This is a genomic window from Ruoffia tabacinasalis (assembly GCF_042652985.1).
Taxonomy (GTDB): domain Bacteria; phylum Bacillota; class Bacilli; order Lactobacillales; family Aerococcaceae; genus Ruoffia; species Ruoffia tabacinasalis.
In genome coordinates this window covers 1-57,671 of the sequence record NZ_JBHSHQ010000061.1, presented here as the reverse complement: position 1 = coordinate 57,671, position 57,671 = coordinate 1, and the positions used below count along the sequence as shown (strand labels likewise).

The 57,671-nt window shown below is 38.0% G+C and carries 57 protein-coding genes and 1 pseudogene (1 of these 58 running past the window's edge); 11 read left to right on the top strand and 47 right to left on the bottom strand.

The window, feature by feature from the left end:
- A protein-coding gene (locus ACFO5Y_RS10105; protein ID WP_197104299.1) for a 6-phospho-beta-glucosidase crosses the window boundary here: on the bottom strand, positions 1–213 show its 5' portion. The gene continues 1,182 nt to the left of window position 1, outside the view; the window shows 213 of its 1,395 coding nt (coding positions 1–213); the start codon lies at positions 211–213; the stop codon falls past the left edge of the window.
- A gap of 209 nt (positions 214–422) precedes the next feature.
- On the opposite strand from ACFO5Y_RS10105, the gene ACFO5Y_RS10100 reads away from it, so the two are divergent.
- Complete coding sequence (locus ACFO5Y_RS10100) at positions 423–1,307, top strand: MurR/RpiR family transcriptional regulator (RefSeq protein ID WP_197104300.1); 885 nt, start codon at positions 423–425, stop codon at positions 1,305–1,307.
- 34 nt (positions 1,308–1,341) lie between these two features.
- Here the strand turns inward: ACFO5Y_RS10100 and ACFO5Y_RS10095 are convergent, their stop codons facing one another.
- From ACFO5Y_RS10095 to ACFO5Y_RS10075, 5 genes are all read right to left on the bottom strand, one after another.
- Positions 1,342–2,205, bottom strand: coding sequence for an ROK family protein (locus tag ACFO5Y_RS10095; protein ID WP_197104301.1), 864 nt, complete (start codon positions 2,203–2,205; stop codon positions 1,342–1,344).
- A gap of 21 nt (positions 2,206–2,226) precedes the next feature.
- Positions 2,227–3,180 carry a mannose-6-phosphate isomerase, class I gene (gene manA, locus ACFO5Y_RS10090; protein WP_197104302.1) on the bottom strand — a complete coding sequence of 318 codons (954 nt, stop codon included), beginning with the start codon at positions 3,178–3,180 and terminating at the stop codon, positions 2,227–2,229.
- Between the two features lie 461 nt (positions 3,181–3,641).
- A complete protein-coding gene (locus ACFO5Y_RS10085) occupies positions 3,642–4,628 on the bottom strand; it encodes a YhdH/YhfP family quinone oxidoreductase (protein ID WP_197104303.1) in 987 nt (328 codons plus the stop codon).
- Positions 4,629–4,641: 13 nt separating this feature from the next.
- Positions 4,642–5,370, bottom strand: coding sequence for a CHAD domain-containing protein (locus tag ACFO5Y_RS10080; protein WP_331459511.1), 729 nt, complete (start codon positions 5,368–5,370; stop codon positions 4,642–4,644).
- A gap of 274 nt (positions 5,371–5,644) precedes the next feature.
- A complete protein-coding gene (locus ACFO5Y_RS10075) occupies positions 5,645–5,821 on the bottom strand; it encodes a hypothetical protein (protein ID WP_197104304.1) in 177 nt (58 codons plus the stop codon).
- A gap of 206 nt (positions 5,822–6,027) precedes the next feature.
- Between ACFO5Y_RS10075 and ACFO5Y_RS10070 the strand changes: the two genes are divergently transcribed.
- A complete protein-coding gene (locus ACFO5Y_RS10070; RefSeq protein WP_138404601.1) occupies positions 6,028–6,327 on the top strand; it encodes a YkvA family protein in 300 nt (99 codons plus the stop codon).
- A gap of 92 nt (positions 6,328–6,419) precedes the next feature.
- Here the strand turns inward: ACFO5Y_RS10070 and ACFO5Y_RS10065 are convergent, their stop codons facing one another.
- From ACFO5Y_RS10065 to ACFO5Y_RS10025, 9 genes are all read right to left on the bottom strand, one after another.
- Positions 6,420–6,605, bottom strand: coding sequence for a cadmium resistance transporter (locus tag ACFO5Y_RS10065; RefSeq protein WP_380706571.1), 186 nt, complete (start codon positions 6,603–6,605; stop codon positions 6,420–6,422).
- A gap of 123 nt (positions 6,606–6,728) precedes the next feature.
- The gene (gene arcA / locus ACFO5Y_RS10060) at positions 6,729–7,961 is read right to left on the bottom strand and encodes an arginine deiminase (protein WP_197104306.1); all 1,233 of its coding nucleotides are present in this window, start codon (positions 7,959–7,961) and stop codon (positions 6,729–6,731) included.
- 75 nt (positions 7,962–8,036) lie between these two features.
- Positions 8,037–8,342, bottom strand: a complete 306-nt coding sequence (locus ACFO5Y_RS10055; RefSeq protein ID WP_138404603.1) for an AzlD domain-containing protein — start codon at positions 8,340–8,342, stop codon at positions 8,037–8,039.
- Entirely contained in the window at positions 8,335–9,051 is a 717-nt protein-coding gene (locus tag ACFO5Y_RS10050; protein ID WP_197104307.1) for an AzlC family ABC transporter permease, read from the bottom strand. Before ACFO5Y_RS10050 ends, ACFO5Y_RS10055 begins: the two co-directional genes overlap by 8 nt.
- A 384-nt stretch (positions 9,052–9,435) precedes the next feature.
- Positions 9,436–10,602 carry a M20/M25/M40 family metallo-hydrolase gene (locus ACFO5Y_RS10045; protein ID WP_197104308.1) on the bottom strand — a complete coding sequence of 389 codons (1,167 nt, stop codon included), beginning with the start codon at positions 10,600–10,602 and terminating at the stop codon, positions 9,436–9,438.
- A gap of 10 nt (positions 10,603–10,612) precedes the next feature.
- On the bottom strand, positions 10,613–12,223 hold the full coding sequence (locus ACFO5Y_RS10040) for a peptide ABC transporter substrate-binding protein (protein ID WP_197104309.1): 1,611 nt from the start codon (positions 12,221–12,223) through the stop codon (positions 10,613–10,615).
- Positions 12,224–12,637: 414 nt separating this feature from the next.
- Entirely contained in the window at positions 12,638–12,769 is a 132-nt protein-coding gene (locus tag ACFO5Y_RS10035; RefSeq protein ID WP_269434916.1) for a hypothetical protein, read from the bottom strand.
- Between the two features lie 161 nt (positions 12,770–12,930).
- Positions 12,931–13,440 carry a MepB family protein gene (locus tag ACFO5Y_RS10030; RefSeq protein ID WP_197104310.1) on the bottom strand — a complete coding sequence of 170 codons (510 nt, stop codon included), beginning with the start codon at positions 13,438–13,440 and terminating at the stop codon, positions 12,931–12,933.
- A gap of 135 nt (positions 13,441–13,575) precedes the next feature.
- Positions 13,576–14,091 carry a GNAT family N-acetyltransferase gene (locus ACFO5Y_RS10025; RefSeq protein WP_197104311.1) on the bottom strand — a complete coding sequence of 172 codons (516 nt, stop codon included), beginning with the start codon at positions 14,089–14,091 and terminating at the stop codon, positions 13,576–13,578.
- Between the two features lie 249 nt (positions 14,092–14,340).
- Here ACFO5Y_RS10025 and ACFO5Y_RS10020 point away from each other — a divergent pair, with 249 nt between their 5' ends.
- Positions 14,341–15,282: a nuclease-related domain-containing protein gene (locus ACFO5Y_RS10020; RefSeq protein ID WP_197104312.1), complete on the top strand. Its 942-nt coding sequence runs from the start codon at positions 14,341–14,343 to the stop codon at positions 15,280–15,282.
- Between the two features lie 346 nt (positions 15,283–15,628).
- On the opposite strand, the gene rpsI is transcribed toward ACFO5Y_RS10020, so the two are convergent.
- Together rpsI and rplM are read right to left on the bottom strand one after the other, a co-directional pair.
- The gene (rpsI, locus tag ACFO5Y_RS10015; protein WP_197104313.1) at positions 15,629–16,021 is read right to left on the bottom strand and encodes a 30S ribosomal protein S9; all 393 of its coding nucleotides are present in this window, start codon (positions 16,019–16,021) and stop codon (positions 15,629–15,631) included.
- Positions 16,022–16,036: 15 nt separating this feature from the next.
- Positions 16,037–16,480, bottom strand: coding sequence for a 50S ribosomal protein L13 (gene rplM, locus ACFO5Y_RS10010; protein WP_197104314.1), 444 nt, complete (start codon positions 16,478–16,480; stop codon positions 16,037–16,039).
- A gap of 190 nt (positions 16,481–16,670) precedes the next feature.
- Between rplM and ACFO5Y_RS10005 the strand changes: the two genes are divergently transcribed.
- Positions 16,671–17,201, top strand: coding sequence for a transcription repressor NadR (locus ACFO5Y_RS10005; RefSeq protein WP_197104315.1), 531 nt, complete (start codon positions 16,671–16,673; stop codon positions 17,199–17,201).
- A gap of 26 nt (positions 17,202–17,227) precedes the next feature.
- Here ACFO5Y_RS10005 and ACFO5Y_RS10000 read toward each other — a convergent pair whose 3' ends face one another.
- Positions 17,228–17,632, bottom strand: coding sequence for a hypothetical protein (locus ACFO5Y_RS10000; RefSeq protein ID WP_197104316.1), 405 nt, complete (start codon positions 17,630–17,632; stop codon positions 17,228–17,230).
- A 42-nt stretch (positions 17,633–17,674) separates the two neighbouring features.
- Entirely contained in the window at positions 17,675–18,079 is a 405-nt protein-coding gene (locus ACFO5Y_RS09995; protein WP_197104317.1) for a hypothetical protein, read from the bottom strand.
- A gap of 165 nt (positions 18,080–18,244) precedes the next feature.
- On the opposite strand from ACFO5Y_RS09995, the gene ACFO5Y_RS09990 reads away from it, so the two are divergent.
- Complete coding sequence (locus ACFO5Y_RS09990; protein ID WP_197104318.1) at positions 18,245–18,805, top strand: ECF transporter S component; 561 nt, start codon at positions 18,245–18,247, stop codon at positions 18,803–18,805.
- A gap of 51 nt (positions 18,806–18,856) precedes the next feature.
- A complete protein-coding gene (locus ACFO5Y_RS09985) occupies positions 18,857–20,125 on the top strand; it encodes a BaiN/RdsA family NAD(P)/FAD-dependent oxidoreductase (RefSeq protein ID WP_197104319.1) in 1,269 nt (422 codons plus the stop codon).
- An 80-nt stretch (positions 20,126–20,205) separates the two neighbouring features.
- Here the strand turns inward: ACFO5Y_RS09985 and ACFO5Y_RS09980 are convergent, their stop codons facing one another.
- Positions 20,206–21,759 carry a muramidase family protein gene (locus ACFO5Y_RS09980; protein ID WP_197104320.1) on the bottom strand — a complete coding sequence of 518 codons (1,554 nt, stop codon included), beginning with the start codon at positions 21,757–21,759 and terminating at the stop codon, positions 20,206–20,208.
- A 175-nt stretch (positions 21,760–21,934) separates the two neighbouring features.
- Positions 21,935–22,408, bottom strand: coding sequence for a peptidoglycan amidohydrolase family protein (locus ACFO5Y_RS09975; protein ID WP_197104321.1), 474 nt, complete (start codon positions 22,406–22,408; stop codon positions 21,935–21,937).
- A gap of 260 nt (positions 22,409–22,668) precedes the next feature.
- On the opposite strand from ACFO5Y_RS09975, the gene ACFO5Y_RS09970 reads away from it, so the two are divergent.
- Positions 22,669–23,499: a hypothetical protein gene (locus ACFO5Y_RS09970; protein ID WP_197104322.1), complete on the top strand. Its 831-nt coding sequence runs from the start codon at positions 22,669–22,671 to the stop codon at positions 23,497–23,499.
- A gap of 43 nt (positions 23,500–23,542) precedes the next feature.
- On the opposite strand, the gene galU is transcribed toward ACFO5Y_RS09970, so the two are convergent.
- Positions 23,543–24,442: a UTP--glucose-1-phosphate uridylyltransferase GalU gene (gene galU, locus ACFO5Y_RS09965; protein ID WP_197104323.1), complete on the bottom strand. Its 900-nt coding sequence runs from the start codon at positions 24,440–24,442 to the stop codon at positions 23,543–23,545.
- Positions 24,443–24,607: 165 nt separating this feature from the next.
- Here galU and ACFO5Y_RS09960 point away from each other — a divergent pair, with 165 nt between their 5' ends.
- Positions 24,608–25,930: a nucleotide sugar dehydrogenase gene (locus ACFO5Y_RS09960; RefSeq protein WP_197104324.1), complete on the top strand. Its 1,323-nt coding sequence runs from the start codon at positions 24,608–24,610 to the stop codon at positions 25,928–25,930.
- A 232-nt stretch (positions 25,931–26,162) separates the two neighbouring features.
- Positions 26,163–27,188, top strand: coding sequence for a YsnF/AvaK domain-containing protein (locus ACFO5Y_RS09955; RefSeq protein ID WP_197104325.1), 1,026 nt, complete (start codon positions 26,163–26,165; stop codon positions 27,186–27,188).
- A 551-nt stretch (positions 27,189–27,739) separates the two neighbouring features.
- Here ACFO5Y_RS09955 and ACFO5Y_RS09950 read toward each other — a convergent pair.
- The 21 genes and pseudogenes from ACFO5Y_RS09950 to ACFO5Y_RS09850 all read right to left on the bottom strand — a co-directional run bounded on the left by ACFO5Y_RS09950 (position 27,740) and on the right by ACFO5Y_RS09850 (position 51,307).
- Entirely contained in the window at positions 27,740–28,105 is a 366-nt protein-coding gene (locus ACFO5Y_RS09950) for a DUF956 family protein (RefSeq protein ID WP_197104326.1), read from the bottom strand.
- A gap of 6 nt (positions 28,106–28,111) precedes the next feature.
- Positions 28,112–29,062 (bottom strand): PTS system mannose/fructose/sorbose family transporter subunit IID, encoded by a 951-nt coding sequence (locus ACFO5Y_RS09945; RefSeq protein WP_197104327.1) that lies wholly within the window; start codon positions 29,060–29,062, stop codon positions 28,112–28,114.
- 15 nt (positions 29,063–29,077) lie between these two features.
- Positions 29,078–29,887: a mannose/fructose/sorbose family PTS transporter subunit IIC gene (locus ACFO5Y_RS09940; RefSeq protein ID WP_197104328.1), complete on the bottom strand. Its 810-nt coding sequence runs from the start codon at positions 29,885–29,887 to the stop codon at positions 29,078–29,080.
- Positions 29,888–29,904: 17 nt separating this feature from the next.
- Positions 29,905–30,879 (bottom strand): mannose/fructose/sorbose PTS transporter subunit IIA, encoded by a 975-nt coding sequence (locus tag ACFO5Y_RS09935; protein ID WP_197104329.1) that lies wholly within the window; start codon positions 30,877–30,879, stop codon positions 29,905–29,907.
- A 420-nt stretch (positions 30,880–31,299) separates the two neighbouring features.
- Positions 31,300–32,721, bottom strand: a complete 1,422-nt coding sequence (locus ACFO5Y_RS09930) for a glycoside hydrolase family 1 protein (RefSeq protein WP_197104330.1) — start codon at positions 32,719–32,721, stop codon at positions 31,300–31,302.
- 16 nt (positions 32,722–32,737) lie between these two features.
- Complete coding sequence (locus tag ACFO5Y_RS09925; protein ID WP_197104351.1) at positions 32,738–33,622, bottom strand: Cof-type HAD-IIB family hydrolase; 885 nt, start codon at positions 33,620–33,622, stop codon at positions 32,738–32,740.
- Positions 33,579–34,157 carry a histidine phosphatase family protein gene (locus ACFO5Y_RS09920; protein ID WP_197104331.1) on the bottom strand — a complete coding sequence of 193 codons (579 nt, stop codon included), beginning with the start codon at positions 34,155–34,157 and terminating at the stop codon, positions 33,579–33,581. The genes ACFO5Y_RS09925 and ACFO5Y_RS09920 overlap by 44 nt, the downstream gene beginning before the upstream one ends.
- A gap of 31 nt (positions 34,158–34,188) precedes the next feature.
- Positions 34,189–35,628, bottom strand: coding sequence for a 6-phospho-beta-glucosidase (locus ACFO5Y_RS09915; RefSeq protein ID WP_209494317.1), 1,440 nt, complete (start codon positions 35,626–35,628; stop codon positions 34,189–34,191).
- Between the two features lie 158 nt (positions 35,629–35,786).
- Positions 35,787–37,748 carry a beta-glucoside-specific PTS transporter subunit IIABC gene (locus ACFO5Y_RS09910; protein WP_197104333.1) on the bottom strand — a complete coding sequence of 654 codons (1,962 nt, stop codon included), beginning with the start codon at positions 37,746–37,748 and terminating at the stop codon, positions 35,787–35,789.
- 224 nt (positions 37,749–37,972) lie between these two features.
- Positions 37,973–38,796 (bottom strand): annotated as a pseudogene (gene licT / locus ACFO5Y_RS09905) (BglG family transcription antiterminator LicT).
- Between the two features lie 271 nt (positions 38,797–39,067).
- Positions 39,068–39,232, bottom strand: coding sequence for a hypothetical protein (locus ACFO5Y_RS09900; protein WP_197104334.1), 165 nt, complete (start codon positions 39,230–39,232; stop codon positions 39,068–39,070).
- A 1-nt stretch (position 39,233) separates the two neighbouring features.
- On the bottom strand, positions 39,234–40,634 hold the full coding sequence (locus ACFO5Y_RS09895; RefSeq protein ID WP_231606866.1) for a PTS sugar transporter subunit IIC: 1,401 nt from the start codon (positions 40,632–40,634) through the stop codon (positions 39,234–39,236).
- A gap of 1 nt (position 40,635) precedes the next feature.
- A complete protein-coding gene (locus ACFO5Y_RS09890; protein WP_197104335.1) occupies positions 40,636–42,069 on the bottom strand; it encodes a glycoside hydrolase family 1 protein in 1,434 nt (477 codons plus the stop codon).
- Positions 42,069–42,509 (bottom strand): DUF3284 domain-containing protein, encoded by a 441-nt coding sequence (locus ACFO5Y_RS09885; protein WP_171031330.1) that lies wholly within the window; start codon positions 42,507–42,509, stop codon positions 42,069–42,071. The genes ACFO5Y_RS09890 and ACFO5Y_RS09885 overlap by 1 nt, the downstream gene beginning before the upstream one ends.
- Positions 42,510–42,518: 9 nt before the next feature.
- Positions 42,519–42,845, bottom strand: a complete 327-nt coding sequence (locus tag ACFO5Y_RS09880) for a PTS lactose/cellobiose transporter subunit IIA (protein ID WP_197104336.1) — start codon at positions 42,843–42,845, stop codon at positions 42,519–42,521.
- A 36-nt stretch (positions 42,846–42,881) separates the two neighbouring features.
- Entirely contained in the window at positions 42,882–43,190 is a 309-nt protein-coding gene (locus ACFO5Y_RS09875) for a PTS sugar transporter subunit IIB (RefSeq protein WP_138404875.1), read from the bottom strand.
- 3 nt (positions 43,191–43,193) lie between these two features.
- Positions 43,194–45,215, bottom strand: coding sequence for a BglG family transcription antiterminator (locus ACFO5Y_RS09870; protein ID WP_197104337.1), 2,022 nt, complete (start codon positions 45,213–45,215; stop codon positions 43,194–43,196).
- Between the two features lie 32 nt (positions 45,216–45,247).
- Positions 45,248–46,624: a glycoside hydrolase family 1 protein gene (locus ACFO5Y_RS09865; RefSeq protein WP_197104338.1), complete on the bottom strand. Its 1,377-nt coding sequence runs from the start codon at positions 46,622–46,624 to the stop codon at positions 45,248–45,250.
- Between the two features lie 533 nt (positions 46,625–47,157).
- Complete coding sequence (locus tag ACFO5Y_RS09860) at positions 47,158–49,341, bottom strand: PTS sugar transporter subunit IIABC (protein ID WP_197104339.1); 2,184 nt, start codon at positions 49,339–49,341, stop codon at positions 47,158–47,160.
- 240 nt (positions 49,342–49,581) lie between these two features.
- Positions 49,582–50,646 carry an acyltransferase family protein gene (locus ACFO5Y_RS09855; RefSeq protein ID WP_197104340.1) on the bottom strand — a complete coding sequence of 355 codons (1,065 nt, stop codon included), beginning with the start codon at positions 50,644–50,646 and terminating at the stop codon, positions 49,582–49,584.
- Positions 50,647–50,719: 73 nt separating this feature from the next.
- Positions 50,720–51,307 carry a YdcF family protein gene (locus tag ACFO5Y_RS09850; RefSeq protein ID WP_197104341.1) on the bottom strand — a complete coding sequence of 196 codons (588 nt, stop codon included), beginning with the start codon at positions 51,305–51,307 and terminating at the stop codon, positions 50,720–50,722.
- Positions 51,308–51,443: 136 nt separating this feature from the next.
- Between ACFO5Y_RS09850 and ACFO5Y_RS09845 the strand changes: the two genes are divergently transcribed.
- Both ACFO5Y_RS09845 and ACFO5Y_RS09840 read left to right on the top strand, forming a co-directional pair.
- Positions 51,444–52,055 carry a DUF2179 domain-containing protein gene (locus ACFO5Y_RS09845; RefSeq protein ID WP_197104342.1) on the top strand — a complete coding sequence of 204 codons (612 nt, stop codon included), beginning with the start codon at positions 51,444–51,446 and terminating at the stop codon, positions 52,053–52,055.
- Positions 52,056–52,077: 22 nt separating this feature from the next.
- Entirely contained in the window at positions 52,078–52,935 is an 858-nt protein-coding gene (locus tag ACFO5Y_RS09840) for a fructosamine kinase family protein (protein ID WP_197104343.1), read from the top strand.
- A gap of 44 nt (positions 52,936–52,979) precedes the next feature.
- On the opposite strand, the gene ACFO5Y_RS09835 is transcribed toward ACFO5Y_RS09840, so the two are convergent.
- The 4 genes from ACFO5Y_RS09835 to ACFO5Y_RS09820 all read right to left on the bottom strand — a co-directional run bounded on the left by ACFO5Y_RS09835 (position 52,980) and on the right by ACFO5Y_RS09820 (position 57,042).
- Positions 52,980–53,153 carry a tautomerase family protein gene (locus ACFO5Y_RS09835; RefSeq protein ID WP_197104344.1) on the bottom strand — a complete coding sequence of 58 codons (174 nt, stop codon included), beginning with the start codon at positions 53,151–53,153 and terminating at the stop codon, positions 52,980–52,982.
- Between the two features lie 220 nt (positions 53,154–53,373).
- Complete coding sequence (locus ACFO5Y_RS09830) at positions 53,374–54,612, bottom strand: mechanosensitive ion channel (protein ID WP_197104345.1); 1,239 nt, start codon at positions 54,610–54,612, stop codon at positions 53,374–53,376.
- Between the two features lie 197 nt (positions 54,613–54,809).
- The gene (locus tag ACFO5Y_RS09825) at positions 54,810–55,712 is read right to left on the bottom strand and encodes an SDR family oxidoreductase (RefSeq protein WP_197104346.1); all 903 of its coding nucleotides are present in this window, start codon (positions 55,710–55,712) and stop codon (positions 54,810–54,812) included.
- 160 nt (positions 55,713–55,872) lie between these two features.
- Positions 55,873–57,042 (bottom strand): nucleotide sugar dehydrogenase, encoded by a 1,170-nt coding sequence (locus ACFO5Y_RS09820; protein ID WP_197104347.1) that lies wholly within the window; start codon positions 57,040–57,042, stop codon positions 55,873–55,875.
- Positions 57,043–57,671 lie beyond the last annotated feature (629 nt).

The window sequence follows — 57,671 nt, the reverse complement described above, 5'->3', positions numbered from 1 at the left end:
AGTTAATGTCACTTTCCAGTCTAATCCGGCCGCTTTAATCATTCGCTTAGCCATTTCGCCAACGATATTCAGTTTTTCCTGCCCCGCCTCGATATCCACCAGTACGATTTCTTCGATTGGCAATTCATCTTTTCGTTTAATATAACCTTCAATGAGTTCAGGCGTATAGCTTGATCCGCCACCGATTGTTACAATTTTAATCCCTTTAGCCATAAAAAATATAGCCTCCTCTATTTGTTTGTAAGGTTAGCTTAACCCTGCAAGTAAACCTTTACAATAGCTTGAGATCAAGTAGAAAGCCTCATCACAAATCTTATATCTTTTCATATATTTCTTGTGTAAGACTGACACAAAATGTGTTAAAATTTGTGAAAATCCTTCTAATCCTTTATGATTAAATAAAATGAAGTTAGGAGGCTATCATGCTAATTATCGAACAAATGAGGTCTGAACATTTTTCTGATGCCGAACAAACCTTAGTCGACTACATGACCGAAAACCCACAGTCACTGGAAAATATGACCACTACTGCCCTAGCTCAAATAACTCATACAAATCCAACGAGCCTAATTCGAGTAGCGAAAAAGCTCGGCTTTAAAGGTTGGACTGATCTAAAAGAAGCTTTTTTAAAGGAATGGCACTATTTAAATAGTAATTATAATTCCATTGATGCAAACCTCCCATTTGAAAAGCAAGATAACTTACTTTCTATAGCCAACAAGCTAGCCACCCTTGAGCACAATACGATTCAAGATACTCTGTCTTTATTGGATTATCAGAATTTAATGCAGGCCCAAGAAAAATTATTGAAAGCCAAAGAAATTAAGATCTTCGGAAGTCATACAAATGCGATGATTTCTCAGGATTTTGTCACTAAAATGCGCCGAATTAATCGGAATGTTTCAATTGCTTCTACATTTCATTACATTGATTACGAAGCCTATCATTCAACAGAAGACACGTGCGCCATCGTCATTTCATATACGGGCGAGAATGATATCATGTTAAAATGCATTGATATGTTGCGTGAACGCGGCTCATCCATTATTAGTCTGACAAGTATTGGTGACAATACCATTTCTAAATTAAGTGACGTCACTTTGCATATTACAACGCGGGAAAAGCTCTATTCAAAGATTGCGAATTTTACTTCCAACACATCAATTATTTACTTATTAAATTTACTTTATGCGGTGGTATTTACACACGATTATGACGTCAACTTAGAACATATTATTGAAGTGGGTCAAATTTTTGATTCGCGTCGCATTAGTTCTGATATTATGCGCGAAAATAAAACTCAGTAACTGATCCGAATTTGTCGGTCGTTACTGAGCTTCTTTAATTTAATATTTTCTGAGCTAATAATAGACAACCTGTTATTCCAGCGTTATCTCCTAAACCAGGTATTTGAACGTACTCGGCCATTGGTGGTAAAGCTAAGTAGCCGGCCATGAGTTCTTCTAATTTTGCTTGAATCATAGGTAGTAGATGGGCTTGCTTCATCACACCCCCACCTAAGATAATCCGCTCCGGTGATAAGACTAGCGAATAATTCATCAAAGCTTGGGCTAAATAATAAGCCGTAAACTCCCATGCTTCATGGTCTTCTGGTAAATCAATCCCTTTTTTGCCAAATCGCTTCTCGATAGCAGAACCACTTGCGAGTCCTTCTAAACAGTCACCGTGATAAGGACACGAGCCCTCTCCCGTATCTTCAGGATGTCTTTGGACCTTGATGTGGCCCATTTCCGGATGAGAATACCCATTGAAGATATCGCCATCAATGACTGCGCCCCCTCCAACACCTGTCCCAATCGTTAAATATAAACTATTTGGAATATCTCTGGCAGCTCCCAATTTGTACTCACCATAGGCTGCCGCATTCACATCGGTCGTCCAGTAAATGGGTTTACCAAACGCTTTTTTCAAATAGCCTACAAAATCAAATTGGTTCCAACCTGGTTTAGGTGTAGACGTAATGTAACCATATGTTTCTGAAGCTGGATTGACGTCAATCGGACCAAAAGACCCAATCCCAAAGCTGTCGACGTCGTATTTTCCAAAAAAATCTACTACGGCTTCCATGGTTTCTTCCGGAACCGTTGTGGGAATCGACACTCGTTCAATAATATTTAATGCGTTATCTGAAACAGCGCAGACAAATTTAGTGCCACCTGCTTCAATTGATCCTAGTAATGTCAAATTTAATCACTCCTATTTGAATTAATAAACTGGGTTTGATGCGATTAAGGTTAAGTTATTCCCTTTTATTTGGATGTCAGATGCTGAAGCTGGCGTTACAAAGGAATCTCCTTTGGTTAGTGGGTAGGTTTTTCCATTCACAATGAGTTCCCCACTTCCTTCAATCACCGTTGCTAAATAAACAGTGTTAGAGACAGGAATTTCTAAGTCGCCTGTCGCATCCCATTTAAAGACTTTAAAGTAATCATTCGTTAGAAAATGCGTAATCGCGCCACCCTCTTGTTGGCTCACATCTGCCACTTGTTCAGGGTCTTGATGAGGAATCAGCGACACATCAATAGATTGTTGGATATGTAAATTACGTTGCTTCCCTTGATTGTCAGTACGATCGTAGTCATACACGCGGTAAGTGGTGTCTGAACTTTGTTGCGTTTCTAATATCATGACACCCCCACCAATGGCGTGAATCGTTCCATGTGGCACATAATAAAATTCGCCCGGCGTCACTGGCACTCGGCGCAGTAACTCGTCCCAGCGCCCTTCTTCAACCAGTTGCTGGAACTTTTCTTTGGACTCCGCATTATGTCCATAAACGATTTGCGCTCCAGGCTCAGCATCGATAATATACCAACACTCTGTCTTACCTAATTCACCTTCTTGCTCTTTTCCGTAAATATCATCTGGATGCACTTGAACAGATAAGTCTTCTTTCGCGTCCAGTATCTTTACTAATAATGGAAAGACATCATCATTTAATTCGCCAAAGAACTCACGGTGCTCTTCGTAAAATTGATCAAAGGCCATACCTTTAAATTCATCCGGCGATTCAATGGTCGAAACGCCATTTGGATGCGCACTAATTGACCAGGCTTCACCAATACGGTCGCTTGGTAAATCGAAGTTAAACTCGCTTTCTAACTTATTGCCACCCCAAATTTTCTCTTGTAAAACTGGTTTTAAAAAAATTGGCTCCACTAAAACAGCTCCATTCTCATTAATTATATTTGGATTTCGAACACGCTCTCATCTGCTAATATTATCATAATAGTTGTTGAGTTGAAAATATTTACTGGATAAGATGATTAATTAATTTCCGCTTTGCTGGCGGAAGCAGGTCTTGGGATTTAGGTCTGGCTCAAGTCAAATAGCAATTTCATTTAGCTTGAGTTCGGCTATCTAAAGACAAACCGCATCTCCATTTGGCTTGAGTTCACACAACTCAGGACAAACCGCACATCCATTTGGCTTGAGTTCGGCTATCTAAAGACAAACCACTACTTCATTTGGCTTGAGTTCGGACAACTAAAGACAAACCACAACTTCATTTGGCTTGAGTTCAGCTATCTAAAGACAAACCACAACTCCATTTGGCTTGAGTTGCATTTTCAAAAAAAGAGAACCATAATTTTTTCAAATCACGGATCTCTATTTAATCTCTAATTCATCTCTACAATTGTTCGACCAACGTGTGAGCCTTCTTTTATGGCGGTGATTGTTTCAGAAACGTCGTCTAGTTTAATTGTTTTCGTGTTTAAATTATCAACTACATTCCATGAATCCGCCAAGTTGTTCCAGATTGTTTCGCGTTCTTCTTGAGAAGCGTTGACTGAGTTGATCCCTAGTAAGTTAATGCCTCTGAGAATTAATGGCAAGACGGTTGTTTCTAATTTTACTCCCGCTGCATTTCCGCATAAACTCATGCTTCCCTTTTCTTGAATTTGCGAGATGAGAGTTGCGGCAACATCGCCTCCGACGGTGTCTAAGACGTAGTCGTATTTTTGAGAAGCAAGGGCTTTTTTCTCGCCAATATCATCTGCCCATAAGATTTGATGCGCGCCAATATCTTTAACAACTTTTTCCTGATAGTCTTTACGGATCATTGCTGTAACGTTTTGGTAGCCGGCTTTGACTAGGATGGCTAAGGCAATACTCCCTACGCCACCGGAAGCACCAGTGACTAAAATTTGTTGATCCAATTTCGGATCCATACCATGCTGTTCAAGTGCTCGAACAGATTGGGCTGCTGTGAAACCAGCTGTCCCATAACTCATAGCATCTTTTAAAGTTAGATTTTCTGGCACCGGAATGATCCATTCAGAAGGCACTTGAGCGTATTGGGCTAGGCCACCCGTGTGATTCACACCTAAATCGTATCCTGTAATGAGTACTTCTTGTCCAACTTCAAATGATTCATCTGTCGTTTTAACAATTTCTCCACTTAAGTCAATCCCTGGAATCATTGGGTAGCGACGAATCACGCCACCCTTTGCTTGAGTAGCTAACATATCTTTATAATTCAGTGATGAATAGTGAACTTTGATTAAAACTGAACCTTCGTCTAAATTTTCTTGCTTTATTGATTCAACTTCATAACTTACGTCGTCGTTTTCTTTTCGTACAACGAGTGCTTTAAATAAATCCAATTTCATTCTCCTTTTATTCGGTGACTATTATTTTTTCTTGAGCAATTTCACGAATTTGATAGAATAACTCTCTCACATCTTTATCCTCAACCTGATCAGCAAAGTCTGTTAATAAGTCGTAATTCACATGCGCATCAGTCACTTCACCAAACTCATCTTGAATGGCTTCGGCTGCTTTTTTATACGGTTTAGTTTTTTTGGATGTTATATTTTTATAGTATTTTGCTGCATAGCGATTTTTCTTAGCATCTTTTCGAATATCATGAACCGTTTCATAATCTTGGAGATCCACTTCTTCATACGCTTTTTGCAATTTATCATTCTTTTTCTCTAAGCGTTTAGCAACATATTTATCCCAATCAAAATCTTTATCCAACTCTAATTCTTCAAGCGTTTCTTTAGTGGTTGTTAACGCGTCTTTGACTAGTTCAACATTCGTCACGTTAAATGTGCGACGCATTTCTTTCCGGCGTTCTTTGCCTAATAAATTAAACGTATCATAAAAATACTCACTTAAATCTGGTTGTTCTAAAGCAACTTCTTCAGTAAATTCAGTCAATACATCGAGTTCGCGAATAGGTCCAAATACTTGCGCTGCTTCGCGAAGCGGCGCATTCATTGAATCATACGTCTCTTCACCGATAATCGGTTTGATAAAGTTCAATAAACCACGCAATTCTCTTATGCTCACTCGCAAATCATGTGCTATATCGCTATCAAAAGGATTATTAGAAAAATCCACGTACCGCGCTTCAATGATACTCAGTCGCTCCAGCAAAATATTTTTTACTTTTTTGCCATTCGATTCACCTCTCACTCTTTTTTTAAAATTGTTTTCAATACCTTAAGTATAGCACTTACATCCGCAGAGCTAAAACAATATACTGTGCACAGGTGTTGTGTGGATATGTTGATAAAATGAAAAGTTATTTGCAAATTATGAACATGTGCATAAGTATTTTGATTAAAAAAAGTTCGCTTGTGCCATATAATTATACACAAACGAACTTAAGTAATTAAATTTCTTCAAAAATGACCGCACAACGGCCTTTTTCATCCATATCACTGACTTTGATAATTGTTAAACCTTTTTTATTCGCGTAATCGGCAATTTCTTGGTACAGCTTTGTCATTTGTGTTTTAAACACGCCACCATTCGCATCAAAATCTTCTACAATATATTTCCTTGCCATCCTTTGCCTCCTCAGTTTATTTGTTACTGCTATTTTAACACAAATACTATGGTACAATCTTTTATCACGCTTTTCAGAGAAAGTATTTTAACTTAATTCATATTTTCTTGCCATAATCTTGTCACAATTAAATATCATCCTTAAGACTGATATCCGAATCAATCCTTAGCGTTATAATGTATATAGTCAAGAAAGGGTGTGTATTAATGAAAGCAAATAAAACTTCAAAAACAACTTTAGGTAAATTTGTCAAAGCCTTATTCAAAAAAGAAACACCACTATATATTAAAGGTATGGTCGGTGTCGCCCTAGCCTATACGATCTTCCCCGTGGATGTCCTGCCAGATATCTTTGGCCCCTTAGGTTTTGTTGACGACGCGGCAGTAATTGGTGTCTTAACTACGGTTGCGATGACTTTACTTGATAATTTCTATGAAAAACAAACTGGAGTGTCGAAAGTCGACCCTCAACAAAATATTAAATATGCAGAAGTCGTGAATGACTAAATTCAATTATAATAAAAACGAGTATCGCTTGCTGTTTGCATGACAGTGGCTATACTCGTTTTTTATTATTTAATTTTCCAAACTAAGATGGACTATATATGTTGTAAAGTTCTATTCTTAACCTTTATATAAAAACTTAGTGGCGTAAATACAAGTGCTAAAATAATTCGTACGTATTTTTCAATCGTTTCGTTAATCATTGAAAGTGCATATAATGCAGACATTATGGCGATACCAATTGTAAAAAAACCACCGATTAAAATACCTGTTCCAAGCAATCAAGTTAAATGTGGTATATAAACACCAACATTATCTTCATCCGCTACGATGGTGATGAAGAATGTATGGGTTTGATTTTTATTAAATCGTTCAAAGACCATTTCAAACTCCAGTGATATGAATTAAAACCGCTCTCGGTAAATCGGCATCGACATACAACGCGGTCCGCCTCGTCCACGGACTAATTCACTTCCTTGGATTTTATGCAATTTAATTCCTGCTTCTTCAAGCAAGGCATTTGTAACTGGATTACGGTCGTAAACAATTAACTCACCCGGTGCAATCGCCAATGTATTGGCCCCGTCATTCCACTGCTCACGCGCCGCAGCTACTGGGTCATCATCCCCGCAACGAATAAGTGTTACTTTCTCAATGTTGAGAGCTGCTTCTAATATCTCTTCTAATGGGTCCGTTTCCTCTTCAATTTTTACTTCGCCGTCTTGACTCGTTATCGTATACACTTTTAATTGGTCTTCTATTTCAGGATGAATCGTGAATTTATCGTAATCAACCATCGTAAAAACTGTATCTAAATGCATGAACTTTCGGTTACTTCCAATGAGAAAAGCCAGCACTTGGCTGTAATCTGTATCTTCAAAGACATTTTTTGCAAGCTTCTCAATAGAACGCGCGTCCGTTCTCTGCGAAATCCCAATCGCTAAGACATCCTCAGATAGCACTAAGATATCTCCACCTTCAATATAAGTCGATTCATCTCGGAAATAATACAAAGGGACGGAGTTATCTTTGACAACTGGATGATATTGGAAGATATACTTTCCATATATTGTTTCTCGTTTGCGCGTCTCAGAATACATATGATTCAAAGAAATTCCTTGCCCGATTGTCGCGAAAGGGTCCCGAGTAAAGTATAAACTCGGCATCGGATTAATTAACAAAGGATAATCTCTATCCAAAGTATCAATCAAAGTTGTACCTTCTTCAACCTTGACTTCATCTTTTCTAAATCCTGTCATTGTCTTGAGTATCAGCTCGTAAGAATCTTCAATCGCTGTCAGCTTTTCTTTAACAGCATGGTAATGAGCACCCGGTTCTAAGCCTGATTCACTCAACCATTCCTCAATAAATTCTTCTCTCACATTCCCATTGTCAATAGCTTCTGCAGCTAATTTCTCTAAGTAAAGTACTTCGACGCCATTCTCTTTTAATACTTGAGCAAATGCATCATGTTCTTTTTGCGCCGCCTCCAAATAAGGTATGTCATCAAATAGTAACGCTTCAAGATTAGCTGGAATTAAATTTTCTAATTCAATACTTGGGCGATGTAATATTACTCGTTCCAACCGCCCAATTTCTGAATACACTTGAATTGGCATGCTTGTCTTATCAGTCATCGTCTCTTCCTCTCTCAATGCTATATCGCTATCTTACCAGTTTGATGAAAGAGAGAGAAATGATTCAACTATCACTTAAATTAAAATCAATTCCACGATAAAAACAAGCATACAACTTGTGACTGCCACTTGTATTAAATTAGCGCCTCGCCATGACATTAAAATGGCACCAACTAATGCTGCCAGTCCAGATAGAGGTGTCTGCGTCACTTGTAAAATAGCTGGGAAAGTCATAACTGATAAAGTAACATATGGAACATAATACAAAAACGACCGAATAAATGAGTGTTTAATTTGCCCTCTAGCTAAAGTCATTGGAATGACTCGCATCATATACAGTACTGCTCCACTGAGGAGTAGATAAAAATACACGCTATTCATCATGGATCACCTCATCTTCAATCGGAAATCTAATTGCTGCAACACCTGCGATAATTACTGTCAAAACGATCGTCACGATTCCAGACGAAAAACGTTCCACAAGACCAATAACATCAGCAGTAAAACTCGCTACATAAGAAACAACAACGAAAAAAGCAATCGTCCGATTCACTTTTGCTGAAGGAATAACCGCAGCAATGAACATCCCATACAAAGCCACACTTAACGCACTCACAATACTCAACGGGAGTATATTTCCAGCGATGACACCAATAAAATTCCCAATCGCCCACCATAATAGTGATGTCATCGTTCCATAGTAGTAGTAAGGTTGAACGAATTTATTATCCGCTATTGATAGTCCGAATAACTCATCAGTAATACCTAAACTAATTAAGAAGCGGTGTCTCATTGGGCTATCTGGATGAACACGTTGGCTCAATGCTAAACTCATTAAGATGTATCGAGCATTCACAACAAGCGTGACTAATACCACTTCCACAAAAGGTGCATTCGACTCAAACAAGCTATACACAGCATATTGCCCAGCCGATGCATTTAGTAATAAAGCACTTAAGAATCCTTGTAATGGAGTAAGGCCAGCATTTCTCGCCGCAATCCCTAATGTAAAAGCCACCGAAAAATACCCAATGGCTAAAGGAATCGAATCCTTTAAACCATCTTTAAAATAATCAACATTCCGTTTCACACTCTCACCCTACCTACCTCAATCAATTTGATTGTCATATTGGTATTATATTATAGTTGGGTTAAAAAGCTAGCTAGCTTTTTAAAGAGTTTGATTGTTTGGAGTGATTAAGGCGGTTGGCGAGCATATGGATTCTGATATGGGAGGCTAGACGCCGTTAACTACCATTTGTACATTCACAGTATATTAAATTGAGTGGAATAAATAAGTAAGTAAGGCCAATTGCCTCGCACTATGATTGCGAAGAATTCTAGGACTCGTTCAGAATGATAAGATTAGTGTGAAGTGACCCGCATACAGAAATTAGTTTGTCCCGAATACACCAATCTATTTTTCTAAAATAAAAGAAGCCAGACAATTAGTCTTGTCTCCCAACAGCTCTTATTAATATGCAATAATACCGCTGACTGCTAATACTGCTTTACTTACCAATGATTCTAAATCAGCTTTTTCATCCAACGTATGCGCGCCAGACCCAATAATCCCCATACTACATAAGGTCGGCACTCCAGCTACAACCCCAAGTGATGCATCACTCACGCCTTCACTTTTATTTTTTATTAAATCTCCATAACCACAATCAGATCCAATTCTTATAAAATGATCTGCAAGTTGTGCGACTGCCGGTGTAAATTCCATCGCGTCTAGATAAGATTCTATCTCGTAACGTGCAGTTGTGTCTTGAATGTGTGAATTACCGACTGCTTCTTCAAGGTCTCTGATTATTTCATCTTTGGTTGTTTGATTAGAAAAACGCGCAGCGATATTGGCTTTAGCGTGAGCGGGAATTGTATTGGTACTCACGCCACCTTCAATCAGCCCGCAGTTAATCAGTTTGCCGCGTTGGATATCAGTTTTAGATTCCAACTCAATTATTTTATAGGCTAATTCAACGATAGCACTTCGTCCGGTAGCAGCACCGCCCCCTGAGTGGGCACCGATCCCCTCCACTTCTATCGTGACCATCGCTCCACCTTTTCGACTTACTCCGATATGTTCGCGCTCTGTAGCGGGTTCAAAATTCAACATCATGCTTGCACCAGTCAACTCTTCTAACATGACCTCACGCGTATTTGAATTGCGGTGCAATGTTTCCTCGTCTCCTATAAACAACATCTTGATTGGATGTTTCTTATAACCTAGATGAATTAATGCTTTCAATGTATAAAGGGCAATCACTAATCCACCTTTCATATCCGCAATGCCAGCACCTTTAGCAAAGCGGTCGTCCACCATTCGAAAACCATGCTCACTTAAAACCCCTGGTTGAAATACCGTATCCATGTGTCCACTTAATACAATTGGTGCGTTGTTTTCAACATCTTCAGGTGTATAAATACTGACAATCGTACTACCAGCATACTCCATCTCAACCGAGCGAGACACTAGCCCAAGTTGATCAAATTCTTGCTTAAAAATTTCTATAATGGCGTCAACACCTTCAGGTTGATCCGGCCCACTTTCAATATTAACGAGTTGTTTAAGCAGCGACACCATCTCTTCATGCTGCGCTGTCAAATAGTCTGTAATTTGTTTGTATAGTGTTTTCATTGAACTGCTCCTATTCTACATAAACGTCTTTAAACTGAATCACACCAATCGTATCCATCTCCATATTATGTACGTTGTCTCTAACGACATATGCATTTGTATAAAAATACAAAGGAACAATAGGCATGGCATCCATAAAAAGCGCTTCTGCTTCTAATAATAAATCTTCTCGTTTTTCTAAATCGGTTTCTACTCTTGCTTTTTCGACTAGTTGTTGATAATTCTCATCTTCCCAGCCGGTATGATTACGTCCATTGTTTGTCGAATAATATTGCTCTAAAAATGATGCGATATCAGAATATTCATAACCTTCTCCGCGTCGACCTAATTGGTAATTCAATTCACTCATATTAGATAAATGAACTTGAAATTCTGTCGTCTCTATCTCAACGTTGATACCTAACTCTTCTTTCCATCCAGCTTGAACAAATTGTGCGACCGCTGAATGTTCTTCGCTGACATTGGTTGACATCGAAAGTTGTAATTCACTTGGTTCACTTAAACCTAACTCTTCTAATCCTTTTTCTAGATGATTACGCGCTTGATCATAGTCAGCATCCTCAATATATGCTACATCTTGAGTCGCGTTTGTTGCGGTCGGCCCAACAATCCGCAATGCTGCTGTTTGATTTGCTTTTGTCACATTAGCAATTAGCCCTTGTCGGTCCACGGCCAAGGCGAGCGCTTTTCGAATATTAACATTCGATAAATGAGGGTCATTTGTATTCATTGCATAATTATAAAAAGCTGCCATATCTGACATGTTTAAATCACCTGATTCTTTATGTATATCAATCATCTCAGGTGAAATCGTATGGAAAGGCATCCCTAAGTAATCTAAGTCACCGTTTAAATACATCGTATTAGCCGTCGCCATAGATTCCACGACTTGAACATATACCTTATCAAGTCGAACCGTATCACTGTTCCAGTAATTTGGATTCTTCTCAATCGTGTAATCACTTTGATGATTCCATTCACTTAGCATGAAAGGTCCATTATTGATAAATAATTCGCCAGCATTTTGAGCCCACTCTGGATGCTGGGATACAATCTGTCCTGGAATCGGGTATAGCTCAGGTAATCTACCCGTAAGCTCTAAAAACTGTGGCATTGGTTCAGTTAATGTCACTTCCAGCGTTAGGTTATCCACTGCCACGACTTGAACCTCTTCAACTGCCCCTTCACCTTGATGATAAGCTTCTGCTCCTTCGATGATATAAAGTTCACCTGCACCAGGTGAGGCAACCTCGGGATCCAAAACCCTTTTCCATCCATATTCAAAGTCACTAGCAGTTAAAGGTGTCCCATCACTCCAGTTGGATTCTCTCAGATGAAACGTATAAGTTAATTGGTCTTGACTGACATCCCAACTCTGAGCAACACCTTGTTCTACATCCCCTTCGATTGTCGGACGTGTCAGCCCATCAAAGATATTCGCAATTAATGCGACTGAATTTTTATCCGTTGCTAATCCCGGATCAACTACGGGTTCATTCGCTGTTGCTAAGTTCAATATCTGTTCCGATTCTGTTGCAGTCGTCTCCGTCGAAGTAGCAACCGAGAAAACAAGACCAATGAGCACTAATAGACTCACTCCATAAGCAATTTTACGTTTCATCTTTCCACCCTCTATTATTATTATTCAATTCCAAAGAAAAACCCGCCTAGAAAAAAATCTAAGCGGGTTCTCTAAAATAGATAATAATAGACTATTATCCTATAAACTCGCATAGATTTTTAAATCTATGCGAGCATGACGAATCAAGCTTCACACAGATGGAGTTGTACTCCACCAGAAGCTTACTGTAAATGGATTCAATTGTAATTGTGTTAAAGAATTCATTTGGATTCGTCCTTTCGTTGGTTATTGTTGATTATAATATACCACATTTATTTTAATTAACAAGCGTTATACTCATTTATTTTTAATAATTAATTATACCATCCTCAACCACCATCATTTTTCGCAAAAAAAAAAATACCTTCCTAATCTATAAGAGGTATCTTTCTGCACGTGACAGGGATATTTAGCTTACTTATTAAATATCTTTGGCCCTTTACGCATGTTTTTTATATTGTTTTTTGGCTCGGCCATTTTTTTAGATCCTCCGCCACCAACTTGTTTCTTTTTAATAATCTCTAACATTTTCTCTTTTGAATTCATTCTTCCACCACCTTCATCTTTTCTTCTACACACTCTGATTATATTAAGGGTTTATAGTTTGTTGTTCCATTCGCAGAACTCATCTCGTGACGCCACTGACCTCTGTCTATTTTCACAATGATTCATTTTACCTGATAAATTGTCAAGTAACAACTTTTTATTTAAACGGAATACAGTCTCATCAATTTTTCAATATCTAATTTACCTGGGTCGCTCATATCAACGAAATAAGGTAGCTGCCATTCCTGTGTTTTTGTCGCTTGATTGCTAGTCGGTATATCCCAACTAGGGTAAACTCTTAATGCCATTTTCCCTTTTGTAGAGCTTGAAATGAGGATGCTTTGTCTGAAAAGCTCTTCTTTTGGTAAAATGAATTGGCCAAATTCATTTTCACTTTTAAATACCGTAACAACTAATAAACCAGGTGCCGCCGAGTATTTATAAGGTTGGTTTTTATCATTATCATCTTTTTCCCAAATGGCAACAAATTGACCTATTTTTGTTGGTGTAATATTTGCGACTCTAAAACGGACTGATGTTGAAGATACTTTCAAGATACCTGCTCCGTACTTAGCATTTTGTTTCTCTTCTTGGATTGATGAAATCGCAATGCCGTTTGGTTTATAAATCTTTTCATTTATATATGATAATGCTGTGTAAAAATCCTTCATTGACACACTTCCTTTACCTCGTTCAGCAGTGATGGACTATTCTGCTTAAACTATTTTGATGTGAATTAATATTACAGACAATAACTTCTATCCGCGATTAAGACACGATTACTAACTTCTTACACGATAAGTTATCTATGATTTCTCCCACCTATAATAAATAAACGATAATAAGTGTCCATTCATTTTAAATTCATCTTTGGCTGTTTCAATATATTGAAATTCATTTTTCTCTAAGATTTTTCGGGATGCTATGTTAATTGTAGTTGTCTTCGCTGATATCTGTCTGATGCCTAACTGATTGGTGGTATCTAATAGTATCCTCAACGCCTTGTTAGCAATTCCTTTTCCAGTATATGCTTTCCCCACTCTATAGCCGACATGACCACGCCTCTTTGGTTGTTCGATATCCACTAAATTCATTCTTCCAAGAACTACACCTTCTTGATTCATAATTAAATAAAAATAAGATAAACCTTGATCTTGTTCGTCGATTAAAGCTTTGTTTCTTTGTATAAATGTTTCTAAATCATAGTAATCATCTCCACGGCTCGGAACCATTTCTTCAAAATAACCTTTGTTTTCAAGTTCAAATTTAAATAGTTTTTCAAAATGTTTCTCTTGTAATTTCACTAACATAATATTTGACATAATTATCTCCAGTTCAATGATTCTAATGTGGTGTACTCATTCAAGATTGCTTCTATCCAATATTTATAGAACTTTTATTGATTGGTCTAGCAAATAAAGCTACTCTCCCTTTGCCTAACACAGTTGTATTAATTCTAAAACATAAAGAGTATTAGTCCTTTATTTCGTTAAACATTTTTTATAAATCGAAAAATAAATTAATGGAATCAGGCAAAAATTTTGTATATATATATGGAGGTGTAGCTATTTATGAAAACATTACAAACACAATGGCTTATGGTTATGAATGAATTTAATCAGTTAGATGCTTCAGATAAATATAAATTACACATCGGTTTATTAGGCAATGTCGGTGAAGGACAGTTTAAAAACGATTGGATTCCTAAATATTTGCATAAAGATGCATATGTATTCAAAGATTTTTGGTTTAATGTATTTGATCAATACCATCAAATTGACTTCGTTATTTTCAATCACAAAACAATTGAACTTATTGATATCAAGAATTTTGAGGGGTCGCTGCATTTTGATAACGAAACGTTTTTCGTCAATAATAATGAAGTACTTAAAAATCCCTTACCTAAAGCACAGGAACATGTCCGCTTTATGAAAGAATGGCTATACCGGAATAATCTGCCTGAAGTTCAGATAAATGGAAATTTAATATTTATAAATCAACATGCTAGTTTAAGTGGTGTACCAAATACTGAGATCAAATGCATGATGCCAAATGAAATACGGAATTACCTTCGTAATATCCAAATTCACCCTCGTTCACATAAATCTGAACGGATTATAAATGCCTTTTTGAAAAATGATTTGGAATGCCCCTACTTGCCGCCAATACTGGATAAAAAGTTGATGCACCGCGGTTGGAAATGCCCTGCTTGCCAATCACGCGAATTCGATAATGGAAATAGACATTTCCTTTGCTCTTGCGGTAGCTCTTTTTCAAAAGAGAAGTTTGCTGTTGAAGAAATTTGTAAATATGGTGTTTTGTATCACCATAAGGATATTTATTTGTCTGAGTTAACTGAGTATTTTGATGGACTATTTAATAAGTCGTTTTTGAATAGCTGTCTTCGCCGAAACTTTACAAAATACGGTAGAGGTTACCAAAACCCACGTAAACTCATTGAGTATTACCAACCTAATAAGATATATCGTTACAAAGATAAAATAGTTAAGTAGTTTTGTGTTCTTGAGAGTTTCTCAAGGACATGTTTGGGCACTTTTGTGTCCCTGAGGATTTCTCAAGCGCACGTTTGACTGCTTTTGTGTCCCTGAGGATTTCTCAAGCGCACGTTTGACTGCTTTTGTGTCCCTGAGAGTTTCTCAAGCGCACGTTTGACTGCTTTTGTGTCCCTGAGGATTTCTCAAGCGCACGTTTGACTGCTTTTGTGTCCCTGAGAGTTTCTCAAGCGCACGTTTGACTGTTTTTGTGTCCCTGAGGATTTCTCAAGGACACAGATCTATATTTCCGCAAAAAAAGACACCTTCCAATTGGAAGATGTCTTGAACATATAATATATAAATATTAACGTTTTGAGAATTGTGCACTCTTACGCGCTTTTTTACGTCCTGGTTTTTTACGTTCAACCATACGTGGGTCACGAGTAAGTAGTCCAGCTGATTTTAATGTTGAACGGAAATCTGGATCAACATTTAATAGTGCACGAGCGATACCGTGACGGATTGCTCCTGCTTGACCTGAAACTCCACCACCGTGAACATTTACTAAAACGTCGTAGTTACCTAACGTTTCTGTAGCTGCGAATGGTTGTTTCATTACTTCGTGTAAGTGAGGGAATGGGATATATTCTTCAAGTGATTTGTTGTTAATGTTGAATACACCTGTTCCTGGCACTAAACGTACACGAGCTGATGCGTTTTTACGGCGACCTGTACCTAAATATTCTGCTTTAGCCATTTAAATTTTCCCTCCTTAAATTAAGTTTGTGATGTCTAATACTTCTGGTTGTTGAGCAGCATGTCCATGCTCAGCACCACGATAGACGTGTAATTTAGTTAATTGTTTACGTCCTAAACGGTTATCAGGAATCATACCTTTTACAGATAATTCGATTAAACGTTCAGGTTTGTTTTCACGTAAATCACCAGCAGTGTTAGATTTGATTCCACCTGGGTGACCTGAGTGACGGTAGTACATTTTGTCAGTTGCTTTCTTACCTGTTAATGCAACTTTTTCAGCATTGATTACGATTACGAAATCTCCAGTATCTACATGTGGTGTATAAGTTGGTTTGTTTTTACCACGTAAGATTGAAGCCACTACAGTTGATAGACGCCCTAATGGGATATCAGTTGCATCTACAACTACCCAGTTGCGTTCAGTTTCATTTTTCTTAGCCATATATGTTTGACGCACGTTATTTTCCTCCATTTATAAATCTAGTTGTTTACATTACTATTGAGTTTCCGGGGCTCTATAGTGGTGGTAAACAATACCGTCAGTTATTGTACTATGAAACACCCCAATTAGTCAAGCAAGTTTCGGTAATTATTTTAAATATTCTATGTGGTATACTACAATTAAATATTTGATTGGAGGAAGGCTTATGAAAGCAATGGATAGACGTGAAGAGATCGTATCAATACTGGAAGAAGCAACGGCGCCAATAAAGGCAACAGAGTTGGCAAGTAAATTTGCAGTAAGTAGACAAATTATCGTAGGGGATATTGCCCTACTACGGGCACGGAATATCGAAATTATTGCGACCAATCAAGGTTACCTTCTTGCTTCAGCGATGAAAGCAGCTGCATCTGGCAGATACCGCGGTAAGTTAGCGTGCCTTCATTCTGCCGAGCAAACAGAGGAAGAACTTCAAATTATTGTTGACGCAGGTGGAGCCATTGAAGATGTCGAAGTTGAGCATCCTATATATGGTGTCTTAAAGGCGTCACTTCAGATAAATACGGATGATGACATTCAAGAATTTGTTCAGCAAATGTCGCAGCATGAAGGCGAGCTGTTGAGTACTTTAACGAATGGAATTCATATCCATACCATTACAACCCCTTCAATCAAAGAATTCGAGCAAATTAAAGCGAGTTTGGATGCTACTGGCATCTTACTTTCGGAAAATTAAAAACCGCCTTGAGGCGGTTTTTTTGTCTATTCATGAACACTTGAAACGGTTAATTCTTCAAATTCTGCGTCTTCACTTGTTTCTGGCAAAGCTTCAATCGCTTCTAGAATATTTGCATAGCGGTTAATTAAACGTTGTTGACGTTTGACACCACTCACGGTTGGTTCACGGTCAACTTGCTTTTGTAATTCTCTTTGTAAATCTTCTAATAAATGTTGACGAGCCGTTGCTTCACCTTTGGGTGCATCTTCAATCATTAACATGACTTGGTCTGTACCTAAGCCAAGGATATGTCCTGCTGCCGAGTTACTTTTAGAAATTTGGTCATAAAAATTTTGTAGTTGTGCTTTTGATTCAACATTTCTCTTTTGAAAGCCAAGTTCACAAGCTAAATTTGAATTCGCTTGCCCCTCATAAGTTAATTGTTCCATTTATATATATATCGCTCCTTTTGCTTAGTTTTTATCCGCTTATTAACATGATAATTTTTCAGCAATTAAATCACGATCAACGACTTCGTCGCTTGTTTCTGGCAAGGCTTCAATCGCATCAATAATTCGATCGTATTTATTAATTAGTCTTTGTTGTCTTTTTACAATATCGGCTGATGGTTCACGTTTCACTAACTTCCCTAATTCAAATTGTAAATCTTCAAGTAAATGTTGCGTCACTGTTGGATTCTCTTCGGGTTCATCTGAAGTCAGCAAAATAATTTGTTCTTCATCTAGTGAAATCACATGTCCAATAGCTACGTGACTAATTGACGCCTGATCGTAAAACTTTTGAATTTGTTTTTTGGAAAAAATAGGTTGAACTGAAAATACTTTTTCGCATGTTAAAGTCGGCTCCGTTAATGGTTCATAAGCTAATTGTGGCATGAACATCACTCCTTTTCTATATCTATAGTATACCCTTCTCTAATAAGAAAATAAAGCACTTTGATTCAAATGGGTATTTGAATCACCTCCAACACTTTACATGTGTCTTGACACCTAACGTCAAGTTACGATATACTGACGAAAAACTTTCCGAGGAGAATCATTATGACACAACAAAGACAAAGCACCCGCGATTTAGTGATTGCGAGTTTATTAACGGCACTGGGTATTTTAATTCCTATGATTATGCCTATCAAAATTATTTTAGGCCCTGCTTCATACACACTTGGAAGTCATATCCCAATTGTTATGGCTATGTTCCGCTCACCTAAGATTGCGGCCATTGTTGCTGTTGGAACTACTTTAGGTTTCGTTGCAGCTGGCTTCCCGATCACGATTGTTCTTCGTGCCCTTTCGCATATCGTTTTCGCGACAGTCGGTGCGCTATATTTGAAGAAACTATCTAACACTTTAGTAAACGTAAAGTCACGAACGCTCTTTAGTTTCTTTGTAAATTTAATTCATGCAATCGCCGAAGTGATCGTGGTTTATCTCTTAACTGCAGCTGGCGTGAGCGCAACGTCAGATAATTTTATATTTACTTTAATCATCCTAGTGGGGCTAGGAACGTTAATTCACGGGATGGTTGATTTTGAAATCAGTTATCAATTTACTAAAACTCTTGAGAAACGCACGCGCTTAAATTTTGCACAAATCGAACTTTAATAAATTTTTTCTGTTATAATGACCAAGAAATATATAGAAGTAGGTGAACATATGACAGATTATGATGTAATCGTTATTGGGGGCGGATCAAGTGGTTTAATGGCAACCATTAACGCTGCTCAACAAGGGGCACGCACTTTATTAATCGAGAAAAATCCTAAATTAGGACGAAAATTGCTTTTATCAGGCGGCGGTCGTTGTAATGTTACCAACCGGACGACACGTGAGGATCTAATCACACACATTCCTGGGAATGGTAAGTTTTTATATAGTGCTTTAAATCAGTTTGATCAGGAAGATATTATCGCATTCTTCAATCAAGCAGGTGTGGAATTAAAAGAGGAAGATCATGGACGCATGTTCCCTGTGACTGACCGTGCCCGGACGATTTTAGATACTTTAGTGGATATTATCAATGACTTAGACGTAACAATTCGCATGAAAGACCCGGTTGATTCATTAATTTATGACCGCGAGACGAAGCGAGTGAAAGGCTTGACGACTGTTGCTGGGGAGACAATCACAGCGAATTCAATTGTACTTGCTGCTGGTGGTCGCGCTTATCCAAAAACGGGTGCAACCGGAGATGCTTATGCTTGGGCGAAAAAAGCTGGCCACTCCATTGAGCGTTTATACCCAACGGAGGCGCCACTCTTATCCGATGACCGAATTATTACGGAAAAATTGCTCCGCGGTGTGTCACTGCGTGATGTGAACGTGACAGTTTGGAATGGGCCGGTGGGTGAAAAAGCCATTGTGAACCATCAAATGGATATGATTTTTACACACTTTGGTTATTCAGGACCCACCATTCTGCGTTGTAGTGGGCATGTGAACCAATACTTACACGCAACGGGTGAAGAGTTATGTCATTTATCGATTGACTTAGCACCAAATGAAACTTTAGAAGAGATGAAGCAAACCGCTGAAGAAGCACGTGAAAAGCAATTAACAAACATTCTGAAACAATGGATGCCGGAGCGAATGGCAGAAGTAGTTTGCCTTCTAGCAAATATCGATGCGACAAAACCTTACAAACAACTTGTCCACAGTGAAATGGATGCTTTATGGGAGAAAATTAAAACCTTCCCATTAACGGCAACGGGTTCACAGCCGATTGAAAAAGGCTTTGTGACTGGTGGCGGAGTATCGACAAAAGAAGTTGATCCTAAAACAATGGAATCAAAATTCATGCAAGGTTTATTCTTCTGCGGGGAGTTATTAGATATTAACGGCTATACAGGTGGCTATAATATTACAGCTGCCTTTGTTACTGGTACGATTGCAGGTCAATATGCTGCTTGGGGAAGTTTTGCTTAAAATACTTATTTACACAATCAAAAAAAGCGTCAGGAAGATAAAACCTTCCTGGCGCTTTTGCGTTGTTATGATTCATTGTATTACTCAGCAGATTCTTCAGTTGTTGATTCGTCTGCAGAAGCTTCCTCCGTAGATTCTTCAGAAGTTTCTGACACTTCACCAGATTCAACGGGTTCAATACTGTTTGTTGTTTCATTATCTGTTCCAGTTGGATTTGATACGATTAACGTACCGTTAACAATCGTTACTGTCTCAGGAATACCGTTCCACTCACGTAATTCTTCTAAAGTAATTTCGTATAATTCAGCCACTTGTTCTAAAGTTTGGCCAGGTTCTACTTCATGAGTTTCTGGACGTGGATCTGATACAACGATCATGTCGCCTTCAACGACTTCGTTTGATTCTAATTCATTCCATTCCATAATTAATTGCTCAGTTGTGTTGTAATCCATTGCAATTGTATAGAGGTTTTCACCTTCCGCTACTTCATGTACTTCTGGAATTAAAGCAGGGTTAGAAACAAATAATTCTGTACCAACTAATAGACTATCATCTTCTAAATTGTTCCAGTTGCGTAAACTATCCGCTGAAATGCTATATTGCTCAGCAATACGCCATACGTTGTCACCTGTTTGAACAACATGTGTTTCTGGACGTGCTGCTTCTGGTAAATCAGCTAAGTTAATTGTTCCAGTTTCATCATCAGTTGCTTCTTCATCTTCGCTAGAAGCATCAGATTCTTGTGATGACTCTTCAGTATTTGTTGGTGTTTCTGTCGGTGTTTCTGAGGTTGACTCTGGTGTTGTTTTAACTGGTCCACCTGTTGGCACCACATAAATAACGTCACCAACATCTAACCAATCAGACGTTAAGCCATTCCAAGCACGTAGTTCGTCAACGGTTACACCATATGTTAAAGCGATACTTGATAAGATATCACCTGATTGAACAATATGGGCACCATTTTGTGCATTTGCTTGTGTCCATGCTGGAGGTGCTTGATAGTCAACCGGTCCGTTAGGTACTGAAATTTTATTTCCAGCGATTAGCCAGTCAGTTTCAAGACCGTTCATAGCCATTAATTCTGAAACGCTCACACCGTAAACGGCTGCGATACCTGATAATGTATCGCCAGATTGGATTGTATACGAATTATCATAGCTTTGACCGTAATCATAGCCATAGTCATAATCGTAAGCTGGTGTTGCATTTGAAGGACCATAAAGGACAAGTTGGTCACCAACGTCTATCCAAGTACTTGTTAAGCCATTCCATGCCATTAATTGATCAACTGTCACACCGTACATATAAGCGATACTTTCTAAGTATTCACCTGCTGATACTGTATGGACACCTGATTGAGCTCCAGTATAGTAACCACCGTTGTCAGTTACGCCACTACCTGATGCCGGAATAGATAAAGTCATTCCAACATCAATCCACTCACTCGTTAGGCCGTTTGCTGCCATAATATCGCCCGCTGTGACACCATATTGTCTTGCGATTCCCCATAGCCACTCACCGTTTTGGACAGTGTGTGTAGATTGAGCTATTGCCGTTGAAACTGGTGCTAACGCAATAGCGGATAATAATAGTAAAGATTTTCCTAATCTTTTAATTTTATTTAATTTCATGTCACTACGCTCCTTCTTGTTCTAATAAAACACTTCTATACCATTCTATCATCAAATTTCTAATCAATAAAGAAATTACAATCGTTTTACAAACTTGTAATTATAAAGAAACAGTTCTTATCCCTTTTATTCGTAAATTTCTCATAATTCGTTTGTTTTCATTAAAAAGTTCAACTCATCTAACAAAAACTGTTTTTCCTGAAATAAATTTCCTCGGTTTAAAATCTGTATCGATCGGTTCCGCTAAACGGTACCATTTAACTGAACGACTGGACCAACCATGATTAGTAGTTCGAATGATACCATCAGCATCTTCAATACAATATATAACATTATGAAAGTCCAAAGCAACACCTGTATATGCATGTTCAGATAGGTGTTTTCGCTTAAAGCCAGCGATAAAGATATCGCCAGCTTGGATTTCATTTCGTTTGATTTCGTGTAATAAGACATTATCTAATTGAAGTAGTAAAGACATCGAACCAAGTCCCGAGCCATAAGGTAAGAAACGCCCCGCTATGAGTGCGCTAAACATAGCACTGGCACTATCGTAACTATCTGGTCCGCAGCGCTTTTCTTTAGATTTTGCATAAGTGACTTTACCTTCATGATCTATATACCATTGTATAACTGCTGTACGACTAGCCAAAGCTTTACCTCCTTACTTCGTTTTTTAATACTTTTATAATAACATGAATTAGGTTAGTTAACACAAATTTACTATTCACCCGTATTATAATGCCATAAGAATATTATCTTATTCTACTTTGAAAGCGGTCTATTTTTATTTACATTACCTTTACATATTCTTTACATAAATTTTATAGATAAAGAATTAAAATATGCTATATTTGTTTTGTTATCTATTATTTTTATAAAGAATTATTACTTCGAAAGGAACCTTTTTAAATGATTCATTTCATGCCTCAAAACGAGTCTGACTTTCCTATTAACTATTATTTGGAGAAAGCGACTGAATTAGATCATAGTGCCCTCAGTCAATTAGAAATTATATATGTAATGACGATTCGTCACTTAAACTCCACCTTTGGAAGTTTAATCATAGACCGAAGTGGTCAGTTTTATAAAAGTAAATGGTCTACAACCCGTTTAACAGAAGAGTTTTTCTCAACATTTGGTTATAACTATCAAAGATGGTCACAATTTCTAAAGTCTACATTCAATCGACCAAGAACTATCTTCCCATATGTGAATAAAAATAAAGTGTTTATTCGTCTAAGAAATCCTGAAAATAAACATTCTGACTGGGTAAATATCACATTAATAAATGATTTACATATCCAGACACAAAAAGACGATCCAGTTAAAATCCAGACGTTTCAATTTATGTTTGACTTGGCTAACTATTCAAAACTAACTATTTCACTTAACAATCGGCTATCACTAGTAATATCACAAATCGGCTACGCTTTTCAGCTCGTAAACTTTTGGTATGATTTCCAAGTCGAGATGAATGAAAAGAATTTAATCTTTGAACCCACTCAATTACAAACCTATATTGGTAATCCTGCTTTCAAGATTTTCACCAAGACACGCGTCCCTTACAAAGACCGTTTGAAAGCTAAGATAGATTTGGCTCAATTCATAAAATACAATCAAATACACGACTACTTAAAATCCACAACTCAGCGAAAGCATGAGACTTATCGTACTCGCTTGTCTTTTGCACACATGCATCAACAATTATTTAAACCTTCTATTAGAAATAAAATTAGATAGAAAAATAGCTAACTTTCTTGTCTGAAAGTTAGCTATTTATTGATTACTCGTTACTGTACTCAGCTTCTAATTTATCACTTAATTGAATAATGTATTCTGAGAATTCTTCAGCAGTTTCCGGATGCTCCAAGCCATACTCAAGACTCATCTTCATATAGCCAATCTTATTTCCAACGTCATAGCGTTTCCCTTCAACTTTTTTTGCAAAGACTCTTTGCGTTTTATTTAGTTGATCAATGGCGTCAGTCAATTGCAATTCATCGTCGACACCGGGTGCTATCTTTTCTAATATATCGAAAATTTCAGGTGTTAGAATGTAACGTCCCGCGATAGCTAAGTTACTTGGTGCTTCTTCGGCTGCTGGTTTTTCAACAAAGCGAGACACACTGTAAACTGTATCGTCTTTATCGTCTTGGCGGTCCACTTTGATCATGCCGTATTTGGACTTTAATTCGTCTGGCACTTCCACGACTGCTAAGTTCGCTGATTTATTTATATCATATAAATCCATCAATTGCTTCGTCACTGGTACTTCACTATGCATAATGTTGTCGCCTAACATCACGACAAATGGCTCATCATTAACAAAGGCACGTGCGTGTCCGATAGCGTCTCCTAGTCCTTTTGGATAGGATTGACGCACAAAGAATAAGTTTTCTTTTGTGGTATCTTTGACAATTTTTAATAAAGCGTCTTTTCCTTTGCTTTCTAAATTGTCTTCTAACTCAGGATTTGAATCGAAATGATCCTCAATTGAACGTTTATGTTTACCAGTAATGATTAAAACTTCTTCAATCCCAGAAGCAAAGGCTTCTTCAACAATAAATTGAATAATGGGCTTATCGACGATTGGCAATAATTCTTTTGGCTGTGCTTTTGTCGCTGGCAGAAAGCCCGTTCCATAACCGGCTGCGGGAATGACTGCTTTACGAATTTTCGACATATTCAAACCTCCTCTTTCTCATACAAATATAGTATATCTAATTTGATTTTAGTTTACCACCGGTTCGGTGGTGTTTATATAATTTTATATAGAAGTACAGATAACTCAACAATCAAATCATTTTCTGTTATAATATCCAAGATATAATGAATAGAGGAGAAACACATGGAAATATATAACAAATTAATAAAAAAAGAAGCGAAGTTGGCGGTTATCGGCTTAGGTTATGTTGGTATGCCTATCGCAATTTCTTTCGCAAAACAAATTGACACAATTGGGTATGACTACAATCCTAAGAAAGTTGAACTTTACAAAGAAGGCGTGGACCCAACTAAAGAAGTTGGTGATGACGCGATTAAAGAAACGGATTTGGAATTTACAAATGATCCTGCCAAATTAAAAGAGGCTTGTTTCTTAATTGTCTCAGTTCCAACTCCGATTAATCATGACAAAACGCCTGATTTAACGCCTGTGACAAGTGCAACCCGCACGATTGGACAAAACCTTTCTAAAGGGTCGATTGTCGTTTATGAGTCAACTGTGTACCCTGGCGTGACTGAAGATGTCTGTATTCCAATTCTTGAAGAAGAGTCTGGTTTAACACATGGTGTGGATTTTGTTGTTGGATACTCACCTGAGCGAATCAATCCAGGAGATAAGGTCCATACACTTGAAACCATTACCAAAATCGTCTCATCATCAATTCCAGAATATTTAGATGAAATCGGAAAAGTATATGAGATTGTTGTCAAAGCGGGTGTGCATAAAGCACCAAGTATTAAAGTCGCTGAAGCCGCGAAAGTTGTTGAGAATTCGCAACGTGATATTAATATTGCTTTCATGAACGAATTAGCTCTTGCTTTTGACCGCATGGGCATTGATTCTAAAGACGTGATAGATGCTATGAATACAAAATGGAACGCTCTCGGCTTCACCCCTGGACTTGTGGGTGGACACTGTATTGGCGTGGATCCATATTACTTTGTATATCAAGCTGAGAACTTAGGCTACCACAGTCAAATTATTTCAAATGGTCGTCAAATTAATGATGGCATGGGTGAATTTATTGCGGATAAACTAATTAAAGAATTAATTCGTACGGGTAAAACACCCATTGATTCTAACGTAGTTATCCTTGGTTTAACGTTTAAGGAACATACTCCGGATACACGTAATTCAAAAGTAAATGACATTATTAAACGTCTACGTGAATATGATATTAAACCAACTATAGTTGATCCATGGGCGAGCGCGGAAGATGCTCAAGCTGAGTATGGTGTATCGTTAACTGATTTAGCTGACGTTAAAGATGCTGATGCCATTCTTTTAGCTGTTGGACATGATGAATTCAAAGCTCTTTCTTTTGAAGAAATCACTGCCCTTTTTAACCAAGATTTAGCGAATGATAAACGCATCATTTTAGATGTGAAAAGTATCTTAAATAAAAAGGCCTTTACTGATGCGGGTTATAGTTTCTGGCGCTTATAATAATATTAGACATCCAGTGCATTTTGCGCTGGTTTTTTGTTTGCATTTTTCCAAAATTTCTAATTGTGTTCTCTGGTATGTTCGTCTTATTCATTATTTTTATATAGATAAATTGATATGTTACCAATCAAAATAATATCACTTTCTTGAGCCGTTTCACTTTATATTTACATCATTTTTGTTTTATACTTAATGCATAGAACAGTTTAAAAAATAGAAAGGAAGTTGTTTTATGGTTAAGAAATACGTTTATGGGGTTTACCCTACAGTCGTTGAAGCAGAAGACGCAGTGGCACATGTTATTAATCAAGGCGTTCCTCGCGATAGCGTCGCTCTAGTTGGATCGCAAGCACATGCATATGATGGCGAAGCAGAATTTATCTCTTATGGTGAATTGTTGGACGAGCAACATGAAGACAATCGTGGATTCTTTGCAAAATTATTTGGCTGGGACGATGACGACAATGATGAAGAATTCGAAAACGTTGATTTAACGCAATATGAAGATTCATTAAGTCGCGACGAACTATTAGTGTTAGTTGACCAAGAATTTGAAAGTCAACTTCCTGCCTTTAATACAAATGAAACACGTGAAGTAAGAACAGATGACTATGTTTCTGATACGACGCCAACTGATACAGTCAATGCTGAAACTGCAGCGTTCTCTGGGGCAGTAGGAACATCAGCTGGTTTATCAGAAGATACACCTGAAACGACTGAACCAGATCATGATTACGACGATGTGAATGTTGCAGATAACGACTATGAACCACATATTGTTGGTGAAGAAACTCATATCGAAGCTGAAGGTGAGCCTGTCGGAGAATTCGCTCCTGACGCTGATAGAGTCACAGAAACTGATACAGAGACTGAGCGCATTCGCTTACACGAAGAGCAAGTCCACGCTGAAGCGCGTAAAAAAGATTTAGGTAATGTCTCAATTACTAAAGAAGTTGTTGAAGACACTGAAACGATTGAAGTTCCAGTTGAACGCGAAGAGATTCATATTCGCCACTCAGCACCATCGGACACTACTGAAAGTGTTGCTGACGGAGATGCTTTCCAAGAAGAAGAAATTGTTATCCCAGTTTCTGAAGAAGAAGTTGTTGTAGACAAAGACACAGTAGTTACAGACGAAGTTGAAGTTGAGAAAACAACTCATACTGATCGTGAAACTGTAACAGAAACGACACGTCATGAAGAATTAGAAGTTGATGACGAAACTGGTCGTGTCAATGACGAAGATACTAGATTATAATAGTGTATTTGAAACTATTTAAGATGAAAGTCGAGGGGCTCAGTGCTCCTCGGCTTTTTTTGTTTAGGAAAAATGTGGTTGGGTGTGGAATCGAGCACTCGAATCTTTTTCGAATGATCGTTTAGTCGGAATCGAGCACTCGAATCTTTTTCGAATGATCGTTTAGGTGGAATCGAGCACTCGAATCTTTTTCGAATGATCGTTTAGCTGGAATCGAGCACTCGAATCTTTTTCGAATGATCGTTTTGCCGGAATCGAGCACTCGAATCTTTTTCGAATGATCGTTTAGCCGGAATCGAGCACTCGAATTTTTTTCGAATGCGTGTTTCCGAATTTATACTGGCACTATGAACTTGGACAGACAGAGACATGCCCGTTTCATTCGTGGACCACCTATATTTCTCGCGCATTAACCCTAGACAATGTTGGAGAATAGTCAAAATTTTCTAGACAATAGCTCACTGTTAGATATTTTTAGTAGAATGAACAAAAAAGGAACTTATCCTACAACAACTTCTCAAATCTAGTTGCTGCAGAATAAGTTCCTCTATTTATTTCTTGAATTGACCTAAGACTTTACTAATATTACTTTTACTCGCTTGGAACACGTCGCGTTCAAGATACTTGCGCATGTATTTCAAAGTATCTTTCGCATCATTGACCACAAACTCAAATAATTGTCCCTCATCAGTCGCGATTGTAAATCCGCGGACATAACGCCCGCCGAATAACATTTGCACGAAGATATTTTCAACAGAGGTCCAAGGAATTTGAATAAAGCCTGGACCTTTTTCTGAGCGAAACTCAATGCCCTTCTCACCCATTAAAAATATACCAGATTTGGGAATAATTGGGTTCAACATTGCGTTGGCACGTGTAGTATATTCCACCGTTGCATTTAAAAAATCAACTGACATTTAAAATTAACCCATAATTCCAACAGAATATAACGCAATACCTAGAACAAAGATTCCTCCAATAATTGCGATTGGGCTTACTTTCTTGCGGAGTAGCCAGATACATGCGAATGTTAGAATTAGTGGCATAAGTCCTGGTAATAGTTCATTTAATACATCATTCAAGGTCATTGTCGTTTCAGTCGCGACATTCGCTCCCGATTGGACTTGTAGAATGAGATCCCGAATCGTGTCAACGGACAAAGCATTGCTGTTCGCTTGGTCCGTCAATGCTTGGAAATCGACCATTGTATCCTGGCTATTTTCCACTTGAGATAGCACTAAGGGGAAGTTCATAGTTGTCCATCTTGGCACTAACACTCCCATAATAAACATTCCTAGAATTGATGCCCCTTGAGTGATTTTTTGTAAAATACCTCCACTCAAGTCTTTCGTGATTTCATTCCCTGATCTATAACCTAATTCTTGTGTGTACCATAAGAATAGGATACGGATAATATTCCACGCTAGGAAGAAAATAATTGGTCCAAAAATACTCTCAGATAATGCCAGTGATGCCGCAAAAGCACCTAATACAGGTCTTAATGTACCCCAGAATACTGGGTCTCCAACTCCCGCCAGAGGTCCCATCATCCCAACTTTCACACCTTGAATCGCCTGGTCATCAATATCAGTACCATTTGCTTTCTCTTCTTCTAAAGCAAGTACAACCCCAGCAATTGGCGCTTGTAAGTACGGGTGAGTATTAATAAATTCTAAGTGACGTTGAAGTGCAGCACTTCTATCTTCTTTTGTTGTATATAATTTTCGAATCGCAGGAATTAAGGCGTATACCCAACCAACGTTATGCATCCGCTCAAAGTTCCAACATGCTTGTATAAAAGTCATTCGCCATGACACGCGCATCCGATCCGCTCTTGTTAGTTTTATACGATCTTTTCTTACTTCTTCAGTCATTTTATACCCTCCTATCTAATAATCTTCTAAAATGTCATCTAAAGCAGCTTCGACTGAATTTCCACCACCGCCACCACCTGAATTAGCGTTAAACTGTGGTGCAATTGAGATGTAAACTAAAGCGATACTTAAACCAATAATACCCATCGCAATTAAATTCAGTTCAGTAACTGCTGCTAAAGCAAATCCCATGAAGAAAAATGGCCATGAACTTTTCGACGCCATCATATTAATAACCATTGCATAACCTACCGCAACAATCATTCCACCGGCAACGTTTAGTCCACCAGTAATGACATCTGGAATTGCATTCAGTGCGTCTGTAACTGTTTGAGCTGAAACCATTAAAATTAAACCAGCTGGAATTGCTACACGTAAACCTTGTAACATTAAAGCCATGATATTGGCTGATGCTACACCATTAATATCTCCTTCTTCTGCTTTACGGTCAGCATAATGAGATAAACCTACCGCAACCGTTCTAATAAAGATAGTTAACACTTGCCCAGCAATTGCTAACGGAATCGCTACCGCAATCCCTTCACCCATTGAAGCTCCTTGGACTAAAACTAAAATCCCAGAAACAACGCCGGCTAAAGCAGCATCCGGTGCCATCGCTGCACCAATGTTCATCCATCCTAAGGCAATCAGTTGTAATTGCCCTCCTAATAAAAGTCCTTCAGCTAGATTACCTGTAATAAGTCCGATTAACGTACACGTAATAATAGGTTGATGTAATTGGAACTCATCCAGAACACTTTCAAATCCTGCGAAAAGCGCCACTATAATAATAAGGACAACTTGAATTATTGTAATGTCTGTCATTTTGAATCCTCCTTAATCTATATTAAATTTTGTTTTTTAAGTAGCCGTTCAAGATTTTGAGCTGAATCCGCCGGCACTTTACGTACATCGAATTTTACGCCTTTATCTTTTAGCTCCATAATTGTCTTCACGTCATCATCGTCAACGGAAACTGAGTTATTAATCATGACTTTTCCTTTTGTATGTGCCATGGATCCTAAGTTCACTTCATCAATGTCAACCCCTTGATTAATTGCTTCCAGCACATCTTGTGGCGTTTCAAATAATAGAAGCGCTCTTGTACCACCAAATCGCGGATCTTCATTGATTTCTGCTAATTTAGCAATCGGAATAACATTCGCCCGAATTCCTGGAGGCGCCGCTTGTTTAATTAACGTCTTACGCATCTCGTCATTGGCCACCTTATCTGATACAACAATGATTCGGGTTGGATTCACACTTTTTACCCAACCAGTTGCCACTTGTCCATGTAATAGACGAGTATCGACTCTCGCCAAGACGTATTTTATCTGACCGTCTCCAATCACCGTTCCTGGCTCTAATTGCGCTGCCCCGCCTGATTCAGAAACAACTCCCGCTTCTATCTCAGGGGTTAACTCATCGGGTCGAACGCGAATACCACTTTGCTCCTGACCAAGAATGTGTGTCGCCACTTCGTGTGCTTTCTCCATTCCCATCCGTGTTCCTAAAGCTTCAAGTAACATCGGCAAATTCATTCCAGACACAATCGCAGCCCTTTCTGACATCTCCTCAAACAAAATATTCGCTTGATTAAACGGTGTCCCTCCCCAAAGGTCGACTAAGAATAAAATCTCTGCATCCGAACTAAATGACGAAATGGCTGTCTCCAACTTCGCTTTCAAATCTTCCGGCCCTTCCTCTGGCATAAAAGTCACAGTTTTAATCTGATCCTGCTCTCCAAAAATCATCTGTGCTGATTGTAATAGTCCTTCAGCAAACTTTCCATGACTCGCCAAAATAATACTTACCATCTTTCTTCCTCCTCTACTCAATAATGCATTACATGAAAAGTTTACCACTCTGGGAAAACGGTTACAAAGGTTAGCTAGTAAATTATGAATAATTATTCATAAAAGTTTGGTGGATTTTGCTTGGAAATAAGTGGGGTTGACTGGGTGGGCTGTTTAAATTGTGGAATCGAGCATTCGAATATTTTTCGAATGATCGTTTAGCCGGAATCGAGCATTCGAATATTTTTCGAATGATCGTTTAGCCGGAATCGAGCACTCGAATATTTTTCGAATGATCGTTTAGTCGAAATCGAGCACTCAAATCTTTTTCGAATGATCGTTTAGTCGAAATCGAGCACTCAAATCTTTTTCGAATGCATGTTTCCTAACTTTCCCATCAAAAAAGCCACCTACTCTAAAAAGTAGATAGCTTCCTTAAATTTATTTGTATAAACTTTCGCCGTTTGTCGAGATTACTTCTTTATACCAGTCAAATGACTTTTTCTTGTAGCGATTTAATGTACCTGATCCGTCGTCATTGCGGTCTACGTAGATAAAGCCGTAACGTTTACTTAGTTGAGCCGTTGAAGCTGAAACTAAGTCGATACAACCCCAAGTTGTGTAACCCATTAAGTCCACACCATCTTTGATTGCTTCACCCACTTGTTGTAAATGTTGTTTCAGATAGTTAATTCGGTAATCATCTTCTACTGTCATCTCTCCGTCGGCACCTTCAACTAGAACATCCTTAGCACCTAGACCGTTTTCTACGATGAATAGTGGTTTTTGGTAACGATCCCAGAAGTCATTTAGCACAATGCGTAATCCAACTGGGTCGATTTGCCATCCCCATTCAGAACTTTCTAAGTAAGGGTTATTGATCCCACCCATAATATTTCCTTCACCAGAATCATATTCTTCCATATTATGTGCCATTGCTGCACTCATGTAGTAACTGAATGAAATAAAGTCCACTGTGTTTTCTTTTAATAATTCTGCATCACCTTCAGCAAAGTCAATGTCAATCCCTTTTTCTTTGAATAAGCGTTTTGCGTAACCAGGATACTCACCGCGAACATGGATGTCTGAGAATAAGAAGTTATTATTTTCAAATTTACGGGCTGCTAATACATCCTCAGGGTTTGGTGTCATCGGATACGCCGGCATCGCAAGCACCATACATCCGATTTGGAAATCAGGGTTAATTTCGTGTGCGATTTTAGTTGCTGATGCACTCGCCACTAATTCATGATGCACTGCTTGATATAAATCTTGTTCTGACAACTCTTCTTTAGGTGTGCTAATTCCACCACTCATAAATGGCGCATGCAATACCGAGTTAATTTCGTTGAATGTTAACCAGTATTTTACCTTATCTTTATAGCGGTTGAAAACCGTTGTCACATAACGTTCGTAAAAGCCGATTAAATCACGACTCGCCCAACCATTGTATTCACGTGCTAAATGAAGCGGTGTTTCATAATGCGATAGCGTTACTAAGGGCTCGATACCATATTTCAGACATTCGTCAAAGACCGCATCATAAAAGGCTAGACCCGCTTCATTTGGCTCCGCCTCATCCCCTTTAGGGAAAATACGTGACCAAGCGATCGAAGTCCGATACGTCTTAAAGCCCATCTCTGCAAATAATTTGATATCTTCTTTATAGCGGTGATAAAAATCAATCCCAACTAATTTCAAATTATCTTCCGTCGGTTCCTCAGTTGGCGGTGTCGTGATTCCATTAGGCATCACGTCTTGAACGCTTAAGCCTTTACCGTCTTCATTATAGGCACCTTCATATTGGTTGGCCGCCGTTGCCCCACCCCATAAAAATCCTTTTGGAAATACTGTTTCAGTCATTTATTAACTCTCCTTTTTAAATTAAATCGAAATGCTTAAATGCATTATATAAACCATCTTCTTCAGTAGCATCAGTCACGTAATCTGCCATGGCTTTAATGCCATCACCGCCGCTCCCCATTGCTACACCTACATCACAAAACTCAAGCATGGGAATATCAACATTTGCGTCCCCAAATGCAATCGTCTCTTTACGGTCAACGCCTTTTTCCTTCAATAAGAAATCCAACGCCGTCTGTTTATTAATTCCAGCTAAAGCAATATCTCCAAATAAAGCTTTCTCGCCTCGACCACCCCAAGTACCTACTTTAAAGTCGGAAAATTCTGCTTCCGCTTCTTTAAAATCTTGGTAGCTATCAAGAATAAAACTAATCTTATTAATATCAGAGCGATTCAAGTCTTCACCAAATAACATTTCCGGAAAGGCTTTTCGAACCGTCATTCCCTCATCCGCATGGCCTTTGTATGCAACGTAGTCTCTCATTGTCTGCAAGCCCCGCTCTTCAAAATGTTTACTCGCGTAAAGACCGCTGTTAGCTTCTAAATAAAATTCCAGCCCCCGCTCATGTAACCAATTAACAATACGATTGGTATCTTCAGCGGTTAGAGTACGGTGTGCAAGTACTTCATCGTCACTTTCAATATAATTCCCATTACCACCTATATAACCGTCAAAACCAATATTTAAAATCTCTTGATACATCTCAGCCTTACTGCGACCTGTGACTGTATACACTTTATGCCCCTTAGCTTGCGCCGCTTTAATTGCTTTGACTGCAGAGTCCGGCAAGTGGTTTTCATACGTCACTAATGTCCCATCTACATCTAAAAAAATATATTTGCTCACATAATTCTCCTTATTGTCCGGGATTGATACTCTCGACCAGATCAAATTTCCCATCTTCATAGTCATACACTAAGATACAGCAATTTGAGAAGCTCGGACGAATGTCTTCTGCTTTGCGCCATTTTAAATAAAAAGCATACAAAGCACCTCCATGACTCACCGCTAAAACATTCCCATCTCGATGTTGTTTCATCAACTCTGTTAAAGTTTCAGACATGCGCTCCTCAACTTCAGTCACTGATTCACCACCATATGTCTTGAAGTAATCCCCATAACTTTCTTGCCCTTCTTGAGCGGGTGGATTCAAGTATTCTGGAGACCCTTCATAGATACCAAAGTTCCATTCTTTTAAACCTTTCAGACGCGTATAAGCCTCATCTGGCTTCACAATTTCTAATGTATCAGACGCACGCTCTTGGGTTGATGAATAAAGACCCGAAAAGGAAAGTGACTCACTCTCGAAATACTTTTTAGCCTCTTCGGCTTGTGATTTACCTAAGTCTGTTAGTGGTGAATCGCAGGCTCCTTGAATTCGTTTTAACTCATTGAATAAAGTTTGACCATGCCGCATTAAATATAATCGTGACATATCCTCTCTCCTTTACAAAAATCGATCTAAATTAACCTTTCGTATAATCTAAGTCCTCTCCATTTGACTCAATTACTTGTTTATACCAGTCAAAAGATTTTTTCTTAGAACGGGCTAACGTACCGTTTCCTTCATTATCCCGGTCAACGTAGATGAAGCCGTAGCGCTTCTTCATTTCTCCCGTACCTGCTGACACTAAATCAATGACACCCCAAGTTGTGTAACCAAGTAAATCAACGCCGTCTAATTCAACGGCTTCTTTCATTGTCTCCACGTGTTGTTTTAAGTAGTCGATTCGGTAATCATCTACAATATTTCCGTCTGCATCAGGAGTATCAATAGCTCCTAGTCCATTTTCAACAACGAATAACGGTTTTTGGTAACGGTCGTATAATTCGTTCATTGTAATTCGGAATCCTAATGGATCAATTTGCCATCCCCACTCACTTGCTTCCAAATATGGGTTCTTCACTGATGCAAAAATATTCCCTTCCGTCTTCTCGTTTACTTTCGGATCAGCAGACGATACACGTGATGAGTAATAAGAGAATGATATAAAGTCAACCGTATGCTCTTTTAATAACTCTTTATCGCCTTCTTCGAAAGGTATCTCAATACCTTCACGCTCTAATTGTTTGAGTGCATACGCTGGGTATTCCCCACGTGATTGTACATCGATAAAGAAATAGTTCTCTTGGTTATCCATTTGTGCTTGGCGAACATCTGCTGGATTTGGTGTATTTGGATAATATTGTCCAGCCGCAATCATACAACCGACCATATTCTCAGGATCAACTTCATGAGCTACTTTCGTTGCGATGGCACTTGCGAGTAGTTCGTGATGAGCAACAATATATTTCACTTGTTCTTGATTCTCACCTTCTTCAAATACAAGTCCCGCTCCCATAAATGGCGCATGTAAGATCATATTAATTTCGTTAAATGTTAGCCAGTATTTTACTTTTCCTTTAAAGCGATTGAATAGAACAGTCACTAAACGTTCGTAAAAGTCTACAACTTCACGATTTCTCCAGCCACCGTATTCTTGAATTAAATGAATTGGCATATCGAAATGAGTAATTGTCACAAGCGGTTCGATGTCATATTTGAGTAATTCATCGATTAATTCTTCATAGAATTTAAGCCCTGCTTCATTTGGCTCCTGCTCGTCACCTTTAGGGAAGATACGCGTCCAAGCAATACTAAAGCGGTATGTCTTCAAGCCCATCTCAGCGAATAAAGCAATATCCTCTTTAAAATGATGGTACATGTCAATCGCTTTTTTTGCTGGATAAAAATGCGCATCATCAAAATCTAAATGCTTCATTTGTCCGGTAATAATTGGTCCACGGTCTTCTCCAATGGGAACAACATCCACATTGGCTAAACCACGGCCACCTTCATCATATCCACCTTCACATTGGTTCGCAGCAGTTGCGCCTCCCCATAAGAAATCATCTCTAAATCCCATTTCCATTCCTCCTTGTTGTCTTTGTAACCCTACAATGCTATTGTAACTTTTTTAGTCGTCACTCTCTAGTATTTGCCTATTATTGAAATGCCTTACACATCCACTCACAGATAAATGAGTGGTTTTGTGTAAGACTGACACATTAAAGTGAATTTAAACTATTTAACTGTTGTGAATAAATAGTCACCTTGTTGAATTTCAGAATCATTCGTCACTAGAACATCTGAATAATTTCCAGTATTAGTCACAACAATCGGTGTAACAGTTTCATAGCCAGCTTCTTTAATTAAATCGATATCGAAACGAACTAGCTCTTGTCCGGCTTCAACTTGTTGATTGTTTTCAACAAGTTTTTCGAATCCTTTTCCATCTAAATTGACAGTGTCTAGACCAATATGAATGAGTATCTCTGCCCCATTCTCTGTTGTTAAGCCAATCGCATGTCCTGTTGGGAAGATCGTTGTTACGGTTGCATTAACTGGCGCATAAACGACACCTTCTGTTGGTTCAATCGCAATTCCTTTACCCATTGCACCACTTGCGAATACTTCGTCCGGTGCTTCACTTAATGGCATTGCTTGACCACTAATTGGGCTAGCAATAATTTCTTGGGCTGCTAAGCCATCGTCTGTAGACGTTTCATCAATTAGGCTCGCATTACTTGTATCACTATAAGCTGCACCGTTTGTTGTTGCTACTTCTACTTCATCTTCATATAATTTAGGAACTTTTGTAAACATTGTTAATACAAAACCAGCTAAAGTTGCTACCGCAATATTCATTAAGTACATCCATAAACTACGTGTATCAACGCCTGATGGGTCAATATAAGCAGGAATTGTAAATACCCCTAAACCAGCCATGTTGTACATCATCGTACCAGTAATTCCGATAAAGGCACCTTGGATTGCCCCACCAATACATGAGATAATAAATGGTGTACGCATTGGTAATGAGAATCCGTAGATGGCAGGTTCCGTTACCCCAAAGGCTGCAGAGATAATCGCTGGAACAGATAGTTGCTTCACTTTTGCTTCTTTAGTCTTAAAGTAAATCGCGATCATAACACCCATTTGCGCAAAACTAACCGCGTTGATAACCGCTCCAATATTTGACATCCCACTTTGAGCAACCTGTAAGATCATAATTGGTACAAGTCCCCAGTGAAGTCCGAATAATACTAATATTTGCCACGCGCCACCTAATACTACACCAAATAAAATTGGACTAAAGCCATTTAAGGCAATAAAAGCCGCGCAAATTAAGTCAGATAACCAAGTCGCCACAGGTCCAAATACTAACATCGATAACGGAACACTTAATAATAGAGTAAAGAATGGTGTAAAGAATGTTTTAATGGTATCTGGCAAGCGTTTCGCAAACCACTTCTCAAATCTTGAGGCAATAAATATCGCAAAGATAGCTGGTATAACCGTTGAATAATAACCACCTGGTGGTAAGATAATTGGAATTCCAAAGAAGGTAGATGTTATTTGAGATTCAATAACCGTTCCTTCGAATAACGTATAAAGCACAGGTAATTCAGCTAAGTTAGTTAATGTTGGATATAACATTGCGCCAATCACGGCCATCGCAGTAAACTGATTCATCTTGAATCGTTTCGCTGCTGTTAATGCAATCATAAACGGCAAGAATTGGAAGAATCCGTCCCCTGCAGCATTTAATAAGGCATAAGCACCATTGGCTTCAGTCATACCTAACGCACCCAGATTAGCTACGACACCTTTTAAGATACCGGCTGCAGACATAGGTCCTAAAAATGGTTGGAATAAACCAGACATCAAATCAATAAATTGATCGAATAAATTCCCTTTAGGTCCATCATCTTCTGTACTTGCTTCGCCACCAATACCTGAATTATTAATGACGGCATTATACACATCGGGTACGTGATTACCGATAACAACTTGGTATTGTCCCCCACTTTGAACAACCGTCACAACACCATCACGTTTTTTTAAGTATTCTGTATCAGCCTTACTCTCATCTTTCAAACGGAATCTTAGTCGTGTAATACAGTGTCTTAAGTCGCGGACATTCTCTTCCCCACCAATGTGAGCGATAATATCTTTTGCTAGTTCATCATAATTTTTTGCCATTTTTTCTTCCTCCTTATTTTTAAAGCATTGATTGTCTCTTTACCTGTATATTATTTAGTTTTATTTTTTGATGTTCCTCCTTTTCATCGAATTTGATCAAAAGAAAAAACCTAAATAGATAATACGAATCAAACAACACTCATCCCACAAAATGGGGGTGTGCATTCATACTATCTATTTAGGTTTTGCCTGCTTGACCAGTAACAATCCTAAAGTAGATTGATTTATTTAGTTGTTAATTTTTGAATATGAATTGTTAAATACACTTGTTCTTCTCGACCCACTGGGAAATCATATGTCGATTCAATGTATTGTTTAATCTTTTCAGAACATTTAAATGAGTCTGGATAAGTATCACGAACTTGTTCATATAAGAATGAATCATTCGATCCTTGTTGTAACTTAGAATTCACTCTTTGAGCGAAATATTGAAGGTGTGTAACAAAGCGTTGATACGCAAAGGAATCTTCATCAAAATCATGGCCGAAATGCAATCGCACGATATTTAAAATACCTTGTACAATTTTTAACGCGCGCATCGTTTGCTCCATCATATGCCCTTCTTTTTGAGCATTGATTAAATGCAAAGCAATGGCCGATGCTTCAGTTTCAACTAGACGAACGCCTGTCCGTTCTTCAATGATATCTAATGCTTGAACACCAATTTGATATTCTGTTTTATAAAGTCGTCTAACTTCCCAAGCTAAAGGATTTGTTAGCGGCATATTTTCTTTTTGTCTCTCAATTGCATAATGCAAATGGTCTCCTAAAGTAATGTAAACATGACTTTCAAAGTCTTGTTTTAACTTTTCTTCAGCTAACCTTACAATTATAAAAACTGTGTCAATTTCTTCTGTCGATAATTCATTAAATATATCCGTGAACATAGAATCGTCATCTTTTAATATAAACGTTTTTTGAATCTTTTCTTCATCAATGGGATCACCGACCTTACCTTGAAAACCAATGCCTCGTCCCATGACGATTAATTCTTCATTATTTTACTTGTTTGTACAACGTTGTTATTTAGAATTTTTTGTATCCGCATAAGCCCATTAGCAATCCTTTCCAAAAATAAAAACCTAAACATATGCAAATAAAAGTGGGTCCACCCCAGCAAATCTTTCACTTACATATATTTAGGTTTTGCCTGCATAGTCAGTAACAATCCTTTTAAAGTTATTATACCTATACTATTTTAAATTGCAACTGTTTTTATAAACTTTTATTAACAATTGCTTTCATAAACAAATCCTCCACCCAGTCTCAAGACCAAGTGGAGGTATCGTGTAAAAATTTAATAGAGTCATGTATTTAATCTAGTTTTTCTTTGTTTTCTTGCGATCTTTTCTCAGTAAATACCAGCCGTAAAAGACAAATGTTACTCCGGTAATAATAGTCGGAATATTATTTTCCACGGTTGTACTTAGACAAATGATTGCGAAACCTACAGCAACAATCGCTGTTTTCCATTTTGAATCCATATTAATTCACAGACTCAATCGTTGTGTCGTCTACTTTCACTCGATTGGCTGCAATGACAAACGGTGCATAGATGAAAAATGCCACGACAATATTAAAGAGTGATAGGACAGCTGCTCCAAAACTACCACCGGTAGCAAGGTATGCGTATAGTCCTGGAGGTGTAATCCAAGGAACTGCTAAGAATACTGGCGGAACCCATCCCCATGAAGTTACAAGATAAGCAATCGTAACCAAGATTGGTGGTGTAATTAACCAAGGAATTGCAAATTGTGGGTTTAATACAACCGGCATACCGAAGATGACCGGCTCGTTAATATTGAAAATCCCCATTGGTGCTGATAATTTAGCAATTGTTTTGTGTTCTTCACGTTTCGAGAACCAAAGAATGGCGATAATTAAAGCAAGTGTTGCTCCTGAACCACCCATTTGTGCATAAGCATCGAATGATCCACGTGTCCAGTCCCAAGGTAATTGAGCGATATCACGTGTAGTTTCATAGATGGCAGTATTCTCGTTTAAGGCTGCTCCGTATACTCCGTCCATAATTGGTGCAAGAACGTTGTGTCCATGTAAACCAAAGAACCAGAATAATTGAACTAAGAATGTTAATAAGATAACACTTCCGATACCTTGTGATAAGCCCATTAATGGTAATTGAATGTATTGAGAAATTAAATCATTCAGTGATAAACCAGTCAATGATAAAGCTAAATAACCAATGATAGCTGAAGCATAAATGGCAACTGTACCTGGAATAATAGCAGCGAATGCTTTATTAACTGCTGGTGGTACTGTATCTGGCATCTTGATCGTGATGTTCTTACGCATTAAGTATGAATAAATCATCGTTGAGATCATCCCAATAATTAATGCACTGAATAATCCAGTCGCACCTAGATAATTTAAGGCCAGACCGGTTGTGTTTGTCATTAAACTCGACACCCCATCGGTCTCAGACACTGTCATTCCAAATTCTGTCAGTGATGAAATGACTGATCCATCAACGCCTGATAAATCAGTTGCTACATCAATCGTTTGAGGTACAACAGCTAGGAAACTGGCGAATGAGATTAATCCTCCGGCAAGTGAATTCACGCCGTAGCTTTCTGCTAAGTTGCTACCGAGTGAGAATGCGAAGAACATCGCCATTAAGGCAATCGTTCCGGCATACACGTAACTGTTAATTTCAACAATCGGTGCCATAGCAGATAAGAAGCCATCCCACCTTAAGTTTGTTGGTAAGTCACGTAAGAATACGTTAAGTAATACAGCAATTGAACCCGCCATCGTTATCGGCATCGCCGCAATAAATGAGTCACGAATTGCGACTAAGTGGCGTTGAGATCCGATTCTACCTGAGATCTCCATAAATTTGTCTGTAAGATTGTCTTTAAACGACATATTAATTTACCTCCTTGTTAAATTGTTCTATTAAATTTTTATACCAATAGTAACTATCTTTTTTATAACGTGTTAACTTCGCTGTCGCATCATCTTCTTCACGGTCAACGTACACAAAACCGTAACGCTTTTGATACCCATTCAGCCATGACAGTAAATCCGTGTAAGACCAAGTACAGTAACCAATCACGTCTGAACCTTCTTGGATAGCTTCTCCAATCGCATCCACATGGTCACTAATGTATTTGATACGGTAGTCATCATGAATTTCTTTGTCTTCTGTTAACTTGTCATACTCACCCAGACCATTTTCCGTAATCATAATTGGAATGTCATAACGATTGGTAATGCGTTTAATACCTAGTTTCAAACCTTGCGGATCAATTTCCCAATCCCAATTTGTTCGTTCGACGAATGGGTTTTGCACGCGTTTGAAAAGTCCTGGCATACCTGATTCTTCCGAAGATCCCTTTTCGCCGGTTGTATTCATCTTCCCAACTGATACTCCATCCACTGGATTATAAGCAACTGTATTCGTTTGATAATAATTTATTCCTAAAAAGTCAGGTCGGGCATCGGCAAGGATTTCATCATCACCTTCTTGGATATCAATATGAATATCCATACCCTCAAGCGCTTTCAATACTGTCTTAGGATATTTTCCATTAATGTACATATCCATCCACCATGAGCTGTTAAAGGCTTCATAGTTTTCAGTGGCGATTACATTCTCTGGCTTCGAATCAATGGAATAGGCTGGATTGTAAGCAAAACTTGGTCCGATTTGCCCAGGAACTTTCATTTCACGAAACTTTTTAATTGTTAATGCATTCGCTAAGTTCGCATTATGGTTGGCATTATACATGCGCTGGTAACTGTGGACTTTCGGTGGGTGTAATTCTTGAACATAACCTAAAGTCATAAAGATATTTTGCTCATTTAATGTCACCCAATACTTAACGCGGTCGCCGAAAGCTTCAAAGAGAACGGCGGAATAATTAACAAAGTCATCCACAATTTGGCGTGATTCCCATCCACCATACTCTTCTTGTAACACTTGCGGTAAATCCCAATGATAAATCGTCACTACCGGCTCAATATCATGGGCAAGCAGTTCATCAATTAGGTCTGAATAGAACTGGATACCCGCTTGGTTTACTTCCCCGCGGCCTTGAGGTAAGATTCGCGTCCAAGCAATAGAGAATCGGTAAGCTTTTAAGCCTTGTTCTGCCATTAAAGCAACATCTTCTTTGTAACGGTGATAATGATCGACAGCTAAGTTACCATTCGTTCCTTTAAAAGTTGTTCCTGGAATGCGAACATAGCGGTCCCAAATTGATTCACTTTTACCATCTTTATCCCAAGCGCCTTCTACTTGGTAAGCTGCCGAAGCAGATCCCCATAGAAAGCCTTTTGGAAAGTTTTTTACTGTCATTAGCTTCCCTTCCTTACTTTAGAATGTCTTATTAAATTATCGACTTGTGCTTCCATCCGTTTTTGAAATTTCTTCTTAAATAATGGATACAATAGTTTGTTATTCCATTTAGTGAAAAAATCCGTATTCACGTATTCTTCTCGGTAAGTCACCTCTATTTCATTGTCATCTTTTGGTTCAACTAAGTATTCAATAATATTATCTCCTCGATTCGAAGATAACTTCACTCGGTAATGAAGTGGAAAAGTCATCTCTTCCACTTCAATAAGCACTTTTTGTTTATTGTCTTTGCCAAAATGTTTTGTGTACTTGAGTCCTGGTTGAATATCTAACACATTTATGGCTTTTTTAGTATTACTTTGATAATCTGCTTTGAAAGAATTTCTTAGAAGATGAAAGAAATCTTCCGAATGTGCATCATATACTTTTGTAATTTCCAATCCTTTCACCTACTTTTCTAAGGCAGCGAATTTTTTATGAATATCAATCACTTCTTTGGCTAAATCAATAAAGGTAATCGCGTTCATCAAATGATCTTGTCCGTGGATTAATAATAAAGACACTTCCATCGATTCGCCTTGAGCTTCATTGGTTAATAAACTTGTTTGAGATTGATGCGCTGTGACTAAAGATTCACTCGCTTCAGCAATCTTCGCTTCAGCAGTTTCAAAATCATTTTCTTTAGCTGCTTCAATGGCTTCAATCGCTTTTCCTTTAGCATCTCCGCCGTACATAATTAAGCCCATAATAGCTTCTAAATTTACTGGTTCACTCATTTGTCTGTACTCCTATCTGTCCATTCCGTTTCTTTTTTAGTCAAGCAGGGAAAGTGCTAAAGCTAGAACTTTCTCTCCATCCATTCTTCCATAATCTGCCATTGGAATATCTGTCACTTGAATCTCTGGTTCATAAGCGGCTTTGAATTTTTTAACGACGAATTTTACTTGCGGTCCAACTAAGATGGCTTCGATGTTATTCTTTTTAATGTTTTCATCCACTTCTGATAATGATACTGCCCAAATTTTCGCGTCGACACCTTGAGCTTCAGCGGCTTTTTGCATTTTTGTTACTAACATACTTGTTGACATACCTGCGTTACAAACTAACATAATCTCTTTCATATTCTATTTCTCCTTTTGCTTTGTATGATTTTTTATAAATTTTTCTTTAAAATGTTCAAAACTGGGCTCTTCCAATAACTCAGCCTGATCGGCTTCATTGTCGATTAAATCAACGAAGTAATCCGTCACTTGACTTAAGCCTTTATTCATCACTTTTGACGGTGACATTAAAATAATAAACTTGACTGCTTGGTGATCCTCATCCCAATACATCCCTTCTGGTACAATGGCTATCGCCATCTCGCTATGCACTGTTAAGGCAATCGACGGATGTGGAAAGGCGATTGTATCTGAGAAAGCGAGGGAACCAAAACGTTCTCTCAGTTCAATATGTTTAATAAATTCATTCACTTGCGACGGTGTTTGACAACCCGTTAAGCTGCTCACTAATTCTTTCAAAAGTGTGTCGCGCGTCTGCGGCCCTGATGTGACTAAATATCTATCTTCACTAAAGTAAGTGTCAAATAATCGCAGGGCATGGTTTTCAGCCAGTAATTTCGGTGTTACGAAACTGTCTGTTGAACTCCGGTCTTTAATATAAGCATCAATTTGAGCAATGTCTGATTCGGTTAAAAAGACACTGACACGAACGACTGGAATTGAGAAGAAAGACACTGAAATATCAATCGTTGAGACGATTAAATTCACATCTTCCAATTGACTCTCATTCAGTTGATAGTAACTAATGACATCTACAATTTGAATACTTTGACCAAATTCATTCTCTAATCGGTTGCGAAGCATTTGCGCACTTCCCATTCCGGTAGAACAAATCACGATCACTTTCAAACGTTGACTTTGACGGAACCGCTCAACTGACGCCAGCATATGTAAGGTAATATAAGCCCATTCATGATTATCAATCTCAAAGTCTTTTAATAGAGGCATTTGAGAAAAGTACCGTTTCGTTTCATTGAATACGGGGGCGTATTTTTCATATACTTCCTCGTATAGGGGATTCTTTAATGGAATGTCCATCTTCAACCGAGTCAGTAACGGTTCAAAATGCGCCTCCAATCCCATCACAATCATGGGATCCATACTAAATTGCATCTCACTACTTTCCTCAATCAGTGATAAAACTTCAATAATCTGGTTTTGTAACTCCGTCTTACTTGCTTCCGGATCATCGGCTTTATCATGTTTAGATTTAGACTTCAGATGGAGGGCAATGTAGTTGGCTTCATCATCTGGAAACGTCACATCCGCTAATGTTTCCACTCGCTTTACGATACGGTCCGCAATTTCAATCTCATAACTAATATCCAGACTTTGCTTACTTCGAAAGGAATCAATCGTCTTACCTGCCTTAATTCGTACAATGGCTAAAGCAAGGTGTAAGACAAGATTCTGTAATACATAATCAGATAATTGAATTGCGCCATTGCGACATTCTTCTAAAACTATAATAAATAATGACTCAATCGATAAATCTAAGCCTGCAAAATGGTCATGATTAAAGTCCATAAAGTAATCGATTTGCTTTGAATCAAAAAAGTAATTCAAGATAAAGCGTCTTTTCTCAATTTCAGGTCCTTCAACAGATACCCCTTCATTCACATTGTTACGTAAAGTTAAATCATAATGACTGAAGAAGTTGCGTATGTTTTGCAGAGCGTGCATAATCGTTGATGTACTAACAAATAACTCAATCGCATATTCATCTACCGTAAACAACTGATCTTCTAAGAAAATCTTGTTTAAAATGAATCGTTCTCGGTCTTTCGCTTCCGTCATAGACAGAACATCAGAAGGGTTGCGTCGGTTAGAACTCAACTCTTCTAACATCCGGTTAAACTTCACGCTGTCAGTGACTTTTAATTTGAAGCCATAGCCTTTTTTCGTTTCGATTTTCCCACCGTGTTCTGGTAGAAATTGTTTAATATTCTTAATATATTTGCGGGCGGTTCGGTCTGACACACTAATGTGTTCGCCAATCAACGTACTTGATAGATATTCTTCTGATTTCTTATATAAAAACTGTATTATCTGAGCGTCTTTACTATTTATGGGTAAATTACTCATCTTTAATTCTCACCTTCTAAAGGTATACTAGCTTAAAAGCCGTTGTTCTCGCTCAATTCTTTAAACCAGTAACCTGATTTTTTCATTGTTTTCTCTTGTGTTTCTAAATCTAATTCGACTAAGCCATAACGGTTTTTGTAAGCATTTAACCATGACCAGCAGTCAATAAATGTCCATAACATATAACCATGGCAGTTTGCGCCGTCTTGAATGGCTCGGTGTAATTCTTTTAAATGATTTTGGATAAATTCAATGCGGTAGTCATCTTGAATCATACCGTCTACTTTAAATTTCTCTTCGCCTTCAACCCCCATACCATTCTCAGTCAAGATCCATTCGATGTTATCGTAATTTTCTTTAATATCCATCGCGATATCATAAATACCTTGTTCGTAAATCTCCCAACCGCGGTGTGGATTAATTTTTCTACCTGGCATAATGTAGTTGTCGAAGTAATTCTCTAAACCTAATGCAACATCAATGTCACCTGTATGTGACGGTGCTTGTACACGTAATGGTTGATAGTAATTTACACCTAAGAAATCGACCGTGTTGTTTTTGATAATGTCTAATTCTTCGTCGGTATACTCTGGTAAAGCATTTGCGTCTTTAACAATTTGTACTAATTCCTCTGGATACTCACCTTTCACTGATGGATCTAAGAAGCTTTTCGCTTGGAATAATTCCGCAATGCGCGCTGCTTTCTTATCTTCAGGGCTATCACTTTTCGGATACGCCGGCGTTAAATTAAGGATGACACTAATTCGGTGATCTGGATTCAATCGGTGACACGCTTCAACTGCCATTGAACTCGCAAGTTGTGTATTGTACCCGACTTGAATCGCTGCTTTAAAGTCATGTTTGGCTGGATAATGAAAGTCACCTAAGTAACCTGCTTCAACTGGTACGATGGGCTCATTGAATGTAAACCAAGTGTCCACCAAATCGCCAAACAGTTCAAAACATGTCGCTGCAAAATCACGGAATGCGTAGACTGTTTCTTTATTTTCCCAGCCGCCTTTTTCTTGTAAGGCATAAGGTAAATCAAAGTGGTATAAATTCATCATCAACTTGATGCCCTTAGCATTAATGCGTTCGAATACATCACGGTAAAACTCAACTGCTTGTTGGTTCACTTCCCCAACACCTTCAGGAATTAATCGTGACCATTGGATCGATGTTCTAAAGGTTGTATGTCCCGTTTGTTCAAGAAAATCAATATCCTCTTTATAGTTCTTATAAAATGTTGACGTGCGACCAGGTCCAACGCCATTATGGAATTTCTCTGGTGCTTCTTGGAACCAATAGTCCCAATTGCTCATCCCTTTACCGTCTCCTGGCTCCACTCCTTCACTTTGTGGACCTGAAGTTGATGTCCCCCACAAGAACCCATCTGGAAATTTATACATATATATCTGCCTCCTTGAAATTTATAACGACTTTATTGCTTTCTTCCGTAAGTAATTTAAGTACTGGAAATATGTCTGCTATAACTTATAAATCTATTCTATTTCTCTCGAAGCGCAATGTAAATGCTTTCATAGTTAAACATTTTCCTTTATGAAGCGGAAGAGGAAGCTATAACCCTTGATTGGTGTGCTTTCTTCAGTAGAAGCGGAAGAATAATTTTGTAATGTTCCGGTTAAACGCCTCAGCTGGATGAATTAATTTAAATTCCTCCGGTTGAACGCCGTAGCTGGAACAATTCATTTAGATTCCTCCAGTTAATCACCGCAGCTGGAACAATTCATTTAGATTCCTCCAGTTAATCACCGCAGCTGGAACAATTCATTTAGATACCTCCAGTTAAACGCCGTAGCTGGAACAATTTGTTTAGATTCCTCCAGTTAAACGCTGTCATCCCTAACAAGGCAAAGAAACCGCTAGTACCTTTTCCGATACTAGCGGTTTCTTTGTAAACTTTAGTTATTAATTCCAATCATTAATCAATTGTAATTAACTCGTCACCTGCGTTAACTGTTTCTAACTCAGAAGCAGAGACATTGTTATAGTTTGCTGTGTTTGTTACAACAACAGGTGTAATTGTTGAGTAACCAGCTTCTTTAATTAGATCGATATCGAATTTAACTAATTTTTGTCCAACAGTTACTTCTTCGTCTGCATCAACTAACACATTGAAGCCTTTACCGTCTAAATTAACTGTATCAAGACCGATGTGAATTAAGATTTCAGCGCCAGCTTCAGTTTGTAAACCAATCGCATGACCTGTTGGGAATACAGTAACAACTTTACCATTAACTGGTGATACAACTTCGCCAACCGTTGGCTCAATTGCTGCCCCTTTACCTAATGCTTCACTTGCAAAAGCTGCGTCTGGAACATCTGTTAATGCAACCACACGACCTGTTAATGGACTTGCAATTCCTTCAACTGTTTGTTCAGTTTCTTCTTTTGCTGGAGTTGCTTTTGGCTCTTCATCCACAACTACTTCTGCTTCTTGAGAAGTAGCTTCAGTGACTTGAATTTCACCTTTGTTAACACGGTTAATATAATCTTCTAAGTCAGTCGCAATTCCACCAACTTGAGTACCATAGATAACTTGTACAGATTTACCACTTACAGTAACTCCAGCAGCACCTGTACGACGTAATTGTGCTTGATTCACTTGCTCGCCATCTTCAACTGTTACACGTAGACGTGTTGCACAGTTAGTAAAGCTTGCTAAGTTGTCTTGTCCACCAAGACCTTCTAAAATTTGTTGTGAGCGTAACTCCTCTTCAGTTAATTCACCTGTTGATGAAGTGGTTGTTGTTTTAGCAGCTTGACCAATACCATGCTCTTCACGGTACTCATCTTTACTACGTAAACGAGTTTCTTCTTCATCATCTTCACGACCGGGTGTTTTTAAGTCGAATTTCGTAATCGCCCAACGGAATAGTCCGTAGTATACTAATCCCCAAATAAGTGAATAAATCGCTAAGATAATCCAGTTTGTTCGTTCATTACCCGGTAACATACCATATAGGAAGAAGTCTAAGAAACCAGCTGAGAATGTAAACCCAACCCCGATACTTAATAATTCAACCACTACTACTGATAAACCAGCTAATACCGCGTTAACACCAAAGTAAAGTACTGGTGAGGCGAATAGAATTGAGAATTCAATCGGCTCTGTTATACCTGTTACGAACGAAGTTAATGAACTTGAGAATAAAAGACCTTTAACATCAGCTTTACGTTCAGGTTTAGCTGTATGGTACATTGCTAATGCTGCAGCTGGGAAACCAACTAACATCATTGGGAATGCGAATGAGAAGTATTTAGCCGCTTCTGGACTAATAACGTCACCATTTTGTAATTGAGCGAAGACAATGTTTTGCGCTCCGTTAACTACTTCACCAGCAACCTCAATAGAACCACCCATTGCTGTTTGCCAGAATGGTAAGTAGAACACGTGGTGTAAGCCGAATGGGATTAATGCACGGTATACGTAACCGTAGAAGAATCCACCAATTGGACCTGATCCTGCGATTGTCTCACCTAACCAAGCGATTCCCCCACCGATGAATGGCCAAACGAAGGCTAAGATTGCACCAACGATTAAAGCAGCAACGGTTGAGATAATTGGAACAAAGTGAGTTCCCGCGAAGAATGATAAAGCATCTGGGAATTTAACACGGTAGAATTTGTTGTGTAAGTAAGCAACAACTAAACCGATAATAATCCCACCGAATACTCCTGTATTCAATGTTTCTTCAAAACCTAAGACTGAACCAACTAAACCGTTGATCTCTTTTAATGACTCAATGTCACCAAAGTTTGCCAACGTACTAGTAATTGATTGATACATGACTAAGTAACCAATAACGGCTGAAAGTGCCGCAACCTCTTTACGGGCAGTAGCTAAACTACTCGACACCGCAATTGCGAATAACAATGCCAGATTTCCAAAAATAATGTCTCCAACATCAGTCAAGATACTTAAGATCCCGTTAAGGATTGTACCTTCGCCTAGAATATTTTCTAAGCCCCACTGTGCAATAAATGCGTCCCCAGTAATGGTTGCACCAATACCAAGAAACAGACCAGCTACCGGTAATAAAGCGATCGGTAACATGAAAGATCTACCTAATGTTTGCATTAGGTTAAAGAATTTTCCGTTCATAAAAAACGATTCCCCTTTCAAAATATATATAAATATAGATAAAACCGTACCAATTATACCATTTTTAATATTATGTACAACTGTTAATGTAATGATATTTCATTGAAATTGCTACTATTTTTTTGTAAATAAAATATGATTACGGAGAGGTCAGATGTTTTTTTACTTACTTTTAGCGAATTCAATCGAAAATATGGAATTAACAGCAAAAATCGTCAGACAACGAAAAACACACCGAATTTATGACTTCGATGTGCTCTGAGTTAAATCTATTTTATTGTTTGGTTTGCTATTATCATTAAATTTGAAACGCAGTTTCTTTAGCCAATTTTGCATCGGTTCCAAATAAAAGCGGTTGAGTGGCATATATAACAGAAGTGAAAAGACAACTGCGAATAATGTAATCAATACAACGCGAATGGGAAGTGAGTGAATCTGAAGCTTGGGAAAGACGAACAGCAATAGGCCGTATACATTAATACCCAAAGCATGTAAAAGATAAATTTGGTCCGAGTAATCCCCTAATTTCGCAATCACTGTTTCTTGACCTTTGTATCGATTAAAGAATGTGATCACTAAGTAAATCGTTGGAATAAATAATAGTTCGAGATATTGTCCTTGGTAGAAAAAGCCAAAAGTAACAACATAGACAAACATCCAACCAATTAAGACACGCCAGTTATACTTCCAGTAATCCCCTTGCACCCCTACATAATAGCCGATACTTGTATACATCAAGGCTTTTGGGAAGCCCCCGTAACGTAATATATCAGTTAACAGACCATTTTCAAGACAGTAAAGCGATACAAGATATAAGACAAATACACTTACGATTAAGATTCTTGGTGAGTTGATTATCTTATTTAAGCCATACAAACACAAGATACCAAGAAAGCTCGCCCATAAGTACCATAGATGGTAAGAACCAATTGTTCCTTGCGCAAATTGCCGCCACGTTTTAGAACGGAAGATGACCATCACAGCGTCCATGACCGGTTCTTCATACAACCAAGCTTCGAGGCCTGCCATGAGTAAAGACACCACGTAATAAAATAATGAAATAGAAATAAATAAACGTAAAACACTGCTTGCGTACTTTAACATGTATGCATTTGTTCGGCTTGACAATATATAACCTGTAATTGCGAAGAACAAAGGAACAGCGTAGTTAAATATAGCACGAGGCCATTGTAGTTCAATCAAAGGTTCGTTATATGCCGAATCGATAAATGCAAATACATGAATGAGTACTACTCCAATAGCAGCAACAAACTTCACCTTATCAATATTGTAATTTTTTGACATGTAATCCCCCTATTCAATTTTTTAGAAAATACATAATACCGCTTCTAAATTCAAAAGTCTAAAGAAATGACTATTAATCTAAATCCAAGAAGTGATATAAGCCAAATAGATAACCATAATATTTATATATTTCACGACGCCCTGCACTGCGAAGTCCAGGTGTATCAAGATAAGTAATGACTTCCCCTTCATTCGTATAAACGTAAGCTGAAATATAAGTTAAATCAAAGTCATAATGACGGTTTACTCGCTCATAAATCATGCGTGTCCGTCTCGTATGGTAATCAGATGTGACGACTAATGCAGAGCCCCAGCCGTTCTCCTCCATTAATTCTAATGTGTTTACGGCATTTGTGTAGGTACTTGTTGCTTCATTTTCAGCGATAATCTGATCTTCTCTCACACCTGCATTTTGATAGTGAGGTAAAAGATTTAAGTTCTCTCCATAAAGAGGTGAGACAATAATTCGGTCGGATAGTGAATAACCATCGAGTAATAGTCGGCCAGCTTGATCCTCACGCCCATCTCCACCTTCAGGTACGATGATCACATCGCTGAGTACGGGAGTCTCTCCAACATCTAAATTGAAGTAGAGCCATACAGCATGCCAAGACCAAAACAATACAATCAGAACTGCTAATTGCTTTAACCTTTTCTTCATAGTTTTACCTCTTTTCAAATGATAACTTATTTTATCATAACCTATAAATATAGCTACAAACAGCGAGTTAATTTACATAAAATTTAATTTACTGTAACATTTACTTTAGAGATTATTAAAAGGAGGCCTTTGATTTATGAACTGGCTTGTATTAGGACAAATTTTTGCCATCAACTTAGTATATATTATGCTAAACACGATTCGAACATTACTGACGATGCGAGGTTACCGAAACCTTGCTCCGATCTTAGCTATTATCGAAATAACGATTTACACACTCGGCTTATCAATGGTGATGTCATACATTGAAGAAAACATCATGTACCTCATCTTTTACGCTTTAGGTTTTGGCGTTGGAATTTACTTAGGTATGTTAGTAGAGGACCGGATTGCTTTAGGTTATTCTGTCATGCAAGTATTTACTGATGATGACAACCATGTGCTGGCTGATTCCTTGCGGGAACGTGGCTATGGGGTGACAATTCAACCTGGTTACGGACGGAATGGAAACCGGTTAGTCTTAACGATTCTCACGCCACGTTCTACTGAGAAAGCCTTGCGTAACACAATTAATGAACTAAACCCGAACGCATTTTTCATCTCATATGATGCAAAATACATTCACGGAGGCTTCTGGACAAAACATATTAGCCCACCACAAATCATTGAAGAAAACTTTGAACAAGACCAAAAAGAAGGCTTTGAAACGCCAGATGAGGTTATTACTAAAGATGAATATATTGAATAATCAAGAAGGAGGCGCTTATTCAATGAGTCATAACTGGAAAGATGTATTACCTATCGATTCAATTCAAGAAATCATCCCTGTATCAGGAGGCGATGTAAACCAAGCCTTTCGAGTAGAGACAGATTCCAAACCTTACTTCCTACTCGTCCAAGCAGGTCGCAGTGCAGACTTTTATACAGGTGAGATTGCAGGCTTAGAAGAAATGGCTAAAGCTGGAATCACTGTACCGCAGGTCATTGATTCGGGCGAAAACCAAGGTGATGCTTATCTATTACTTAGCTATCTCGAGGAAGGTCAAAATGGGAGTCAACGTGAACTAGGAAGAATGGTTGCCCAATTGCATCAGTATCACTCGGATAATGGTTTGTACGGGTTTGACGCCCCATATGAAGGTGCTGACATTCAGTTCGATAATTCATGGACTGATTCTTGGATAGAGCTTTTTGTAGAAAGAAGGATGGACAAACTACACAGACTGCTTGTGGATAACAACAAATGGAACCAACAACAAAGCGAGACTTATCAACAAGTGAGACAAATTATGGTGGATAACTTAACTCAGCACAAAAGTGACCCTTCATTATTACATGGTGACTTATGGGCAGGTAACTATATGTTCCTGTCTGACGGTAGCCCTGCTTTATTTGACCCCGCTTCTATGTACGGTGACCGCGAATTTGATTTGGGAGCGACTAAAGTATTTGGTGGCTTTAATTCTGACTTCTATGCTGCTTATGATGAAGCTTACCCACTGTCTGAAGGTTCAGAATTGCGCATCGAGTTCTACCGACTTTACTTATTAATGGTTCATCTAAACAAATTTGGTGCAACCTATGAATCATCCGTTGATCAATCGATGAACATCATATTGAATGCATAAAAATACCCCTTGAGACCTGAGGTTCTCAAGGGGCATTTGTGTCTTTAGTAGTCTTCTCCACTGTAAAAGTCTTCTTTAGCCATATCTTCAAAGGTGACGCTAATCGCTTCCTTATTCGCATAGCCTTGATCAATCATCGATTCAATGATTGCTTTTGCTAAAGTTTCTTTCTGTTCTGGTGTGCGTCCTTCTTTAGATTGAATTCGTACAAAAGGCATTCTAATCCCTCCATTGTTGTTTTAGTTTATTATACTCTTTTAGGACAGTTTTGTGCAAAAGATAGTGTTGGTAAGTTTAAATTTAGGAATTTGTTTAGATTCTTCCAGTTAAACACTTCAACTGGAATAATTATTTTATACTCCTCCAGTTGAACACCCTACTCCACTATTTTACACAAAAAAGAAGCCGACTAAAGTTTAGGCGGCTTCTATCAATAGATTAAATTGTATGGTTGTTATTATCTTCAGCTTTGTCGATCTCTTCTTCAATGGCTTTATCCGCTTTGTTTAATTGGCGAGCCGCGAAGTCGCGTCCACCTAAACCAAAGGCTAAGGCTGCTGCAAGACCAGCTGCACCAAGGATAATAATGAATCCTGCATTGACAATTGTTTGAGCGATTTGTAATTGTTCCAAGATCATGAATGCTCCTAAAACGATAATTGCGTAACGGATGATTTCACCAAATAACTTGTTACCCGTTGCTTTTGAAATGAAGTTAGCTAAGATGTTACCACCGATTAATGCAACTGCTAAGATGATGATCGCACTTAATACTAATGGGATGTAAGCAATGATTGCTGCACCAATGGTATTAAGAACTTCTAAGTTTAATACAGAAATTGCTTCAACTAAGAAGAATAACATCAACACACCTTTAACAACTGCAGCTGTAATGTTTGAAATTTTAACGTCAGAAACTTCTGAACGGAAGTTTAAGTAACGTGAGTATTTATCAACACCTGTTGTTGCTAGTAGGTTTTCGATTAAGTCACCTAATAATTTCGCTACAACACCACCAATAATTAGTAATACAGCAGCTGTAATGATATTAGGAATCGCACTTAAGATTTGATTTAATACTGCTACAATCGGTTCTGAAATTGATTGAATACCTAATGTTTCAAGTGCTACAGTTAAAATTGGGATAAAGATTAATACATAAACAACTGTCGCAAGTACTTCTGCAATCTGACCTTCATTGACGTCAGCACCTGTTGTACTACCAGTTAGTTTTGCATACCATTTATCAATGTTTAAACCTAATAATAAGTTACGAACAAGCTTTTTAACGAACTTACAGAAGTAAGCACCAGCGACTAGAATAACAATCGCTGTTAAAATGTTCGGAATATAGCTAAAGAATTTATTAAACATGTTCACGATTGGGTCCATAACGCCACCCACATTTAAACCGTTTAAAATTCCTGGTAAGAAGAATAACAGTGTCGCAAAGTAAACGATTGATCCAACCGTTTCAGTATATTGCTGACCTTCCTCTTCTGTCTTAGCCATGCCCCATGATTGTGTACGGCGACTAAAACCAACCTTCTCTAGTCCTTTAATTGTTAGACGTTTAAGTCCCCAAGCAAGAATTAGAGCTAAAACTAATAGTAATAGTGCTCCGATAATTCCTGGTAACATTGCGTCAAGTGTCGCAAAGAATGATGAAAAATCCATATAATTTCCTCCTAAAATTTTTCTAAATTATATTACTAGTATATCACCTGACATCATAATGTAAAATGATATACTTCTTGCAATGATAAGTTTTCATTGTGTTACAAACAAAAAAAGCTACTTCGTTATATAAATATAACAAAGTAACTTTAGTTATCCAGGGCAATATATTACATTTAACTTATATATAGATTCGTTTATAGACTAATGTCTTGACCACCTGTCACACCATAGATTTGACCTGTGACATAACTCGCTTCTTCTGAAGCTAAAAAGACATAAACCGGTGCTAATTCAACTGGCTGTCCTGCACGTTCAAGTGTTTCAGTTTGACCAAATGTTTCTAAGTCTCCTTCAAGTTTTCCGTCATCTAACTGAAGCGGCGTCCAAATTGGTCCTGGCGCTACTGAATTCACGCGTACCCCTTTTTTACCGAAGTATTTAGACATACCTACCGTAAAGTTAGAAATCGCACCTTTTGTTGCAGCATAATCTAATAGCGATGCGGATGGGTTTGTTGCTTGTACGGAAGTTGTAGTAATAATCGAGCTCCCAGCTTTCAAGTGTTTCTCAGCCGCCTTAACCGCTTCAAACATACTAATAATATTCACTTTGAATGTATCATTTACTTGTTTCATTGATAAGTCGCTTAATTTTGCTTGGGCGATTTGTTGAGCAGAGTTCAGTACTAAGATATCAATCTCACCGAATTCTTCGACAGTTTTGTTGATTAATTCTGTTGCTACGCCTTCTTCACGTAAATCGCCTGGAATTAATAGTGCTTTTCGTCCTTCTGCTTCAATTAATTCGCGAACCTCTTCTGCGTCTGGTTCTTCTCCTGGAAAATACTGAAACGCAACGTCCGCACCTTCACGCGCAAAAGCAATTGCCGCTGCCCGACCTATTCCAGAGTCTGCACCAGTAATTAACGCATGACGTCCTTCTAAACGCCCTTTACCTTTATATGACTCTTCCCCACAATCAGGAACAGGTTTCATATCCTTTTGTAGCGCTGGTGACTTTGCGACATCTTCATTTTTCTCTGAGAAACCGTCTGTATAATATTTTGTTCTCGGATCTTCAATGTTATTGTTTGTCATTATATTGTCCTCCCTTTGCTAAGATAATTTAATTATAACATGATGAATTCTTGACCGTTAAACATCTGCTTACTACTATATAATAAGTGAAACTCATGGTATGAGCTTTACATAAATAAAAGCCATTCACTTCTTATTGAAATGAATGGCTAAATCTAAATTAATTTTCGTTATAAATATCTCTTGTATAAACTTTCTCACGTACTTCTTCAATTTCTTCAGAAATGCGATTCGCTAAAATCACATCAGAAGTTAGATTAAATTCATTAATATCACTAAGGACTCGATACCCTTCAAAAGAGACAGCATTTAAGCTCGGTTCGTAAATAATCACTTCAACCCCTTCAGCACGCATTTCTCTCATAATATCGAAAATCGCAGCCTGACGGAAGTTATCCGAATCTGTCTTCATAGCTAAACGATAAATCCCAACAACTTTAGGCTCTTTTGCTAGAACTTGATTCGCTACAAAGCCTTTACGAGTTGCATTCGAATCAACGATTGCACGTATTAAATTATTTGGTACATCTTTGTAGTTAGCTAACAATTGCTTCGTATCTTTTGGTAGGCAGTATCCACCGTAACCAAAAGATGGATTATTGTAGTAATCACCAATTCGAGGATCTAAACTCACCCCATCAATAATTGCCTTTGTATTCAATCCTTTAGTTTCCGCATACGTATCCAACTCATTAAAATATGACACACGTAATGCTAAGTAGGTATTTGAGAATAATTTCACTGCTTCTGCTTCTGTGGAGTCCATTAATAAAACTTGAACATCATTCGCAATCGCACCTTCCAACATTAAATTTGCGAAAGCTTGACCGCGCTCTGATTTTTCTCCAACAATAATTCTTGAAGGATATAAATTATCCAATAACGCTTTTCCTTCACGAAGAAATTCGGGCGAGAAGACAATATTATTCGTCTTATATTTTTCATTGATTCGACGAGTATAACCTACTGGTATGGTTGATTTAATAATAATAGTCGCGTCGGGTGCATACTCTAACGCATCTTCAATGACGCTTTCTAAAGCAACTGTATTAAAGTGATCCTTCACGTCATCATAATCCGTCGGTGCTGCTACGACAACGAATTCTGGTTTATGACCGAAACCATGCTCTTTATCTGTGGTTGCTTCCAGAGTTAAGTCTTTATTTGTTAAGTAATTTTGAATTTCATTATCCGCTATCGGTGATTTACCTTGGTTAATTAAGTCGACTTTTTCTTGGACGATTTCTAATGCTCGAACGTTGTTGTGTTGTGCTAGTAAAATCGCATTTGAAAGTCCAACGTAACCTAATCCCACTACTGTTATATTCATGTTTCGTTCTCCTTGTTGATTATATATAGTTAAATTCTGTTTAGATACGTGATTATTATAACAGATAGTGAATGAGTTTGGGAAAATGTTCTTTGAGAGGTAAAGGAAAGAAAATAGAAGTAAGACAAAAAACACTAAAAATCAGTAGATTAACAAGACTTCTAGTATTTTATAAAAAACCATTCAATACAACATAGCTCTAAAACACATGTTTATGTATCGTTCTCTCAGTATAAGTTTTGGAATCATTCAATACAACATAGCAAGTTAAAATAAGGCTTAGTCCGTAATCAACTTCTAGGAGTAGCGCTGTCTCGGCGCTTTTTTTGTGTTTATTTATAAATTTAGTTTTATCTTTCACTAAAATTCTATACAATCAAGCGTTCAAGACAGGTAAATTCTAATATTATTTTCTTAATATATTGCCTACATATCATTTTACAACATAAGCTATAAATTTTCATTATGATTATTGTTTTTTATGAAATATTATATAAAAGTAAAGAAAAATAAATATCATACCCCCTATAATTACTTTCAATTTTTGGTTATTTTTTTCGATAAAGTCCATATAATTGTGTAAAAGATAAAAGGCCATGTAACAGCCCTTTTGCGGTACAATGTTTTTA

What these genes read in the sequence shown, in the direction of transcription:
- ACFO5Y_RS10055 (WP_138404603.1), bottom strand. Translation starts at nt 8,342, where the DNA reads ATGAATAGCGTGTATTTTTATCTACTCCTCAGTGGAGCAGTACTGTAT.
- ACFO5Y_RS09990 (WP_197104318.1), top strand. Translation starts at nt 18,245, where the DNA reads ATGACACAACAAAGACAAAGCACCCGCGATTTAGTGATTGCGAGTTTA.
- ACFO5Y_RS09865 (WP_197104338.1), bottom strand. Translation starts at nt 46,624, where the DNA reads ATGTATAAATTTCCAGATGGGTTCTTGTGGGGGACATCAACTTCAGGT.
- ACFO5Y_RS10025 (WP_197104311.1), bottom strand. Translation starts at nt 14,091, where the DNA reads ATGTCAAATATTATGTTAGTGAAATTACAAGAGAAACATTTTGAAAAA.
- ACFO5Y_RS09945 (WP_197104327.1), bottom strand. Translation starts at nt 29,062, where the DNA reads ATGACTGAAGAAGTAAGAAAAGATCGTATAAAACTAACAAGAGCGGAT.
- ACFO5Y_RS10040 (WP_197104309.1), bottom strand. Translation starts at nt 12,223, where the DNA reads ATGAAACGTAAAATTGCTTATGGAGTGAGTCTATTAGTGCTCATTGGT.
- ACFO5Y_RS09900 (WP_197104334.1), bottom strand. Translation starts at nt 39,232, where the DNA reads ATGGATTCAAAATGGAAAACAGCGATTGTTGCTGTAGGTTTCGCAATC.
- ACFO5Y_RS09930 (WP_197104330.1), bottom strand. Translation starts at nt 32,721, where the DNA reads ATGACTGAAACAGTATTTCCAAAAGGATTTTTATGGGGTGGGGCAACG.
- ACFO5Y_RS10005 (WP_197104315.1), top strand. Translation starts at nt 16,671, where the DNA reads ATGAAAGCAATGGATAGACGTGAAGAGATCGTATCAATACTGGAAGAA.
- rpsI (WP_197104313.1), bottom strand. Translation starts at nt 16,021, where the DNA reads ATGGCTAAAGCAGAATATTTAGGTACAGGTCGCCGTAAAAACGCATCA.
- ACFO5Y_RS09915 (WP_209494317.1), bottom strand. Translation starts at nt 35,628, where the DNA reads ATGGGATTTAGAGATGATTTCTTATGGGGAGGCGCAACTGCTGCGAAC.
- ACFO5Y_RS09890 (WP_197104335.1), bottom strand. Translation starts at nt 42,069, where the DNA reads ATGACAGTAAAAAACTTTCCAAAAGGCTTTCTATGGGGATCTGCTTCG.
- ACFO5Y_RS10000 (WP_197104316.1), bottom strand. Translation starts at nt 17,632, where the DNA reads ATGGAACAATTAACTTATGAGGGGCAAGCGAATTCAAATTTAGCTTGT.
- ACFO5Y_RS10030 (WP_197104310.1), bottom strand. Translation starts at nt 13,440, where the DNA reads ATGAAGGATTTTTACACAGCATTATCATATATAAATGAAAAGATTTAT.
- ACFO5Y_RS09970 (WP_197104322.1), top strand. Translation starts at nt 22,669, where the DNA reads ATGATTCATTTCATGCCTCAAAACGAGTCTGACTTTCCTATTAACTAT.
- ACFO5Y_RS10020 (WP_197104312.1), top strand. Translation starts at nt 14,341, where the DNA reads ATGAAAACATTACAAACACAATGGCTTATGGTTATGAATGAATTTAAT.
- ACFO5Y_RS09925 (WP_197104351.1), bottom strand. Translation starts at nt 33,622, where the DNA reads ATGGGAAATTTGATCTGGTCGAGAGTATCAATCCCGGACAATAAGGAG.
- ACFO5Y_RS09940 (WP_197104328.1), bottom strand. Translation starts at nt 29,887, where the DNA reads ATGACAGACATTACAATAATTCAAGTTGTCCTTATTATTATAGTGGCG.
- ACFO5Y_RS09950 (WP_197104326.1), bottom strand. Translation starts at nt 28,105, where the DNA reads ATGTCAGTTGATTTTTTAAATGCAACGGTGGAATATACTACACGTGCC.
- ACFO5Y_RS09845 (WP_197104342.1), top strand. Translation starts at nt 51,444, where the DNA reads ATGAACTGGCTTGTATTAGGACAAATTTTTGCCATCAACTTAGTATAT.
- ACFO5Y_RS10070 (WP_138404601.1), top strand. Translation starts at nt 6,028, where the DNA reads ATGAAAGCAAATAAAACTTCAAAAACAACTTTAGGTAAATTTGTCAAA.
- ACFO5Y_RS09985 (WP_197104319.1), top strand. Translation starts at nt 18,857, where the DNA reads ATGACAGATTATGATGTAATCGTTATTGGGGGCGGATCAAGTGGTTTA.
- ACFO5Y_RS09995 (WP_197104317.1), bottom strand. Translation starts at nt 18,079, where the DNA reads ATGCCACAATTAGCTTATGAACCATTAACGGAGCCGACTTTAACATGC.
- ACFO5Y_RS09875 (WP_138404875.1), bottom strand. Translation starts at nt 43,190, where the DNA reads ATGAAAGAGATTATGTTAGTTTGTAACGCAGGTATGTCAACAAGTATG.
- ACFO5Y_RS09830 (WP_197104345.1), bottom strand. Translation starts at nt 54,612, where the DNA reads ATGGATTTTTCATCATTCTTTGCGACACTTGACGCAATGTTACCAGGA.
- ACFO5Y_RS09840 (WP_197104343.1), top strand. Translation starts at nt 52,078, where the DNA reads ATGAGTCATAACTGGAAAGATGTATTACCTATCGATTCAATTCAAGAA.
- ACFO5Y_RS10100 (WP_197104300.1), top strand. Translation starts at nt 423, where the DNA reads ATGCTAATTATCGAACAAATGAGGTCTGAACATTTTTCTGATGCCGAA.
- ACFO5Y_RS09835 (WP_197104344.1), bottom strand. Translation starts at nt 53,153, where the DNA reads ATGCCTTTTGTACGAATTCAATCTAAAGAAGGACGCACACCAGAACAG.
- ACFO5Y_RS10035 (WP_269434916.1), bottom strand. Translation starts at nt 12,769, where the DNA reads ATGAATTCAAAAGAGAAAATGTTAGAGATTATTAAAAAGAAACAAGTT.
- ACFO5Y_RS10045 (WP_197104308.1), bottom strand. Translation starts at nt 10,602, where the DNA reads ATGAAAACACTATACAAACAAATTACAGACTATTTGACAGCGCAGCAT.
- ACFO5Y_RS09910 (WP_197104333.1), bottom strand. Translation starts at nt 37,748, where the DNA reads ATGGCAAAAAATTATGATGAACTAGCAAAAGATATTATCGCTCACATT.
- ACFO5Y_RS10075 (WP_197104304.1), bottom strand. Translation starts at nt 5,821, where the DNA reads ATGGCAAGGAAATATATTGTAGAAGATTTTGATGCGAATGGTGGCGTG.
- ACFO5Y_RS09880 (WP_197104336.1), bottom strand. Translation starts at nt 42,845, where the DNA reads ATGAGTGAACCAGTAAATTTAGAAGCTATTATGGGCTTAATTATGTAC.
- arcA (WP_197104306.1), bottom strand. Translation starts at nt 7,961, where the DNA reads ATGACTGATAAGACAAGCATGCCAATTCAAGTGTATTCAGAAATTGGG.
- ACFO5Y_RS09850 (WP_197104341.1), bottom strand. Translation starts at nt 51,307, where the DNA reads ATGAAGAAAAGGTTAAAGCAATTAGCAGTTCTGATTGTATTGTTTTGG.
- galU (WP_197104323.1), bottom strand. Translation starts at nt 24,442, where the DNA reads ATGTCGAAAATTCGTAAAGCAGTCATTCCCGCAGCCGGTTATGGAACG.
- ACFO5Y_RS09955 (WP_197104325.1), top strand. Translation starts at nt 26,163, where the DNA reads ATGGTTAAGAAATACGTTTATGGGGTTTACCCTACAGTCGTTGAAGCA.
- ACFO5Y_RS09825 (WP_197104346.1), bottom strand. Translation starts at nt 55,712, where the DNA reads ATGACAAACAATAACATTGAAGATCCGAGAACAAAATATTATACAGAC.
- ACFO5Y_RS09870 (WP_197104337.1), bottom strand. Translation starts at nt 45,215, where the DNA reads ATGAGTAATTTACCCATAAATAGTAAAGACGCTCAGATAATACAGTTT.
- ACFO5Y_RS09960 (WP_197104324.1), top strand. Translation starts at nt 24,608, where the DNA reads ATGGAAATATATAACAAATTAATAAAAAAAGAAGCGAAGTTGGCGGTT.
- ACFO5Y_RS09935 (WP_197104329.1), bottom strand. Translation starts at nt 30,879, where the DNA reads ATGGTAAGTATTATTTTGGCGAGTCATGGAAAGTTTGCTGAAGGACTA.
- ACFO5Y_RS09920 (WP_197104331.1), bottom strand. Translation starts at nt 34,157, where the DNA reads ATGTCACGATTATATTTAATGCGGCATGGTCAAACTTTATTCAATGAG.
- ACFO5Y_RS09980 (WP_197104320.1), bottom strand. Translation starts at nt 21,759, where the DNA reads ATGAAATTAAATAAAATTAAAAGATTAGGAAAATCTTTACTATTATTA.
- ACFO5Y_RS09860 (WP_197104339.1), bottom strand. Translation starts at nt 49,341, where the DNA reads ATGAACGGAAAATTCTTTAACCTAATGCAAACATTAGGTAGATCTTTC.
- ACFO5Y_RS09895 (WP_231606866.1), bottom strand. Translation starts at nt 40,634, where the DNA reads ATGTCGTTTAAAGACAATCTTACAGACAAATTTATGGAGATCTCAGGT.
- ACFO5Y_RS09820 (WP_197104347.1), bottom strand. Translation starts at nt 57,042, where the DNA reads ATGAATATAACAGTAGTGGGATTAGGTTACGTTGGACTTTCAAATGCG.
- ACFO5Y_RS09855 (WP_197104340.1), bottom strand. Translation starts at nt 50,646, where the DNA reads ATGTCAAAAAATTACAATATTGATAAGGTGAAGTTTGTTGCTGCTATT.